This window comes from Parafrankia discariae (assembly GCF_000373365.1).
Classification (GTDB): domain Bacteria; phylum Actinomycetota; class Actinomycetes; order Frankiales; family Frankiaceae; genus Parafrankia; species Parafrankia discariae.
The window spans coordinates 1-57671 of record NZ_KB891210.1 but is presented as its reverse complement, the minus strand read 5'-3'; the positions used below and the strand labels follow the sequence as shown (position 1 = coordinate 57671).

The window sequence follows — 57671 nt, the reverse complement described above, 5'->3', positions numbered from 1 at the left end:
CGGGAGGCCCTCGTCGACCAGGTAGGTGTGGAAACCGGTGTACCGGGAGCGGTCGGCCTCCCACCGCCCCGGCACGGACGCGCCGGCGGGCAGCTCGCGGAGCCGGTCGAGGGCCCGCCACACGAGGTCCCAGGTCGGCTGGAGCTGGCTGTGCAGCGCCTCCTCGAGCCGTCTCACGGCGGCGGGCAGCTGGGCGGTCTCCGTCACGGCGTCGTAGGCCGCGATCGCGGGGGTGAGCACCTCGTTGTCGAAGCGGGGGTCGGTCGTCGGCCCGGCAGGCGGCCAGTGCCGGGGGTCCTCGGCCAGCCGGGCGGCGGTCGGGCCGTCGACGCCCGCGGGCGGGTCGATCCACCCCATGAGCGCGGCCAGGTTGGCGTCCTCCAGCCCGCTCTGCCCGGTCGCCCAGTGCAGGGACAGCATCTCGGTGGCCGGCCGCATCAGGGACGATCCCGGGATCTCGGCCCGCTCCGCGAAGAAGGTGAGCCACCGGCCCAGCAGCGGCACGCTCGGTTCGACCGCGTGGTCGCCGGTGGTCGCGCGGAACCGGGTGGACCGCCCGAACAGGCGGACGAAGGCGACCCCGGCCTGGTTCGGGACGATCAGCTGGGGCGCGTCGAGGCACCGCGGCCCGTTCTTGAGCTCCTCGACGTCGGTGGCGAAGCCCAGCACGTACGGAAGGAGGATCTCGGCCAGCCGGGCGGCGAAGGCGAACCGCAGACTGCGGTTGCGGGGCTGGGGGACGACGAGCAGCGACGGGTGCTCACGCTCGGTGCCGACCATGGCGGCCAGCGGCGCGTTCGCCTCGCCGGCCATCGCCAGCGGCACGAGAACCAGCGGGCGCTCGGCGAGGTGCACGTGCCGGACGGTGGCGGTCGGCACCGCGGTCCCGGACGCGGCCGCCAGGGCGCGGGCGTAGGAGCTGATCGCCGTCACGGGGCCGGGTCGCGATCTCCCGCCGCCGGTTCCGCGGCGGATCCGGCCGCACGTCCCGAGGCGGGTCCGGCCGTGGATCCCGAGGCGGGTGCGGTGAGTGCGGTGGGTGCGCGGGTGCCGGCGGCGAGTCCCGCGGCGTACATCCGGGCGGTCGTGCGCAGCCGCTCGGCCGCCTCGGCCTGGTCCGCGGTGGGTGCGCGGGTGCCGGCGGCGAGCTCGAGCACCTCGGTGACGGTCTCGACGCCGCCGAGCTCCTCGCGCACGCTCGCGCCGAGCGCGGCGGTCCGGCCGGTGGCCTCGTGCCGGCACCGGAACGCCAGCTCGCACATGGCGAGGCAGTCCGGCGTGTAGCGGGCGTCGAGACGGCCCAGCCCGGCGATGAGCTCGGCCGCGGGGCGGGTCGGCCGGCCGTCGGGCCCCGGCGCGAGGTCGAAGGTCAGGTCCGGCGGCAGCTCGGCGACCAGCGCGTCGACGGCGCTGAGCCGGGCGAGCTGATGGTCGAGGACGAGCAGTTGGCGCCGGACGTCGATCCGGGTCGCCAGCGGCGCGTTCGAGAAGTCCCGGGGGCACACCAGGACCACGTCGGGGGACACCGTGTCCGGCCGGCCGAGCAGCCGGCGCAACGCCAGGACGTAGACGGCGGCCTGGATGGCGGCCGCCGCGACCTTCTCGCCCTCCGCCTGGCCGTCGATCACCGGAAAGGACTTGATCTCGACGACGTGGCACAGCCCACCGGGGCGGACCAGCACGAGGTCGGGTTCGAGGTGGACGTCCCGGCCGCCGACGGCGAGCCGCAGCAGTGGATGGGTGATCAGGACCGGCCGGTCGGTGCCGGTGGCCGCGCGCAGGGCGGCGGCGGTGCGCTCGTGGCGCGCCGCGAGTGTCTCGCCGGGGACGGGGTCGCCGGCGACGAGCACCGGCTCGTCGCCGGCCGCCGCTCCCCCGGGCTCGATCCCGAGGCACTCGTGGAACATACGGAGCAGGTCCACGCCGCCGTCGGCCTTCACCCGGGCCTCGAAGACGTTGCCGCGCACGATCGCGAAACGCGACTGACCGAAGGCGGCCGGGAAGCCGATCTGGCGGGCGAGGAGATCCTTGTCGACGCCCGCGGCGTCGAGCACCGCGCGGCGCCCGCAGCCCGGATTGCGGGTCAGCGCCGCGATGGTGCGCGCGTCGTGCCGCCGGGGCGGGGCGGAGCCGCGCAGGCGGTCCAGGCGTGACTCGGTCCGGTTCCACGCCGACCTGTCAGCCCGTACGGATCCACCAGCCTGCGCCGACCCATCAGTCAGCGCCGACCCACCAGCCAGTGCTGGCCCACCAGCAGTCACCAACCCACCTTCAGGACGGCCGTCGTCGCGGAGCAACTGTCGGCAACGATGCCGCCGGCGGGGGCATCCGTCCAGTCTTCGTCCGGCATGTCGGCAATGCTTTTGCCGGATTATCCGGCCGGAGCCGCGGGCGGGCGGTCCGACACCCCGCCCGCCCGCGCCCGGATCAGCGCGCGATGCGGTCGATGACCCACTGGCCGAGCTGCTCGGTCATCGCCGAGTGCGCCGTGGCGCGCGACGAGCACAGGAACTCGTCCAGCTCGCTCTCGTCCGGGGACAGAGCGTTGATGTCGGTGTAGAGGTCGTCGTTCGTCTCGACGTCGCGCACCGCGACCGCGCTGACGGACGGCACGAAGCACACGATGCGGTGGGCGACGTCCACGCCCTCGCCGGCGTCCTTGAGCGCGTCGGCGAGAATGCCGAACGACTCCAGGGTGCCGCCGGGCGCGCCGTCGATGTCGGGGAAGTCGTTGGTCCTGATGTCCTTCTCCCCGAACAGGCCCCGGGACTCGGCGACAATCCGGTCACGGCCGCCGGCCTGCGTGTACAGGACGGTGTCCTTGAAGTAGGGCCCGGTACAGCGCAGCGCCTCGACGCCCGGCGGGATGCCGTTGCGCCGGCCGTCGCTCACGCCGTTCGCGACACCGATCTTGCGGGGTCGCTGCGGCCAGCCGCCGGCCCGGTCCAGGGCCCTCAGGAACTCGGTGCGCAGCGGGTCGACCCGCGGCTGGTCGTCGGCGGTCTCGATGTGCCGCCAGAGCAGCTGTCGGGAGGCAGGGCTGTTGACCTGCCTCGAGAAGGCGTCGTTGATCGGCGCGAGGATGTGCGCGATCGCCTGCAGCGAGATCGGTACGGACGCGCCGCGGTGCGGGCTGTCGAAGGACAGGTAGAGCGCCGTCTGGTGGTCCATCCGCTCGGTCTCGAGCTTGGCGAGGGCGTAGCGGGTGACCAGGCCGCCCATGCTGAATCCGCCGACGGTCAGCGGCTGGTCGCCCTGCCGCTCGGCGATGGCCCGGAGAATAATCTCCGTGACGACCCGGGCGTTGTCGAGAATCGACGCGCTGCGCTCGTCGAAACCGATCAGGACGACGTCCTGGCCGCGCTCACGCAGCTCGGTCAGGAAACGGAACGGATCGCCGTCGAGCTCCTCCCACAACCAGTCGAAATCCGTCGGCCCCATGTTGAAGCCGTCGGCGAGCAGGACGGGACGGACCAGCCCCTTGTTCTGGGCCCCGAGCCAGATCCGGGCCGCGCCGCCCTGGACTTTCCATTCCATGTCGGGATTGGGCGCCTGCGCGCCGGCCTGCGCCTCGGCCGGGGTCACCAACCCGACCGGACCCATGGCCTTCTTTATCTTGCTCAGATCCTTGGCAGCCACCGATGTTCCTCCCCGTACGACGGACAAGTACGGGAGGAGTATCACCGGGAAGCCGGTAGATCGCCGCCCCAGGACGTTTCTCCCCGGAAAAGAATCAGGGAACCGCCGGTGGGCGGTGGAACTGACGGGCGCGGGAACTACCGGTGGGCGGCGGAGGCCCGGGCCACGGTCGCCGCCTCGGGCTCGGCGGCGCTGGCGGCGGCGCCCTGCCGGCGGCGCAGCGCGCGGTCGCCCTGCCACCGCTGCCCCAGCTGCACCGACGCGGGCAGGATGGCGGCGCGCAGCACGACGGCGTCCACGGCCACCCCGATCGCCAGGCCGCACCCCAGCATCTTCAGCGTCCTGGACGGCTGTGCCGCTATCGCGAGGAACACGAACAGCATCACGAAGTTCATCGTCAGCACCACATGCCCCAGGTCGGCGTGGCCCCGGCGGACGGCGTCCCGGCCGTCGCGGATCGGGTCGGGCCGGGCACCGTCGCGGCGTCGGGCGAAGACCCGGCCGATCCCGCGCAGTACTCCCCCGCGACCGGAACCGGAACCGGCCGGGTCGGCGCCGCCGCCCGCGCGCAGCCGGGTGAGCAGGACCAGGTTCATCCCCGGGGCCAGCCCGAAGACCGCGAGCATGATCGGCACGAGCACGAACGGCTCGGCCGGGCTGGTCATGACGCCGAGGCGGCGTGCGATGTCCTCGTCCTGGAAGAACACGCGGAGCATGCCGGCGGACGCCAGCACGCTGAGCATGCCGGCCACGCCGAGCACGACGGCGAGCGGTATCGACCCGGCGACCGCGAACGTCACCAGGCCGATCGTGAGCACCACGACGGCGAGGAACAGCGGCAGGGTGGCCCGGAAGCTGCTCGCCGCGTCGTCGAACATCGCGGTGGGGCCGCCGACGGCGGCGTTGGTGACACTGCCGCGCAGCGCCGCGGGCAGCACGTCGTCGCGCAGCCGGCGCACCAGGTCGCTGGCCTGTGGGCTGCGCGGGGCGGCCTCGGGCAGCACCCGCACGACCGCCGGGCCGAGGGCGGGGTCGTCCAGCGACACCGCGGCGGTGCGCACGCCCGGGGTGGCGCGCAGCGCGGCGGCGACGTCCCCGGGCTGGACCACCCGTCCCCCGCCGCCCGGCACGCTGTTCGGGTCGCCGCGGTCGACGGCGACCAGGATCGGCCCGTTCAGGCCAGGGAAGAAGCCCTCGCTGATCAGGTCGTAGGCGCGCCGGGTGGTCATCGAGGTCGGGTCGGTACCGGCGTCGCCCCCGCCGACGCGCAGCCCGTCGGTCTGGTTGGCCAGCGACATCAGCAGGACCCCGGCCGCGACGACGACCAGGGCGGGATACCGGCCGACCTGCGCGGCCCACCAGGAGCGCACACCGGGCCGCCGGGCCAGGCCGGCTCCGGCCATCGCCAGGTAGTGCCGTTCGGCCCAGCTGAGAAGCCGTACGCCGCCGCCGGCGACCAGCGCCGGCAGCAGGGTGAGGACGACCAGGACGGCCAGCGCGGCGGACCCCGCCGCGGCGAGCGCCAGGCCGCCGAAACCGCTCAGCCCGAGCGCGGCGACCGCGAGCAGGGCGAGGCTCACCCCCAGGCCGCCGACGGCCACCGCCGCACCCGTGGACGTCGTCGCCGACGCGGCGGCCTGGAGCCGGTTCTGCCCGTTCAGCAGGGCCGACTGGGCCCGGTGCACGACCACCACCGCGCTGCCCAGGCACGTCCCGAACGCCAGGATCCCGGCGGTGACGGGCGCGAACGGCGGCAGCAGGGTCGTGTGCGACAGGCGCGCGGTGACCGCGACCGCCAGCAGGGTGCAGACCGCCGCCGGCAGCAGGCACACCAGCATGCCCAGCCGGGACCGCAGCGTGACGCCGAGCAGCACGAGCGCGGCGAAGGCGGCGACGACTAGCGGCGCCAACGAGAGCTCCGCCGACCCGATCATGGTGGCGCCCGGCCCGGACGCCTCGACCTGCAGCTCCGGGCCGTCGTAGGCGCGGGAGGCCTCGATGACCCGGTGCACGTCGTCGAGGTGGGGCTGGAGGGCGCCGCCGTCCATCAGGACGGAGATCAGCGCGGTGCGCCGGTCGGTGCTGATCGGGTCCACCCCGGCGGTGGCGGTGCCCAGCGGCCCCGCCGGGTCGGCGACGAACGTGACGCCGGGCAGCCGGCCGACCTCCGCGACCAGGGCGGTGATCCGGTCCCGGGCCCGACCGCCGTCGACGCTGCCGCGCCGGGCGCGCACGACGATCGTCTCGACGTCGGGAAGGTGGCGGCCGGGCGAGGCGCGGGCGACACCGTCCATCGCCCGGGCGGATTCCGAACCGGCGGGGGCGACTTCCTGGGTGTACCGGGCACCCCCGTCGCGAATGTAGTGGACGGCGGGCACGAGGGCGACCAACCAGGCCGCCAGGACGATCCATCGGTAGCGGGCACAGCAACGCGCGAGAAGTCCCACGAACCCGGCGAGCTTCTCGGGCCTGTCGGTCATTTGAACACCCTAGAACGGCAGATAAATGACCAGTCCGCCGTTAGTGGGGTCATCCATAATAATCCGGACACCCACCTTTTTCAGTGCGCACCCAACCGGGGCGCCGGACGCACCCGGAAACGCTGAGAAACCGGACGAAAGTGTAATCCTGGCCGTCGGTGGCGGGGGAGAAATCGTCCCGGGCGCGTAACCATGCGCCGCACCGGTGCCGGGCGGCCGGGCACTGTGGCGGTCCTCGCCCGTGAGAAGGCCCACCCGGCACCCGCCGGAGGCCGGTGCGACGCCGGCGGGTGCCATCGCGATGATGGACCCGGACGGACGGGCCCCGCGGCCCCACGGCTCCGTGGCGCCGGGCCACGGGCAGCCGGTCCGTCCCACGGACGGAGGCAGTGCGGTGGAGACGACGGCGCCGTCCGGGCGTCAGCTCGAACTGGTCCACGGCGAGAGCCGCGCGGTGGTCACCGAGGTCGGTGGCGGACTGCGCGACTACCGGGTCGGCGCCGCGGCGGTGCTCGACGGCTACGGCCCCGGGGAGATGGCCAGCCGCGGCCGGGGGCAGCTCCTGCTGCCCTGGCCGAACCGGGTCGCCGCCGGCCGCTACACCTTCGGCGGCACGAACCACCAGCTCCCGGTGAACGAGGTGGCGCTGGGCAACGCCAGCCACGGCCTGACCCGCTGGCTCGGCTGGGAGCTCGAACGCCTGGACCCGGCCGCGGCGCGGGCCCGGGTCGTGCTGCGCGCCCAGTCGGGCTACCCGTTCACCGTCGCCTTCTCCGCCCGGTACCGGCTGGACGACACCGGGCTGACCGTCACGCTCACCGCGACCAACCTGGGTGACACCGCGGCACCGGTCGGCATGGGCGCCCACCCGTACTTCGTCCTCGCCGGCGCCGACGGATCACCCGCGCCGGCCGACGACATCACGGTCACGGTGCCCGCGGCGACCCGCCTGCGCACCGACGAGCGCCTCATCCCCACCGGCGCCGAGGAGGTCACCGGCGGGCCGTTCGACCTGCGCGACCCCCGCCCGTTGGGCGGGCTCGTCCTCGACACCTGCTTCACCGATCTGCGGCGCGCGGCGGACGGCCGGGCCGGCGTCACGCTCACCGCGGCCGGCGGCACCCTGACGATCTGGCAGGACGAGGCGTGGCCCTACGTCCAGCTGTTCACCGGTGACACCCTCGCCCCCGGCGAGCGGCGGCGCAGCATCGCCGTCGAGCCGCTGACCTGCCCGGCGAACGCGTTCAACAGCGGCGACGGGCTACGGGTACTCGAACCGGGCGAGTCGTTCGGCGGATCCTGGGGGGTGCGCCCCGACCTGCGCTGAGCGCGGCGCCGTCAGCGGGCGAGCAGCAGGTCGAACTGGGCCTGCGCGGCCTCGGGCGAGTCCCGCAGCAGCCGGATGAAGCGGCGGACGGCCTCGACCCCCTCGGCCGCGTAGCGCTCCTCCAGCACATCGGCCCCGCGGTACGGCCAGGACCGCAGCGAGCCCGACCGGATGTAGCGGGCGCACTCCTCCCACATTCGCGGGTCACGGCGGTAGTAGTGCCGCTGGGTCCACGCCGCCAGCGCCTCGTTCAGCCGGGAGGCCGCCGCCCACGCGGGCGTGCCCGCCGCGCCGGCCCGGGCGCCGTGGTCGTCGAGGCCGGTGGCGATCGCCGCGTGGGCGTGCTCGTGCACCAGCGCCATCTCGCAGAACGCGGCGGCCCGGTCCCAGGTCGGTTCGTCCACGACCGCGTCGCCACGCAGCGCGGCCGCGATCCAGCGGAAGGCGCCGGCCCCCATGAGCACGGCCGGCGCGGACGTCGGCACGAGCATCCCGGAGCGCCCGAACCGCCCCGCCCCACCGGTGTGCCGGAAGACGCCGAAGGCGGGCGCGCCGGAACGCAGATAATCGGAGACGACCGGCTCCCGGGTGTCGACCAGCAGCCGGAGCTCCTCCAGCGCCGCGCCGAGCCGGGCCCGGAAGGCGTGGTCGACCGGCGGGTCGACCACGACGCCGCCCACCGAGCGCTCGATCGCCTCGGCGGCCCGCGGCCCCAGCTCGGCGACCAGCCTGGCCCGCACCCCGGGGTCGATGCGGTTACGCGAGTTCGCCCGGATGTGCCGGTCGACGTAGCGGGTGACCAGCTCGCTGTACAGGCCGGCGAAGCTGGGGAAGTCCTCGGCGCAGCGCTGACGCCAGATCAGCGGCGGTTCGGTGCCGGCCGGGTGCTCCGAGCCGGCACCGAGGTCGGTGGGCCGCCCCGCCAGGTAGCGGCGGGCGTTGCCGACGAAGCCGCCCGCCGCCTCCCGGCGCACGTGCTCGAGGTCGGTGCCGGGCCCGACGTCCAGCACGTGGGAGTGGAAGACCAGCAGGAGCTCGCGGACCCGGTCGGTGACCGCCTCGTCCCCGAGGTCGAGCACACCGGGCGGTACGTCACCGGTGTGCTCGACGGCGAAGTGCCGCGCGTCCGGCTCGCAGTTGCGGCGCAGGCTGGTGACCGTCGTGTCGTCGGTGACGTAGGTGGGTGGCGGGTAGTAGCGCAGGCCGGTGAGATCCTCCAGGAACGGCACGACGGTGCGCAGCGACTCCCCGATCCGTTCGACGTTGCCGCCCGACAGCGCCGGGACGAGCGAGAAGACCGGGAAGGTGACGTCGACCCGCCGCCGCGCCGTGCCCTCACCACCCGGGGCGCTCGAGCCACTCGGGCCGCCCGGTCGGCCGGTTCCGGTCTGGCCCGACGGGACGGGAGTCGGGCCCGGCACTGTGCCCGTGCCGGCGCCGGCGCCGGCGCGGTCGGGGTTCGCGAAGCGGTTCAGCGCGGCCGACCAGGGATCGACCTCCCGGAACGGGAGATCCCCGAGCGGCAGCGGCGGCTCGGGCGCCGGCCGGGACCACTGGAACGGGAAGACGAACGCGCCCCGCGGCCGGCGGTTCGCCGCGACCTCCAACGCCCGGCGCCATTCCTTCTCCACGTAGCCCGCCGCCGCGGAGCCCGGCGACCAGAAGAGCGCGAACAGGTCGGCGCGATCGATCGCCGCCTCAAGTTCGGGTTTCCACTCCCGGGTTCCGTCGACGTCGAGGACGTCCAGGAACAAGGTGATGCCCAGTGCCCGGTAGATCTCCCGGAATCGTCGGGCGATGTCGAGGTCGGCCTGCGCGTAGGAACCGTAGATCTCCCGGAACATCGGCGCGGAGCCGGTGGCCGTCACCGGGGTTGTCGACGGGTCCGCGGCGGTGGAGACGGCGAGCTCCAGCGGAATCCGGGCGACGGGAAGGCCGCCCAGGCTGATCTGGACCTGCCCGTGACAGCGCTCATCGCCACCGCCGCCCGGCACGTGGATGACCTCGAACGATGCCGTCTCCGGCTCCGACCCCCACACGACGGGAACACGCGGCGGCCGGAAACGCAGATGGGGAACCGTGGGTGCGATCTCGAGCTCAGTCCCGGCCGGAACAGAACCGGGCGCGGCGGGCACCCCGACGGTGAGCGCCCGCCATTCACCCGCGACGGCGGCCACGGGATGACGCGCGGTGAACAGCACCGCCGACCGCTCGGCCGAAACACCCGGCGGAACCGGTTCGACGGGCGCTTCCGGTACGACCGGCTCCACGGGCACGGTGGGCTCCGCGGGCGGCACGGCGGGCTCCGCCGCCACAACCGGCTCCACGGGCCCTGCCGGCCCCGCGGGCGCCACCGGCTCGGTCGGTGCCGCGGGCGCGGCGGACGCGGCGGGCGCGGCGGGCCGTGAGCGCCCGCGGGTGGCGCTCCGGCGCCGGGTGGCCGGCCGGCCGGACTCGGCCTCGGCCTGCCGCAGCTGCCAGGCGGCGCGCCGGCCGGCGGCGGCGACTGTCCCGGCCAGCTCCTCCCCGCCGGCCGCGGCCTCCCACGTGCCGCCGGTGACACCGACGATCGCACCGGCCAGCTCACTCACCCGCCGCGACGGGTCCAGCACGACGACGTCGACCGTGATGCGGGCCCGGGCGCAGTCGTAGGCGGCCTGGAGCAGGTCCCCGGGTGCCGTGAGGTCGTCGGTGACCAGCAGCAGACGGACGAACAGCGGCCTCTCGGCCAGTTCGGCGACATGTAGCCGGGCCCGTTCCAGCGCGGCGGCGAGATCGGTGGCACCGGTCGGGGCCGCGGTGCGCAGTGTGCGCTCGAAGGCCGCCCGCCCGCCGGCCAGGCCCTCGTAGACCACGTCGGCGGACTCGACGAATCCGACCAGGACGGTCGGCATGTCCGGCGGCAGGGTGGCGAGGGTGTTCGCGACACTCTCCACCGCGACGTCGAGCTTGCGCCGGCCGACCGCTCCGTGCTGATTGGAGCCCGGTGGCTCACCACCAGACTCACCGGAAACTGGATTTTCGGAAACAGCCTGGTCAGGGCCCTGATCGGCGGTAGTCGAGCCAGCTGGAGAGCGCCCGTGGCGACGCCCGGCAAGGTGCGGGAAAGACCGTGGGCCGGCGCCGCGGCGCGCACTTGCGCGCCGACCGAACAGCGGCCGGGCGGAATCGACGGCGAACGGCTCGGTCATGGACGCCGAATGGTCGAGCAGAACAATCCACACCGCGCCGACTCCCCCCTGACCGACGGCAACCGGAACGGGACCTCGGGTATGTGGATCAGGGTACGCGAGCACTGCCGTGGCGGCGGTTACGGGCTGTCGGCGGTAACGAACTGTGCCGTGTTTCCGGCGGTCAATCGTTACCGGTGACCTACCGTCAGTGGGATTTCTTCGCGCGGCTCGGCTGCACGCGCCGCGGCTCACCCGCCATCTTCGGGTGGTCGGGCGGATAGGGCATGTCCTCGAGGCCGTGCTCGCGCAGGTCCCGCTCCCACCACTCCAGCAGTGGGGTGAGATCGTGCGCGGTCTCGTCGATGCCGGCCCAGAGGTCACCGAGGCGCGCGAAACGCTCGGGCACCGTGCGGACGGTGAGCTCGCGCGGCTCGACGTCGGCGAGCTCGGCCCAGCCGAGCGGGGTGGAGACCGGCGCCCAGGCCCACGCCCGCGCCGAGTAGGCCGAGGCGATCGTGCGATCCCGGGCGTTCTGGTTGTAGTCGACGAACACCTTCTCGCCGCGCTGCTCCTTCCACCAGGCGGTGGTCACCAGGTCGGGTCGGCGTCGCTCCAGCTCCCGGGCGAGTGCGATGGCCGCGTGGCGCACCTCGGTGAACGTCCACCGCGGCTGGAGCCGGACGTACACGTGCACGCCACGGCCGCCGCTCGTCTTGGGCCAGCCCACCCAGCCCAGCTCGTCGAGCAGGGCGTGGGTCTCGGCGGCGACGGCCACCGCGTCGGCGAAGCCGGTGCCCGGCTGCGGGTCGAGGTCGATGCGCAGCTCGTCGGGGTGGTCGACGTCGGCGCGCCGCACCGGCCACGGGTGGAACGTGATGGTGCCCAGGTTCGCCGCCCAGGCCACGACGGCCGGTTCGGTCACGCAGATCTCGTCGGCCGTGCGCCCACTGGGGAACGTGATCCGCGCGGTCTCCACGTAGGACGGCGCGTTCTTCGGGGCGCGCTTCTGGTAGAACGCGTCGCCCATGGTCCCGTCGCGCTGGGTGAGCTGGGCGCCCTCGACCACGCCGCCGGGCCACCGCTCCAGCGTCGTCGGCCGCAGGCGCAGGGCCCGGACCAGCCCGTCGGCGACCGCGAGGTAGTAGCGGACAAGTTCGATCTTGGTGACGCCGGCCGCGGGGAAGTACACCCGGTCGGGGTTCGTCACCCGCACCGACCGGTCGCCGACCACCAGCTCGACCGGCTCACCGTGTCTGGACACCGCCATGGGAGGACCGTAGACCCGGGGTCCGACGAAACGCGGACCAACGGACCGGGGCCGTGGCCGGCGCCAGCGGCGGCACCGCTGGCGGCCGGCGGCGGCCGCGACTCAGAGCCAGCCGTTGTGCTCGGCGACGCGCAGCGCCTCCATCCGGTTGCGGGTCCCGGTCTTGGCGATCGCGGACGACAGGTAGTTGCGGACGGTCCCCTCGGAGAGGAACAGCCGGCCGGCGATGTCGGCGACCGTCACGCCGTCCCGCGCGGCGACGAGGACGTCCCGTTCCCGCCCGGTCAGCGGGCTCGGGCCGCCGGCGAGCGTCGCCGCGGCGAGCGTCGGGTCGACCACCCGCTCACCCCGGGACACCCGGCGCACCGCGTCGGCGAGCAGCTCGGCCGGCGTGTCCTTGACGACGAACCCGAGCGCTCCGGCCTCCATCGCCCGGCGCAGGTAGCCGGTCCGGCCGAACGTGGTCACGATCAGGACCCGGGTGCCCGGCGACGTCGTGCGGATGGCGGACGCGGCCGCGAGCCCGTCGATCCCGGGCATCTCGACGTCGAGCAGCGCGACGTCGGGGCGCAGCCGGGAGACCTCGCCGACGATCTCGTCGCCGCGCCCCACCTGCCCGACGACCTCGATGTCGTCCTCGAGCGCGAGCAGCGCCGCCAGCGCGCCGCGGACGAGGTGCTGGTCGTCCGCCAGCAGAACCCTGATCACCGAAGCCTCATCAGGGCAGCTCCACCCGCAGCGAGAACCCCACCGGCCACCCGCGGCCACCCGGGCCGCCCGTGCGGTCGGCGCGGTCGGCACCGCGGGCATTCTCCGCGCGGTCGCGCGGACTGCCGGCGACGAGCAGGCCGCCGACGGCCGCGGCCCGCTCGGCCAGGCCGGCCAGCCCGTTGCCACCGCCGGCGGCGCCCGCGGCGCGCTCACCGAGGCCGTCGTCCACCACCTCGATGGACCGCGCGTCGACCTCCACCCGCAGGTGGCGCGCCCCGCTGTGCCGTACCGCGTTCGTCACGCCCTCCCGGAGCACCCAGCCGAACAGCTCCCGCAGGTCGCCGGGGACGTTCTCCACGGTGGCCGGCAGCTCGGCCTGGATCCCGGCGGCGGCGAGCACCTGCCGCGCGGAGGCCAGCTCGGTGACGAGGCTGACCTCCCGGTAGCCGGCGACGGTCGCCCGGACGTCGGCCAGCCCCTGCCGACCGAGAACCGCCACCTCGGCCATCTCCGCGGCGGCCCGGACCGGGTCGCGGACCGCCAGCTTGGAGGCCAGCTCGGCCTTCACGGTGATCGTCGTCAGCGCGTGGCCGAGCAGGTCGTGCAGGTCACGCGCGATCCGCAGCCGCTCCTGCCCGGCCGCGAGCCGGGCCACCTCCGCCTCGGCCCGGTGCAGCTGGATCCGTTGCCGCAGCCCGGAACGCAGCCCGCCGACCCCGAACGCGACGAGCAGCACGGGCACCGAGACCGACCACTGCGGGCCGTGGACGTCCCACCTGGCGACATGCTGCGGTACCCAGGTGATCAGGACGAACAGCGCGGCGGTCAGCGGGATGAACGCGATCGGGCGCAGCAGGATCACGAACGCGACCGCGACGTACACCCCGAAGACCAGCCCGCCCCGCCCGACGGCCGCCAGGAACAAGACCATGATCGCGGGCATGGACAGGAGCACGAGGAACCACAGCCGGCGTTCGCCGCCGAGCGACGCCGCCGGAAGCGGCCCCAGGTAGATGTATGTGAACAGCGCGATGAGCACCGCACCGAGGGCGATCCGCGCCACCCCGCCGGCCTGGACCATGTCACCGACGGCGTAGGCCAGGTAGACGAGGAAGATCCCGGACGTGTAGCGCCAGCGCCGCACCGCCAGCGCCCGGCCCTCGGGACTCTGCCCCAGCACCGGCTCGGTCAGCCAGTGCCACACCGCGCTGCGCGCGAGCACCGCCGCCACCGTCACCGCCCCACCTCCGCTCGTCCCCACCCGGGCCCGCCCGCGACCACCCGACCCGCCCCGCGACCGTAACCAGCCCGCGCCGGCTCAGGTGCGCAGCTGGTCGGCGCGGTAGGCGCGAACCGCGCACGCGCCGAGGACCGCCGTCCAGACGACGACGGTGGCCACCCCGCGCCATCCCAGCCAGTCTCCGGAGATGACCGCCCTGCCGGCGAACGCCGCCCAGTACATCGGCAGCATCCTGACGATCGCCTCGAGCCAGGACGGGAAGGTGTCCGCGGGCACCCAGAGCCCACCGGCGAGCGCCAGCAGGGAGTAGAGGCCGCCGGCGACCGCCTGGAGGTTCTCCGGCCGGACGAGGTAGCCGATCCAGCAGCCGAGCGCCGCTATCGGGAGCAGCGCGAACAGGATGGAGATCCCGGCCAGCGCCCAGCGGCCCGCCGGCAGGTCGACGTCCCGGGCGAAATGGCCGAACAGGAAGACCACGATCATGCCGGGCAGCGCGACGGTGAACCCGGTCAGGACCTTTCCGGCGAGGTACTGCCGCCCGGTGAGCGCGGTGAGCCGCAGCTGCCGGTTCCAGCCGGTGGCACGCTCCATGCCGATCCGGCCACCGATCGAGAACACTCCGTTCATCGCCCCGAAGGTCGCCATGCTGATCATGATGTAGGGGGCGACGGTCAGGCCGCCGAGGCGTTCGTCCTGGTCGCCGGCGCTGAACGCGGCGAACAGGAGCACCGGCAGCGTGACGCTGAACATGATGAAGCGCGCGTTGCGCCAGACCCGGCCGATCTCGGAGCCGACGTAACGAAAGTTGACCAGGCGGATGTCGGCCGACGGCACGGTCGCGGTGGTCATGCCGGTATCTCCTCCGGGACGGGCTGAGCACCGGTCAAGGCGAGGAAGGCGTCCTCGAGGCCGGCGCCGGCGATCTCGATGTCACGGGCGTCGGGATGGGCGGCGAGCAGGGCGCGCAGCGCGGTGTCGCTGTCATGGCAGCGCAGCACGACGGTCTCGCCGCGGGTCTCGGCCCGGGTGACACCGGGCAGACCCGCCAGATCCGGTGGCCCCGGTGGCCCCTGCGGCCCCGCGGCGGCGTGCGGCAGTGTCGCGCGGATCGTCCGGCCGCCGACCAGCGCCTTCACCTCGGTGGTCGGCCCGTCGGCCACCACCCGGCCCGCGCGGAGCAGCACGATGCGGTCGGCGAAGGCGTCGGCCTCCTCCAGATAGTGGGTGGCGAACAGCACCGTCCGCCCGCCCGCGGCCCAGGCGCGCATGGCCGCCCAGAACTCGCGCCGGCTCTCGACGTCCATCGCCGCGGTCGGCTCGTCGAGGACCACCAGGCTGGGATCGGGCAGCAACGCGAGGGCGAAGCGCACCCGCTGCCGCTGGCCGCCGGAGAGCCGGTCGGTGCGGGTGCGGGCCAGCTCGGCCACACCGGCCAGCGCCAGCACCTCACCGACCGGCCGGGTGCTCGGGTACAGCGCGCTGATCGTCTCGAGCATCGTCGCGACCGTGACTCCGGCGAGCAGGCCGCCGTTCTGCAGCATCGCCCCGACGAGCCCGGCGGCGCAGGCGTCGCGCGGGGCGTGCCCGAAGAGCCTGGCGGTGCCGGCGTCGGGCCGGGTGAGCCCGAGCAGAATGTCGATGGTCGTCGACTTTCCGGCGCCGTTCGGACCCAGCAGCGCGACGATCTCACCGGGCGCGACGGTGACGTCCACCCCGTCCACGGCGGTCCGTGAGCCGTACCGCTTGCGAATGCCGGCGAGCCGCACGCTGGGCTCCGCACCGGCGCCCAGCGGGCCGGCTCCTGATGTCTCCCTCATGGCCACGATGATCCGCAGCCACGCGGCCGGTGCGTAGTCTCCGCGGTCACCGCTCCCCGATGACATCTGTCATCGTGCGGCGGCCGTGGCCATAGCCGTGGTCAGATCGTCGGGGGCGATCTCAGACCCGGCCGGGTGGCAGCGTGCCCGGCACGGAGCCGGTCAGGGGATCGACCACAGCCGGATGGTGGCGTCTGTGCTCGCGCTGGCCAGTACGGCGCTGTCCGGAGAGAACCGCACCGACAGGACCCAGTCGGTGTGCCCGGTGAGTGGTCCGCCCCGTCGCCGCACGTTGGAGAGGTCGGCGACGTCCCACAACCGGACGGTGTTGTCGAGGCCACCGCTGGCCAGCGTGCGGCCATCGGGTGAGAACGACAGGGACCACACACGGGCGGTGTGCCCGGTCAGGTCCCTGCCGACGCGGCGCGGCTCGCCGGGAATCGCGAGATCCCACAAGCGGATCACGCCGTCGGCATCGCCCACGGCCAGCACCCGCCCGTGCGGGGAGAACGCCGCCCCGAACACCGCGCTCGGCCCGGGCAGCCCCCGCTCCAGCCGGTGCGGGGCGGCGAGATCGTCCACTCCCCAGAGCACGACGGTGCTGTCACCGCCGGCGGCGACCAGGACGAGCCCGTCCCTGGAGAACAGCACGGACGTGACGTAGCCACGGTGGCCGGTGAGCGGCGACCCCATCGGCCGCGGCATGCCGCGGTCAGCGACGTTCCACAGGCGCACCGTGCCGTCCTCGCCGCCACTGGCCAGCGTGCGCCCGTCCGGCGAGAACGCGACGGACCACGCGTGCCCGACGTGACCGAGCAGCGGCGTGCCGGTTACGGATTTCGGGTCGTGGCCGGTCACATCCCACAGCCAGACGGTGCCGTTCCAGTCGCTGCCGGCCAGGGCCTGGCCATCCGGGGAGAACGCCAGCGCGGTGACCCCGTCCGCCGGTCCGGTGAGCGGGCGACCGAGGCGCTGGGGGGCGGTTCTGTCCCGCAGGTCCCAGAGCCACACCTCACCCTTCGTGTCGCTGCTGGCCATGATCTTCCCGTCCGGGGAGAACACCGCCGACAGCGCCCAGTCCGTGTGCCCGCCCAGCGGGTGGCCCAGCAGCCGGGCACCGTCCGGGCGGCCCAGGACGACGGCGAGCCCGGTGCCGACCGCTCCGAGCAGAACCACCAGGACGGCGGCCGTCACGATGAGCCGCCGGCCGGGCGAACGGCGTGGGCCACGCCGGGCTCGCCCGCGCGAGCCGGCTTCCGGTTCGGCCGGGTCGCGGCCCGCCCCGCTCGGGGTGTTCCCGTCCGCCGGCGCCTTCCCGGGCGCGCGGTCGTCAGGTGCGGGACCCGCTCGTTTCCCCTCTGCTACCTTCCCCGGCGGCTGGGGCGGCGTCCCGGGTTCCACCGGCAGCGGCGTCACGTGAATCCCGCCCGCGTGCCGCGTCCTGGACGGTGCCATGCCGGTGGCGGCCATCAGGTCGTGGTCGACGTGCACGGGCACGCCCGACCGTGGGATCCAGTCAGGTCCGAACGCCTCGGTGGCGGCTCGGGAGAGGTCGAAGGCGAAGGCGTACGCCGACGGGGGACGGTCCCCCGGGTCACGGGCCAGTGCGCCCGCCACCACCGTTGCGACTGGATCGGGGATCCTCGATCCCCGTGACAGGCCGAACCGGGACGGGCCGTCCGAGCCCTGGCGCGGAACGGACGCGGGGTTGGTGGGGGCCACACCCGTCAACAGCTCGAAGAGCACCACGCCAAGGGCGTAGATGTCTGTCGCGCGCTGCAGTTGGCCACCCTCGAACTGCTCGGGGGCCATGTAGAGCGGAGTCCCTACGACCGTGCTCGCCGCCGGACCGGACCCGGCGACGACCTTCGCGATACCGAAGTCCGCCACCTTCAACCGGCCAGCCGTGTCGAAGAGGATGTTGTCCGGCTTGATGTCGCGGTGCAGCACGTCGTGGTCGTGCACGCAGCGCAGCGCCTGCGCGACGGCAAGGCCGACCCCGCAGGCGGTCAGCGACGTCATGCCGGCCCGGCGCCGGGTGAGCGTGCCGCCGCTGAGCATCTCCATGACGAGCAGGCTGAGCTCGCCCGTCTCGACATAGTCGTAGACCCGGACGACATGGGGATGGTCAAGGCCGGCGAGGATCCGCGCCTCGTCCGCGAAGCTGCGCCTGCCCGGCCCCCGCATCACCATCTTGACGGCGACATCGCGCTGCAACCCTCGATGCCAGCCCGCCAGGACGAAACCGGAGGCGCCCGCGCCCAGCAGGTCGCCGAGGGTGTAACCCGGTAGCGCCGCGGCAAGCCTCGCCCGATCATAGATCATCTCCACCGGATCCCGTCGCGGATCGACCCGAGGACCCCTGCGCTATCCCCATAAATGCCGCAGACCTCGCCCACGACGCGTCATCCTAGAGCCCTCTGTTCAGGCGCTCCGAAAGGCCCCACAATCTCCCTGTCCATCGGGTCCTCCTCCACCTCTCCGCGTCGCGGCATTCCCTTCTCTCCGCGCTTTGGCGCGATGTTTTCCGACCCGCGACCGGCCCGTCGCAACCGTACCGGGCCGGTTGTCTTCGCCTGCATAGCTGCCGGAATCGCGGAGGGCAGCCGCAGGCCGGATCGATTGCGACCGTGCCGCATTCTCCGGTTCTCTCCGCAGGCCTGGAAATTCGGAGATCTGCCTCTTGGGCAGCACACGATCCGAATCCTGCGGGACCCGTCGTCCCTGGGGCCGACGGTCCTCGTCGGAGCCGTCGCCCCGGGATGAGCGGTTGCTACGACGGAAGGTGGCCGCGGGCATCCCCGTCCGCGATGTCATCCAGTGCCCGGATGATCTCCCTGCCCAGCGCCTCGCTGCCGGTGTGGCCCGAATCCGTCACGGGAACGAGACGGGCTCCCGGCCAGGCACGCGCGAGTTCCCAGGCGGTCGCGTAGGGGCTGCTCAGATCCTGGCGACCGTGGATGAGCACGCCCGGGATACCGGCCAGCCGTCCCGCCTCGCGCAGCAGCACTCCCTCCTCCAGCCAGGCGCCGTGCGCGAAGTAGTGCGCGCAGATGCGGACGAGGGCGAGCCGGGCCGCGGGCGCCCGGTCGCTGTAGACGTTGCGCCGCCCCTTCGGCTCCAGCGAGATCACCGCGTCCTCCCAGGCGCACCACTCACGCGCGGTGGAGGCCCTGACCTCGGGATCCGGGTGTGTCATCAGCCGGGCGCACGCCGCCGCCAGCTCGCGCCCGCGCGGCACGGCGAGGGCCGGGCCAGGGTGCGCCCCCTCAGGAGGCGCGGCCCCGGGCGGGGCCATCGCGGCGCGGAACCGCTCCCACTCCTGCGGCAGGAACCGCGCCACCCCTCCGTACAGCCAGTCGATCTCCGTCCGTCGTGTGGTGGTCACCCCCGCGACGACGATCCCGGACACCCGCCCGGGGTGCCGCTCGGCGTAGGCGAGGGTCAGCGTCGACCCCCAGGAGGCCCCGTACAGCGCCCACCGGTCGACGCCGAGATGCCGACGGAGCAGTTCCATGTCGGCGATCAGGTGGTCGGTGGTGTTGTGCCGCAGGTCGGTCGCCGGGTCCGCCGCGTGCGGTGTGCTGCGCCCGCAGCCGCGCTGGTCGAACAAGATGATCCGGTACCGGGCCGGGTCGAAGTAGCGGCGCGAGCCCGCGGAGCACCCGGAGCCCGGGCCACCGTGGACGACGAGGACCGGCCGGCCCGACGGGTTCCCGCAGGTCTCCCAGTAGATCTGGTTCGGGTCGGCGTCGTCGCCGTTCCCGACCGGCAGCAGGCCGTGCGCGTACCGCTCGATCGGAGGGTACAGCGGGCTCATCTCGCCATGATCGCACTCGTGGTTCAGGCGGTCGCCTCGAAGGTCCACACGGCGGTGTCGGCTCGGGGCGGCCGGGCCGCCGTGTAGTCGGCGTGTACCGCGACGGAGCCGAACCCGGCTTCGTCGAGCAGGGCGGAGAACTCGTCCAGTTCCCACATCTGCAGGGTGAAGAGCTCGAGCTCGGTCTCGACGAGCCGGCGCTCGCGCCACAGCTCGTAGCGGCTCCAGTAGACGAGTTGGCGCTCGGCGGCGCGCACCTCCTCGACGGCGGTGAGCGTGAGAAGATCATCCCCGTGCCACCAGTGCCCGGGCGGGTGGGTCGCGGTGGACGGCCGCAGCGGTTCGACGTCCACGATGAGCCGCCCGCCCGGGCGCAGGCTCTCCCGGATGTTGCGCAGGGCGCGCAGCGCGTCGTCCCGGCCGAGGACCAGCGCGAAGGAGCCGGTGGGGACGATGACCGCGTCGAAGGTCCCGGGCTCGCGGAAGGTCACCATGTCGGCGACGAACAGGTCGGGGCGCACTCCATGGGCCGCGCAGTTCTCGCGGGCGATTCCGAGCATGTACTCGGACACGTCGTAGCCGCGCACCCGCAGCCCTGACCGGGTGAGCGGGATGATCAGCCGGCCGGTGCCGACCGCGGGCTCGAGGATCTCACCGGTCACGCCGTCCAGCAGCTCCGTGTAGAACTCGACGTCGCCGAAACTGGTGCCGATCGGTTTGTCGAGCTGGTAGACCAGCGAGCACAGCCGCCCGTACTGCCATGAGGATGTCGTCGGCACGCTGATTCCCCTCCTGGTTCGCTCCGAAAGGCCCGTGAGTGTCGTCCGGCGCCTCCGCGTCGACCTGGGCTCCGGACACCGCCGCTCACCTGCCCGCGGCCCGCCGGCCGCCGCCACCTGCGCGGTCACGCCTGACCCAACCCGGTCATCCGGACCACCGCCGGCGCGGGGCCGGGTGACCTTTCGCCCGTGGCGGGCCGACCTTCGGACGTCGGCAGCCCGACTCACGCACGCTGTGATCCCCATGCGTTGACCGGCAGTCTCGTGCAATGCGTGTGGCGATGACCGGCAGCGGGGTCCCCGTGGGTGCCGGGCAGGGTCTCGGCACGGTGCCGGGGCTGCCCGCCACTCTCACCGAGACGCTGACGTCGGTACTCATCTTCCTCGGCGACCGGGTCTACAAGATAAAGAAAACAGCCGATCTCGGGTTCCTGGACTTCCGCACCCGTGACGCACGTCTCGCCGCCTGTCAGGCCGAGGTCGACCTCAACCGCCGGCTGGCCCCGGACGTCTACCTGGGCGTCGCCGACATCTCCGGCCCCGACGGAACCGTGTTCGACCACATGGTCGTGATGCGGCGCCTGCCCGCCGACCGCCGGCTGTCCGCGCTGGTCACGGCCGGCAGCGACGTCACCGGCCCGCTGCGCGCCATCGCCCGGCTGCTCGCCGACTTCCACGCCCGCTGCTCGACGTCGGCGGAGATCACCGAGGCCGGGTCGGCCGCCACCCTGCGCAGCCTGTGGGACGAGGTCCTGCGCGGTGTCGAGCCCTACCTCGGGCCGGTGCTCGACACGACCACCATCGACACCGTCCGCCACCTGGCCGAGCGTTACATCGAGGGCCGCGAGCCGCTCCTGCGCGAACGGCAGCGCGACGGCCGCATCCGCGACGGCCACGGCGATCTGGTCGCCGACGACATCTACTGCCTCGACGACGGCCCGCGCATCCTCGACTGTCTGGAGTTCGACCGGCGGCTGCGGGTCGGCGACGTGCTGGCGGACGTCGCCTTCCTCGCGATGGACCTCGAGCGGCTCGGCCGGGCCGACCTCAGCCGCTTCCTGCTCGACCAGTACCGGGCCTACACGGCCGTCACCCATCCGCTGTCCCTGGAGAGCCTCTACATCGCGTACCGGGCGTTCGTGATGTGCCGGATCGCCTGCACCCAGTACGCGCAGGGCTCGGCGGCCGCCGCCGCGGAGGCCCGCGCACTGGCCTCGCTCGCGCTGGCGAGCCTGCGCCGCGGCCGGGTGCGGCTCGTCCTCGTGGGTGGCACGCCCGAGTCGGGGCGCTCCGCGCTGGCCGCCGACCTGGCCGAGGCCGAGGGCTGGACGGTGCTGCGGGCCGAGTCCGTCGCCCGCGAGCTGAACCACCTGCCGCGCACCGGCGATGCCGACGCGGGCGATGCGGGTGACGCGGTGTACTCCGAGCTGCTGCGGCGGGCCGGCACCGCCGTGGAGCGCGGCGAGTCGGTCGTCATCGACGCGTCCTGGGCCCGTCGCCACGACCGCCAGCGCGCCGCCGCGCTCGCCCGTGCCACCGCCACCGACCTCGTCCAGTTGCGCTGCGCGCCCCCGGAGCCGGCCCTGGCGGGCCGTTCCGTCGCGCAGGCCGGGCCGGGTTTCGACCGGTCCGCGCTGACCGGGCACGAGTACCCCTTCCACACCGACCCGTGGCCGGAGGCGAAGACGCTTGAACACGGACCCACGCCGACCGACATCCTCCGGACGGCGCGGCGGGCCACGCGGTGAACCGCCGGCCGCCCACCCGTCGCCGCCCGCCCGCCAGGCCGCCCCGGCGCCCGGCCAACCGCCCGCCCAGCCGGCCGCGAGCCCGGCCATGACGCCGTCCCCCGGACCCGGCGGCGACGGGCTGATGTTCCCCACCGTGGCCCGGCTGGAGCTCGACGACCTGCTGACCCAGCTCGTCGACCGTGCCCGTGACGTCCTCGCCACCCAGAGCCGGCTGCGCGGCCTGCTGCAGGCCAACCGGATCATCGCCACCGACCTGCGGCTGCCCGTCCTGCTCCGGCACATCGTCGAGGCCGCCACCGACCTGCTCGGCGCCCGCTACGGCGCGCTCGGCGTCATCGCGCCCGACCGCACACTCGAGGAGTTCGTGCACGTCGGGATGACCGACGCCGACGTAACCCGGATCCGCTACCTGCCCACCGGGCAGGGGATCCTCGGGCTGCTCATCGACGACCAGCGGCCGCGGCGCGTCGACGACATCGCCGACGACCCGAGCGCCTACGGGTTCCCGCCGGGGCATCCCCCGATGCGGACCTTCCTCGGTGTCCCGATCATGGTGCGTGGGGAGGTCTTCGGGAACCTGTACCTCACCGACAAGCACGATGACGCCCCGTTCACCGCGGAGGACGAGGAGCTCGCCCTGGCGCTGGCCGCCAACGCCGGGGTGGCCATCGAGAACGCGCGGCTCTACCACGAGTCGCAGCAGCGGCACCTGTGGATGACAGCCTCGGCCGAGATCACCCGGCTGTTCATGGCCGGGGCGCCCGACTCGTTCGGGATGCTGGCCCGCCGGGTGCTCGACGTCGCCGACGCGACCTTCGTCGCCCTCGCGCTGCGCGCCGAGGACGGGGACGGCGCCGGCCAGCACGCCCGCGTCGCCGTCGCGGTGACCGACCAGGACCACGATCAGGAACGAGACCAGGAACGGGATGCCGGCGGCGGGCGGGCGGGGCGGCGCATCCCCCTCGAACACACCCTGACCGGCCGGGTCCTCACCGAGCGGCAGGCCCTGCGGGTCGACAACGCCCAGCTCGACGCCCTGCCGGACGAGCGCACGGACCGCACCGGCCCGCTGATGGTCGTCCCCCTGGTCGCCGGGACGGACCAGTGTGACGGGGCGCTGCTCGTCGGCCGGGACCACGGAGCCCGGGCCTTCACCGACACCGACCTCGTCCTCGCCACCAGCTTCGCCGGCCACATCGCCATCGCGCTCGAGCTCGCCCACACCAAGGCCGACCAGGAGCGTCTGCTCGTCCTCGCCGACCGCGGGCGCATCGCCCGGGACCTGCACGACCACGTCATCCAGCGGCTGTTCGCCGTCGCGCTCGGCATGCAGGATCTCGCCCAGTACGAGAACCCGTCCAACGCCGACCGCATCACCGCCTACATCGAGAACATCGACGCCACCATCAAGGACATCCGCCGCACCATCTTCGAGCTCCGCAGCACCCACCCCACCCGCGGCGGACGCCTGCGCGGGGCGCTGGAGAAGATCTCCGAGGACATCCGGCCCGCGCTCGGCTTCAACCCCGTGATCACGCTGAGCGGCCCGCTCGACTCCCTCGTCGACGAGCGGCTCGCCGACCACCTGCTCGCGGTCGCCCGCGAGGCCCTCACCAACACCGCCCGGCACGCCCGCGCCACCACCGCCGAGCTCCGGCTCGCCGTGCAGGGCGACACCATCGCCCTCGACGCGGTCGACGACGGGGTCGGCATCGGCGACTCCACCCGGCGCAGCGGCCTGGACAACCTCCGCACCCGCGCCGAGATCGTCGGCGGCGCCTGCTCCGTCACCACGCCCCCCGGCGGCGGCACCCACCTCCGCTGGACGGCCCCGCTGTAGCCGGCGGGCCGGCAGCGGTCACGGCCGGCGGGCCGGTCGCGGCGCCAGGCTCACCACCGGACGTCCGGAGGCCGATCAGTCCAGACGTCCGGGTGCCACCGGCCGGTCAGCTGCGGCTGCGTCCTCGCAGCACCCGCAGCACCAGATCGCGCTCGACCACGGCGTCCTCCGCCGACGCGGGCAGCAGGTCGTAGGTGTGGCAGACGAAGTCACCGACCCGGTCCGCGGGCAGCTCGATCATCGCGTGTCCGCCGGGGCTGGAAAGCTCGACCAGCAGCACCCGACGGCGGTCCCGGACGATCGGGCGGACCCGGACGTCACCGAGCCCCGCGCAGCGGCGTGCCCCGTCGACGAAGAGCCGGCGCGCGAAAGTCCACACGACGGCTTTCTGATCGGTCACCCACATGCTCATGGTGATCGCGATCGGATCGGCCGGGTCGTACCTCAGGCTTGTCGGCAGCGGAACCCGCTCGCCGTTCTCGGCCAGGTACGTGGCGTTGAATTCCCATGTCACGGCGTCTGACACGATCGGACGGCGGCTCATCAGGCCCTCCCACCCCCGGCGGCTGTGTTGTGTGGAGACACACTCGTCACACGACTCTGTCGTTACAGAACGGTGTCATTTGGGAAAGCCCGCATCATCCGGCCTTGGTCGTCGGGGCGGAGTACCAACGACCCGGCGGCGCGGGACACCCCCGCGCCGGTCTCAGGCTGGTGGCCCGGCCGTCTCCCGCGCGGGGACCTGGGCGGGGGGCTGGGCGGGCACGCCGGCACCGCCGTCGGCGGGCACCGGCGCGCCGACGGCCCGCGTCGCGTCGGCGCCGACCTGCGTCGTGTCCGCGCCGGCGGGCACGCGCAGTGCCCGCAGCAGGCCGGTCAGCGCCACGGCGATCACGACGTTCAGGACGAACGCGGTCAGCGCGATGTAGGCCGTTCGGCCGAGTCCGGGGACCTCGGCGAGCGAGCTGCCAAAGTGCCGCGCGGTCGCGCCGCGCTGCGCGTGGGCCTCGAACGTGCCGTAGGCCATCCCGGCCAGCCAGCCGCCGAGCAGCGCCCAGCGGTGCAGCCACCGCGTCCACAGGCCGGCCACGATCGCCGGGAACGTCTGCAGGATCCAGACGCCGCCGAGCAGCTGCAGATTGATCGAGTTCTGCGTGTCCATCCCGAGGACGAAGACGAGCGCGCCGACCTTCACCAGCAGCGAGGCCGTCCTGGAGACCGAGGTCTCCTGAGCGGGCGTCGCGTCCGGCCGGAAGAACTCGACGTAGATGTTGCGGGTGAACAGGTTCGCCGCCGCGATCGACATGATCGCCGCCGGGACGAGCGCGCCGATCGCCACCGCGGCGAACGCGACACCCGTGAACCAGGCCGGGAACTGCTGGTCGAACAGCAGCGGGACGACCAGCCGCGGGTTGTCGGTCTTCACCCCCGAGGCGATCGCGGCGAAACCGAGCAGCGCCAGGAAGGCGAGCAGCAGGGAGTAGAGCGGCAGCGCCACCGTGTTGCGCCGGATGACGTCCTGGCTGCGCGTCGAGAGAATCCCGGTGATCGCGTGCGGGTACATGAACAATGCCATCGCGGAGCCGAGGGCCAGGGTCGCGTACGCGAGGAAGTCCGACGGGCCCGGGATGAACGCCGCCTTCGGCGGTCGGCCCGCCGCCGCCGCGGCCGCGTTCGCGGTGTCGAACTTCGCCTGGGCCGCGTCGAACACCGCGCCGTACCCGCCGAGCCGGTGCGGAATGTAGATCACCGCGACGAGCACCACGGCGTAGATCAGAACGTCCTTCACGAACGCGATGAGCGCCGGTGCCCGCAGTCCCGAGCGGTAGGTGTACGCGGCCAGCACCGTGAACGCGATGACGATCGGGATATCCCGGACGATCGGGTTGTCACCGCCGCTGCCGATCCCCATCGCCTCGAGGACGGCCTGCATGCCCACCAGTTGGAGGGCGATGTACGGCATCGTCGCGACGATGCCGGTCACGGCGACCGCCAGCGCGAGCGCCCGCGACCCGTACCGCCCGCGGACGAAGTCGGCCGGCGTGACGTACCCGTTCCGACTGGCGACGACCCACAGCCGCGGCATGATCACGAAGACGATCGGCCAGACCACGCTGGTGAACACCACGGCGAACCAGCCCGAGACGGCGCCCGTCGCGTACATCGCCCCGGGAACGGCGATGAACGTGTAGGCGGTGAAGATGTCGCCGCCGATGAGGAACCAGGCGACGAACGAGCCGAATCCGCGGCCACCGAGTCCCCACTCGTCGAGGTGGTCGAGGCTGTCGGCCCGCCGCCAGCGCGCCGCGCCGAACCCGATGACGGTGACCAGGACGAACAGCGCCAGGAAGACCGTGAACTCGACACCGTGGAACTCGGCGTGGAACGGCGCGGCGTGGAACGGCGGCGGGTCACCGGGCGGGAGCCACCCGGTGCCGGGACCGGGGCTCATCGGACGTCCGGTCGGACCGCGGCGCGCCGCAGAAGCCAGGTGGCGCCGGCCAGGCTCGCCGCGCCCGCGACGACCCACAGCAGCGTGTACCAGTAGAAGAACGGGAAGCCCCACACCCGCGGCTCGACGCGCGCGTAGGTCCCCACCAGCATCAGCGCCACCACCTGGGCGGAGAGCAGCACCGTGACCGCCGCCCGGACGAGGCCACGCGGCAACGGGCGTCCAGGGGACGGGCCCGCGGGCACGGGCCGGGGCGGCGATGGGGGCGGGGGCGGGGGCGGAGGGGGGTCAGTCGACGGGGAACGCACTCGGATTCCTCCCACCGGGACGCGGACGCCGTACCCCGCCGGGCGACGTCGCCAGGCACCACCGACACCACGCACCACTCAATGAAGTCGAGTGGTCACCCTATGGGGTCATAGTCGCCGCCAGGCGCCCCACGTGGCGCGTGTCGGCACACGTCAGGCCGGCCCGCGCCCGGTCCGCCGGTCGCCCCGTCGAGTCGCCCGCGGCACCGCTCCCCCGCCCCCGCGTACCCGCGCACCCGCCGACTCAGCGGTCTTCCCCGGCCCAGCGGCGGTCCTCCTCGTCCCACCGCTCGTTGCGCCGGTCCAGCCCGTCGCGCCAGTTCTCGGCCTCGGCCGCGCTCGGATAGGGACCCAGCCGGCGGTGTCCCGGGGCGTCCGGCGGGTTCTCCACGCGCCCGTGCTCCAGGCACCACCACCATCCGGACGGATTCCACGACGAACTGTCCGCCTGGTCGTGGTCACGTCGCGCGGACGCCGACCGGCGCAGCCAACTCAACATGGTCGATCACCTACCCATCCCGCCATGATCGATCACACGCTCCCCACCGGAGGCTGCCGCGTGATCGCGCGCCGGGACGCCTCCGGCAGGAGGAACGTCCAAGCGAGTTGGCTCAGCCGCCCGATACACCGCTCACACAACACGCTTCGGCGAAGTCCCCCGGCGGGCCCGGCGGCGGCGGCCGCGGTGGTCGGTCGGTCGGTGCCGGTGGCCCAGATCGTCTTTTCTCGACGCGGGTGCCGGCGGCTGGCCGCGTACTTCTCACGACGGCGTCCGCGGTCCCGCACGGTGGGTCAGCGGCCGCCGGACGGCGGGTGCCTGCCGCGTCGAGACGTGGCGGGCCCACGGCGATGCGTGCCGGGCCGGCCCGGGTGGCCACCCGGCCGGGCGCGCGGGCGCCGGATGCCGGCCGGGTGGGCAGGCGCGCCAGTGAGGGGGGCGCGCCTGCTCCCTCCGGTACGTCGGCCCGACCGGCCGTGGGCGAGGCGCGGCCGTGCGCGAGGCAGCCGACCAGGGCAGCCGGCCAGGCCGTGGGCGAGGCAGCCGGCCTAGGCGGCTGGGTCGGTGGCGCTGGCCCGGGAGGCCGTGGCCCAGCGGATGCTGGAGACCACGCTGTGCCCGGCGATCCGTCCCCAGGTGGCTTCGGTCGCCGGGAGGTAGGGCAGGCGCAGCGGCCAGCGGGTCCAGGCGGGCATCAGCCCGACGGCCGCGCCGGCGAGCGCGCTGTAGGGAACCCGGGCGGCCAGCGGCAGCGGCGCTCGCAGCAGCAGGTAGCGTGCCGCGCCGCGGGCCTGCGGGGTCCCCCGCAGCTCGGGCCGGAACGCGGCGAGCTGCTCGGCGAGCTCGGCCCTGCTCCGCGGCGGATCCGGCACGCCGAGCCGGCTGGCGATCAGGCTGGCGTCGGCGACGTAGTCGTCGCATTCGGACGGGCTCAGCGGCGCCGCCCCGTAACGCTGGTGGGCGGCCAGGAAGCTGTCGATCTCGGCGACGTGCACCCAGTGCAGCAGGTGCGGGTCCCCCGCCGAGTAGGGGCGGCCGTCCGCGGCGACGCCCTGGACCCGCCGGTGCACGCCGCGCACCCGGTCCACCGCCCGCTCGGCTTCGTGGACCGGGCCGAACGTGGTGACCGCCAGGAAGAAGCTCGTCCGCTGGAGCCGGCCCCACGGGTCCGCCCGGTAGTCCGAGTGCTCGGCGACGCCGGCCATCGCGAGCGGGTGCAGCGACTGGAGGAGCAGGGCCCGCAGGCCGCCGACGAACATGGCCGCGTCGGCGTGCACCCGGCGGATCGGCCGGTCCTCGCCGAACCAGCGCTCGCCGGGGGCCTCGAAGATCTGCTCGCGCCGCCGCGGTCCGCTCGTACCCGCCACCCGGGAGAACACCTCCCCGGCGAGCCGGGTGCGCAGAGCTTCCGCGTCGATCCGCATCCTGGGCAGCGCCACCGTCCCATCATGCGCCCGAGCAACCGCGGGCGGACCAACCGGCCGGAATCGGCCTGCCCGGGAACGCGCCGGGAACGCACCGGAGACGCCCAGGGGACGTGCCCGGGAGTGGCCCGGGGACGTGCCGGGGACCGCGGTCCCGCATGCTTCAAGGATGCGCAGTGGGGTTGCCGGACCTGCGACGATCGCCGGCCATGTGATCGTGTGCGGCCTGAACGACCTGGGCCTGAGCGTCGTCGAGCAGCTCGACGCCGCCGGGGTACGCGCCGTGGTCGTCGACGAGCGTGACGCGCCGGGCCTGCACCGGCGGCTCGAGCGGTGGGGCGTCGCCCTGGTCCGGGAGAGCGCCCGGACGCCGGAGTCCCTGCGTGAGGCCGGTCTCGACACCGCGCTGGCCGTGGTGGCCTGCCACGAGACCGACCTGGAGAACCTGCAGATCGCCCTGGTGGCGGTCAACGCCGCGCCACGGATCCGGATCGTCGCCGGCATCGGCAACCGCCAGCTCGGCGACCAGCTCCGGGACGCGCTCACCCAGGTCCGGGTGCGCAGCGTCGGCGAGCTGGCCGGCCCGGGCTTCGTCGAGGCCTGCGTGCGCTCCGCGGTGATCCACGCGTTTCCGCTGGACGAGCCGGCCGGGGCCGGGGAGATCTTCGCCGTCGTCGACGAACCGGTCACCAGCCGGGCGCCCTTCCGGGCGCTCTACGGCGACCTGACGCCCATCTCGCTGCGCCGGGCGGGCGAGCGGCTGGCCGAGGTGTGCCCGCCACGGGACGTCCCGCTGGCCCCCGGTGACCGCCTCACCCTGCTGGGCCGGCTCGGCGAGCTCCGCGCGCGTGGGATGGCGGTCGACGAGGTGCACGACGCCCGCACCTTCGCGTCCCTGGTCGCCGCCGCCCAGGAGGACTCCGGCTCCGACACCCGCGGCGGCGACGGCGACTACCGCGAGGGGGCGTCGGACCTCCCCGGCCGCGCACGGCGCGTGCCGGCCCGGCTGCGGGCGCTGCTGGCGACGGTGCGCGGCGAGCTCGACCGGCCGTTCCGCCGGGCCCTCACGGTCGTCGCGACCCTCATGGTGATCAGCACTGTCGTGCTGACGCTGACCTACGAGGACAACAACCCCGGCGCGCCGGCGAACTTCGACGCGCTCGACGCGCTGTACCTGACGGTCGAGACCATGGTCACGGTCGGCTACGGCGACTACAACTTCGGCGCCGCGGACGGCTGGCTGCAGGCCTTCGGTATCGCCCTGATGCTGCTCGGCGCCCTGTCCATCGCCGTCGTCTACGCGTTCATCACGAACGTCATCATCAGCCGCCGGCTGGAACGGGCGCTGGGACGCGGCCGGGCGGACGCCGTCCGCGGGCACGTGATCCTCTGCGGGCTCGGCTCGGTGGGCGTGGCCACGATGGAGGGCCTGCTGCGGGCCGGGCGACGGATCGTGGTCATCGAACGGGACGAGAACAACCGGTTCCTGCCGGTGGCCCGCGAGCGCGGCGTCCCGGTGGTGATCGGCGACGCGACGGTACAGGCGACGCTGCTGGAGGCCGGGCTCGCGCACGCGACCACGATCGCGGCGGTGACCAGCGACGGCCTGGCCAACCTGGAGACCATCCTTTCAGCCCGGGAGACTCACTCGGAGCTGCGCCGCGCCCACGCCGCCCGGCGGGCCGCGCGGGCCGCCGCCCAGGGCGCCGGCGGCCGGGCGTACCACGGCGGGCGCCACGATCCCGCCCCGCCCGCCGATGGTGGGCCGGAGGCGGCGCTGCGCGTCGTCCTGCGGGTCTTCGACGCCACCATGGCCGACGAGTTCGAGCGTCGCTTCGGGATCCACACCGCCCGCAGCGCGTCCACGCTGGCGACGCCGTACTTCGTCGCCGCCGCGCTCGGCCACGAGGTGATCAGCGCCTTCTACGTGGAGCGGACGCCGTTCCTGGTCGCGCGGATGACGGTCCGCCCTGGCGGGGGGCTGGCCGGGCCCACCCTCGGCGAGCTGGCCACCGGAACCCGCGTCCTGGCCGTGACCAGGCACAACGGCCACCGCGGCGGCCTCCACGGCGGGCCCGGCGACGGCTTTCGGGACGGCCTCGCAGACGGCCTCGGGGACGGCACAGCCCACGGCCCGGAGGCGAGTTCCCCGGACTACCGCCCCGGCCGGCACACCAAGCTGCGGCCCGGGGACGAGCTGCTCGTGGTCGGTCCCGTCACCCAGATCGTGGACATGGTCCGGCGCAACCAGTTGACCCGGCACACCTCGGCCCAGAGCTGACGCCGCTGGCGGTCACGGCCCGCCCGCCCGCCGGCAGGCACGGGCGCTGGCAGCACGGGCGCTGGCAGGCACAGCCGCTCAGGCCAGGGGGATGCCGGCGCCGAGCAGCCCGGTGCGGACACGCTCGGCCACGGCCTCGATCTGCGTCGAGAGGTAGAAGTGCCCGCCGGGCAGCACGGCCAGGTCGAAACCACCCGTCGTGTGCTCGGCCCAGGCCGCCGCCTCCGCCTCGGTCACGGCCGTGTCGCTGTCACCGATCGTCACCCGCAGCTCCGCGGCCACCGTGGCACCGGGCGCGCAGCGGTAGGTCTCGATGGCCTGGTAGTCGGCCCGCGTCGCGGGCAGGATCAGGTCGATCAGCTCCGGGTCCGCGAGGACCCGCCGGTCGGTGCCGCCCAGCTTCGCGATCGAGTCCAGGACGGCCGCGTCATCCCCCTGGTGGACGGTGCCGGGCCGGCTCCTGGACGGGGCGGCCCGGCCGGACGGGAACACGATCGACGGAACAGGTGCCCCCGGCGTGGCCTCCAGCCGGCGGGTCACCTCGAACGCCACGATCGAGCCCATGCTGTGCCCGAACAGGGCCAACGGCCGGTCGGTGAGCGGACCCAGCACCGCCGCGATCTCGTCGGCGAGCGGGTCGATGCTGGTGTGCGGGGCCTCGGCCAGCCGGTCCTGCCGGCCCGGGTACTGGACGGCGCAGACCTCGGCGACATCCGCCAGCGCCGCGGCCAGCGGGTGGAAGAACGTGGACGCTCCACCGGCGTGCGGGAAGCACACGAGCCGGGGGCCCGTCTCGCTGCCGCGGGGGAACCGCCGCAGCCAGCGGTCGATGTCGCTGGTCAAGGTCACCACCGTCTGGCCGGGACAGGGACGGGAACAGAGCGGACCGTTTCCGGACCCACCACTTCCATCAGACCATGCCCACCCGGTCTCCGGCCACCGGCCTCCCGACGTCCGGCTGACGTCCCGGCTGACGTCCCGGCTGACGTCCCGGTCGCGAGGACACCCCGTCCTGGGACGCGCTCGCCGACCGAACCCCGACCCGGCTGGCTCGCCGAGGTGGTCCCCCGACTGGCAGCCGTCGAGTGCGGCCACGGCGCCGGCCCGGTGCCCCGACCGTCGGCGGGCCTCGATCTGACGGCGGTGGGGGCCCGGTCCGTTTCTGGTGCTGGGCTACTCGCCGTTTGGTTTCTTTCTCGCCGTTTCAGACAGCATTTCCGGCGAAGTTCGCTCTGCAAGGGCGAGAAGGATGCCAAACGGCAAGCAGACCACCCTGACGTTCGAGGGTTTTGTCCGATAGATCCGCAGCGGGATGACCTCTGGACGTCGGCAGCCTTTGCCAGCCGGGCCGCGGACCCGGGCCGCGGAGCCGGACCCGGACCCGGAGCCGTGGATCGGATGTTCCCGTGACGGGCGGAGGCACCAGCTGGACAGCCTCAGGGCGACGGGCCGGCGGACCGGGCAAGGACGGCCGCGGCGGCCAGGTGGGTGAGTTCAACGGTTGTCAGGCGCGGGTCTCGGCGGCGGAGGATCTCGGCGTCGGTCAGGTGGCTGGCGTACGGGGTCGAGACCGCCGCGGCGAAGGCGCGCAGCGTGACGATCACCCCGTCGCGCGACGGCCCGACCTGCTCCGCGGACACCGGCGACGTGCCAGGCGTCATCGCCACCTGCGCCAGGATCAGCGCCGTCAGCGCCGCGTCCACACCCACCGGCCCGGGACGGGCGTTGGCCCAGTCGATCACGACAGGCCCACCCGGCCCTATCAGCACGTTGTCCGGATGGAGGTCGAGATGCAGGAGGGGCCGATCGCCCGGCCAGGGCAGCGCGTGCAGCCGGTCCTGCAGCGCGGCGAGCAGCGCGCCGCCGGTCCCCGGCGAGAGGTCCCCGCCAAGCAGGCTCCGTGTCATGGTCCCGCCGTCGATTCGCTCCATCACGAGGTCCGGACCCGCTACGGCCCGCACCGCCGGAACGGGATAGCCCAGCCTGTGCAACCGCCCGACCACTTCCGCCTCCGCCGCCGCGGATCTCCCGTCGCGGTAGCGCCGTAGAACAGTGCCCGGCCCATGGGCGAAGATGTCGGAGTCACGCCCCGCGCCGAGCAGCTCCACAGATCCAGGCTAGCGCTCCGAGAGGGCGAGCATGCCCGCGCTGTACGGACTACGGACCCATGGCCGAGATTCGTCCGGTGAAGGGACGCTTTCACCCCGCTCGGCAGGCCCGGCATCGAGGCGGTGGCGGCCATGAAACGCTATCCCCACACACAGCCTCGCCGCCTGTCAGCCGGGCTCGACCCGAGGGAGCACACCCGTGGCCGCCGGAATACTGATCGCGGAGAGCCTGCGCGTCGGGACCGTCCTGGAGAATCTGTCGCTCATCGTCCGGAAAATCCAACGGTCGGCGCCGGGAAAGGTCACCGCCGAGCAGCCGCCTGTCTGGACGCTGGTCTTCTTCGACGTCGCCGACACCGAGGCCGAGGCACTGGCCACTCAGCTGAGCAACGCCCTGGATACACCGGGATGGTACGTGGACCTGAACACCGCTCAGGACACCTTCGTCGTGTTCCCCGGCCAAGTGACCCGCTATCGACGGGGGGACCCGCAGGGGCGCGCCGAGGCCCAGGGACACGGCCGCGCCCACGGCATCCCCGACTCACAGCTCGACTGGCCGATCTGACTCTCCGACCGATGGCGCGTGGCGGAATGCCCGCCAAATGGCGGGGGGTCACCGCCCGCTTTGTGGTCACCATGAAGAAATCGCGGATCCCGCACGAAATAATCCACAACTCTTCCCCAACGCGGACGGCGGACCTATCATCCGTTTACGGTGATCGACAGCAGTCGCGAGCCGTCGTCCAGTCGGGGCGCCGTCCCACTCGGGGCGCCGTCCAGTTCGAGGCCGCGGCAGGCGTGTGCGCCGGGCGCTTCGTTTCTGTCCATGTCGGGGGTTCACATGGGTGCAGGTGCCGGTCAGGCGCGGGGTGCTCGAGCAGGTCACCGAAGACGCCTCCCAGGGGTGTCCCAACGGCCCACGGTCAGTTCCCGACACCTGACGTAATCAGTTCCGCGCCCGCGTCCGGGCTTCTGTGCTTCCAGTTCACTTCGCCGCCGGCGAGAATTCCCGCGGCGGCTGGCGGTGCTTTCACAAAAGCCGGACGGGGCGCCGGACAATCCTGCCTTCAGACAGGCGTCCCGGAGAGGACGGCACCAGCCATGCCCGACCATCCTGTGGTTCCCGCACCGCCCACGGTTCCCGCACCGGAAATCGCTCCCGGGCCCGAATCCACGGGCCCGGGTCGTGTTCCCTCCCGCCGCGGGCTGTTCCTGGCCGCGGCGGGCGCCGTGCCCGCGGCGGTTCTGACGAGCGGCGTGGCCGCGGCCGCGGTGCGCCCGGGCGGCCCGGGGTCGGGCCAGTCCGCTGGGGACCCGCCGCCGCGCGTCGACGTGCACCACCACGCCATGCCGGCGCCCGTCCACGCCTGGCTGGTGGAGCACGGCATGCTCCCGCCGGCGGGCGGCCCGCTGTTCGCGCAGTGGGATCTCGGCGTCACCCTCGCCACCATGGACCAGTACGGCATCCAGCTCGCCGTCCTGTCCGCGCCGGTGCCGACCGCGTTCACCCCGACCGCCGCGCAGGCGGCGGAGCTGGCCGCCCTCGCGAACGACAGCCTGGGCGCGCTGGCCCGCGAGCGGCCGTCCCGCTTCGGCTGGCTGGCCAGCGTGCCGTACCTCGAACCGGGCGACGCGGTCGCCGAGATCGACCGGGTGTACGGCGGCCAGGCGCCCGACGGGGTGCTGCTCACCGCGCACGCCGGCACCCGGTACCTCGGCGACCCGGCGCTGGATCCGGTCCTGGCGGCTCTGAACAACCGGGACGCGGTCGTGCTGGTGCACCCGTTCGACCTGCCCGGCGCGGCCCCGATCGCGGTGCCGGCCTTCGTCGTGGACTTCATGGCGGACACCACCCGCGCCGCCGTGCAGCTCACCGTGTCCGGCGCGCTCGACCGGTTTCCGCGGATCCGGTGGATCCTCGCGCACGGCGGCGGCGCCTTCCCCTACCTGGCGGGCCGCCTGGCGCTGGGCCGCGGCCTCGGCTACGGCGCGGACCCGGGGGCCGTCCGGGCCGCGGTGCGACGGTTCTGGTACGACACGGCCGGGCCGATGTCCCCGTACGCCACGCCCAGCCTGCTCGCGGCCGCCGGCTCCGGGAGGATCCTCTACGGCTCCGACTACAATGCCATCCCCGCGGCGACGGTCGGCGAGAGCCTCGCGGCGCTGCGCGCCGACCCGGCGCTGGACGCCCCGGCCCGCGCGGCGATCGCCCGCGGCAACGCCCTGCGCCTGTTCCCCGCCCTGGCCCAGCGGCTGGGCTGAACGAGGGCCGCACCGGCCCGCCCCAGCCCGACCCGACCGGCCGGCCGGCCGGGTCGAACGGCGGGCGTCCACGGCGAGGCAGCCGTGGACGCCCGCCGCCCGCGCCTCAGTCGGTCAGGACCAGTCCGGCCAGGTCACCGGCGTCGCGCCAGGCCTGCAACAGCTCCTCGAACGCGTAGAACCCGGGCCCGTAGGGCTCCCCGAGGAACCACCGGGCGTTCGACTCGCCCTCGCTGTTGTAGTAGCCGGGGGTGCACTCGGTGACGAACCGGGTGTTGTCGATCTTGTTGTCGCGAATGGTCCGGACCCAGGCCTCCTCGGCCTCGGCGGTGGGCTCCACGATCTTCGTCCCGCGGGCCGCCGCCTCGCCGAGGATGTAGGCGATGTGGTCCGCCTGCTGCTCGAACATCTTGGTCGTGGACGCGGTGACCCCGCCCTGGATGAAGCCGGTGGCGAAGTAGTTCGGGAAACCGTGCGCCATGATGCCGTGCAGCGTGCGGAAGCCCTTGCCCCAGTGGTCGTAGAGCGAGCGCCCGTCCCGGCCCGCGAGCGGCCTGATGTCCAGCTGCCGGTCGAGCGCCCCGGTGATCTCGAAGCCGCTGGCGAACACGATGCAGTCGACCTCGTGCTCGACGCCGTTGGCGACGACCCCGCGCTCGGTGATCCGGTCGACGCCCTTGGCGTCCGACACGTCGACGAGGGTGACGTTCGGCCGGTTGAAGGTCGGCAGGTAGTCGTCGTTGAACACCGGGCGCTTGCACAGGATGCGGAAGTACGGCTTCAGGAGCTCCGCGGTCGCCGGGTCCCCGACGACCTGGTCGACCCGCTGGCGGATCCGCTCCGCGACCCGGTAGTCCTCGGCCTCGTGCAGCTCCATGAACTTCACGGGGTCGGCCAGCGCGCCCCAGCCGTTCGTGGAGTTGAGGTGCGCCGCGAGGTTACGGGCGACCTCGGTCCAGGCGTCGCAGATGTTGTCCGGCTCGCCCGGCGAGTAGAACGCGAACGTCGCGTTGTGGAAGTTGCGCTGGCGCTCCTCCCGCCAGCCCGGCTTCAGGCTGGCCACCCATTCCGGATCGGTCGGGTAGTTGGAACGCTCGAAGACGTAGGACGGCGTCCGCTGGAACACCGTCAGATGCTTCGCCCCACGCGCCAGGTGCGGGATCGCCTGGACGCCGCTGGAGCCGGTACCGATCACCGCGATCCGCTTGTCGCCGATCTTGTCCAGCCCGCCGTGCAGGTCACCGCCGGTGTAGTCGAAGTCCCAGCGGGCGGTGTGGAAGGTGTGCCCCTTGAAGTCGGTGATGCCGGGGATGCCGGGGAGCTTCGGCCGGTTGTAGGGCCCCTGGCACATGATGATGAACCTGGTCCGGATGTCGTCACCGCGGTTGGTGGCTATCCGCCAGCGGCCGATCCCCTCGTCCCACTCCAGCGACCGGACCATGGTGTGGAACAGCGTCTTGTCGTAGACCCCCAGGTGGCGGCCGATCCGCTGGGCGTGCTCGTAGCACTCGTCGCCGTGGGAGAACTTCTCCTTGGGGATGAAGCCGGTCTCCTCGAGCAGCGGGAGATAGCAGTAGGCGTCCGAGTCGATCTGGATCCCCGGATAGCGGTTCCAGTACCAGACGCCACCGAAGTCGCCGCCCAGCTCGACGATCTTGAAGTCGGTGATCCCCTTCTTCTGTAACCGGTCCGCGGCGATCAGCCCCGAGAAGCCGCCGCCGAGGATCACCACCTCGATGTCGAGGTCGATCGGCGTGCGCGGGACGAGCGGCGTGTGCGGGTCGACCTCGTAGAACTCGGCGAACTCGTCACCGGACTCGACGTACTGCTTCTGGCCGTCGGTGCGCAGCCGCCGGTCCCGCTCGGCGAGGTACCTGTCGCGCAGTGCCTCCTGATCGACCTCGGGGGTGGTCGTCGGCGCGCAGTGATCCAGGGGCGATTGGTACATGAGAGATCCTCGGTCCTGCTCGTGGTCACGGTCGGGGACGACGGGTCCGGTCATGGCCGGCTCCGCGGGATTTCGATCGGCCGGGTCGGAAGGTCCACGGCGCGGCTGCTCAGCGTTCCGGCCGCAGGGCCAGGACGCTGCCCTCGGCGTCCGCCGAGACGTAGAGGGTGCCGTCCGGGCCGGCGACGATGCCCGCGAACGGGCCCTGCGGCCCCGAGAACGGCGGCTGTCCGCGCAGTGGTTTGGGGACGACGCCGGGCGGGGCGCCGACCGGGAGGTCGCGCGCGATCGTGGTGCGCGCCCCGGTGCCCGGGTCGACGTCGAGCAGCGTCTTGGCACCGGCGTCGACGATCAGCAGCCGCCCGTCCCGGGCCAGGACGCCCTGCGGCGTGTCCAGGCCGTCGACGACGGTCTCCACCCGCGGGCCGCCGACCGAGACGATCCGCCCGGCGCCGGCCTCGGAGACCAGGCAGGCCCCGTCGGACCCGAAGGTCACCCCGACCGGTTCGTTCAGGCCGGTGGCGAGCACCTCGACCGCGCCGGCCCGGACGGCCAGCACCCGGCCGCGCGCGAACTCGACGGCCACCACCGCGCCGTCCGGCGCGATCGCGACCCCGTAGAGCTGGTCCAGGCCGTCGGCCAGCACCTCGCTCGCGAACTCGGCGGGCCGGAAGCGCGCGATCGCGCCGTTGCCGGTGGTGACGATGAACTCGCCGGGCCCGGCGGTGGTCACCCCGCGGATGAAACCGGGGCTGCCGGGGCTGAACAGCATGCCGGCCGTTCGCGGGGAGCCGCCCGGGCTCAGCGCGTAGAAGAACGGGCCGTCGGCGATGTAAAGGGTGCCGTCGGTGTCGAGGGTGAGGTCCAGTGGCCAGTTCAGACCGCCGGGCAGTGTCGCCCGGGTCTCGCCGCCGCCCAGCACCTCGGTGATCTCGCCGGTGAAGTTCGAGACGAACAGCCGGCCGTCGAGGAAGGTGCAGTTGTCGAGGCCGGGCTGGAGTTTGGCGAGCACCTCCCGGTCGCCGGAACGCGGGTTGATGCGCAGCACCTCACCGGTGAGGACCTGGGTGGACACGATGAATCCGGCGTCGTCGAACTTGACCGAGTCCGGAACACCCAGGTCACCGGCGACCCGCTGCGGTTCGCCGCCGTCGGGGTGAATGCGCCAGATGTCATTGGTGATCATGGCCGGGTAATAGAGGTACCCGTCCGGGCCGACCTCCATGGCGTTGGGCTGGCCCAGGTTGTCGGCGAGCACCCGGGGCGCGCCGCCGCCGAGCGGCAGCTCCATCAGCCGGCCGCCGGGCCGGCACTCGTTCACGAACAGCCGGTCCTGGTGCACGGTGATGCCGTTGACGGCGGTCAGGTCCTCGCCCACGACCCGGACGCGACCGTCGGTGCCGAGGGCACTCACCCGGTTGTCCATGTACTCGGTCGCGTAGATGGTGCCGGCCGAGTCGAACGCGACGTCGTCCGGGCCGACGATGTCGCCGCCCTTGGGGCTGACGGCCTCCACCGCCCCGGTGGCGACGTCCAGCGCGCTGATCTGACTGCCGGTCACCTGGGCTATGTAGATGCGGCCGTCGGGACCGGTGCGCAGCCCGTTGGCCCCGAAAAGCCTGCTTGTCGGCGTAAGGCGGTCCAAGCTCCAACCCGCCGCGAGGGTGGTCGGAGCAAGGCTGGTGTAGCGCGCCCCCTGAGCCAAGATAGAGACCCCCTGTACTGAGGACATCGGTGTCCGCGGGACGAGTCCGCCACCGGCCGTCGGACGGCGGGCGCGCGGACCACATCCGTACCGGCCACGTGCCCACGCCGATTATCCGTCTGCTTTATGGCCGTATATCTTTGCAAGGATAGCGAGGCTGGTCGCCGTCCTCAACAGCCAGCGCGAGAACGACGGAACCTGGCCGGAACGACCTATTGTTTGCTGAAAAGCTAATAGTCGGACGGAGTCGTCTCCTGTAGCACACCGTCGTCGACCAGGCGCTGGATTTCGTCCTCGTCGAGACCGAGCAGCTCGCGGGCGACCCGGCGGGTCTGCTCGCCGGGCATGGGCGCCGGGCGCAACTCGACGTCCGGAATGTTCCGGAAACGCGCGGGCGTGTTCTCGCTGGGCATCGGCCGCGGGATCAGCGGGTGCCGCGCGACGCGGAACGCCCCGCGGGCCCGCAGGTGCTCGTCGTCCGGCAGCTCGGTGAGCCGCAGCATCATCCCGGCCGGCACGCCCACCGCCTGGAGCGCGGACGCCGCGGCACGGGGCGGGCGCTGGCTGGTCCACGCGGCGATCAGCCCGTCGATCTCCGCCGCGTGGTCGCGGCGGTCCCGGGTGGTCGCGAACCGCGGGTCCGCCGCGAGGGACGGGCCGCCGATCACCGCGGCGAGCCGGCGCCAGTCGGCGGAGTCCCGCGCGTCGACGACCACCCACTCGTCGTCACCGGCGCACGGGTACACCCCCCGCGGCGCGTGCCGCCGCGCGCCGTCGGCCCGGCCGAGCGACGCCGCGGCGTACAGGTCGGGATTCTGGCCGAGGATGACCTCGGCCTGGGCGACGCTCACGGTCCCGCCGCGGCCGGTGCGACGGCGCCGGACGAGCAGGGCCAGAACGCCGATCGCCGCGACCCGGGCCGCGACGTGGTCCGGGTAGATCGTCGACGCGTCGGCGAAGCCGCCCGCGTCACCGCCGGAGCCACCCGGACCACCGCCGGAGCCACCCCGGGCGTCGGGGATGTCGTCCCGCCACAGCAGGCTGATGCCGGTCGCGGCGCGCACGAGGGGGCCGTAGCCGAGCCAGTCGCCCCACGGGCCGTCCGCCCCGAAGGCGCTGGAGTCGGCCACCACCAGCCGCGGGTTGACCCGGTGCAGCTCGGCCGCACCGAGCCCCAGCTTCTCCATCGTCCCGGGCTTGAAGTTCGACAGCACGACGTCGGAGCTCCGCGCGAGTTCCAGGAACAGCGCCCGGCCGCGCGGGTCGCGCAGGTCCAGCCCCAGGCTCGCCTTGTTGCGGTTACCCCAGGCGAAGACGGGGCTGATCGGTTCCACGGTGAGCGACTGCCGGGAGCCGTCGGGGAACGCCGCGCTCTCGATTTTGATCACCTCGGCGCCCATGTCGGCGAGGAGCCGCCCGCTCTCCCCACCCACGACGATCACGCCGAGATCGAGCACCCGCAGGCCGTCGAGCGGCCGACGCGGCCCGGCGGACACCGGGGGCGCCGGCGACACCGGGAGCGCCAGAGGCACCGGGAGCGCGGTGCCGCCGGCCGCGTCGGGTCCCGCCGGATCGCCCGCCGACTCACCGGCCTGCGGTGCCGGTGTGCGCAGGCCGACCCGGTGACCGTCGATCCCGAACAGACAGTCCGGGACGGACATCTCCCCCTCCGGCGTGGGGACGCCGGTGAACACGCCGCGGGCGGCGAAGTGGTCCGCGCGCAGGACCCCGGGGAGGTCGAGCACCGCCGCCGCGGGAATCCCCAGCCGCTGCAGCTCGGCCGCGGCCTCGTCACGTTTCCGGTGGGCGAGCAGACGACCGATCTCGGGATGCAGCACGTCCGCGACGGCGAAGCGCCGGGACATGTCCGCCAGCGCCGGGTCCGCGAACCGGGCGGGACGGCCCATCCACTCGAACACCGCCCGCCACTGCCGGGGCTTGAGGATGCACAGCCGGACGTAGCCGTCCGCGCAGCGGAACACCGGGTAGAGGTGGCCGGCGTCCGGGCGGCCCCGGGGGCCGTCGGAGGTGGGGATGCCGCTCGTCGCGGAGCCCGCCATCCCGTAGCCGGGATCGATGACCTGGACCGTGCTCTCGAAGATCGACACCTCCACGTCGTCACCGATGCCGGTGACCAGCCGGTTGTGGTGGGCGAGCAGCGCCGACCACGCCGCGACCAGCGCCGCGGACCCGGTGGGCAGGGCCGCCGGCGGGAGCAGCGGCGGCCGGCCGGGCAGCCCCGAGCGGGAGAGGAAGCCGGCGAGCGCGGCGTGCACGGCGTCGGTGCCGGCCCAGTCCCGGTAGGGCCCGGACCGGCCGAACTCGGTGACGGAGACGACGACGAGCGCGGGAAACCGGCGTCGGAACTCGCCCTCGCCGAGGCCGAGCCGGCCCGGGAGCGGCCCGTCGAGCCCCTCGATGACGATGTCGCTCGTCGCGAGCAGGCCCAGTAACCGCTCGCGTCCGGCGGCGGACTCGAGACCGAGCGCCAGGGCGCGCTTGTTGAAGTTGTGCGTCTCGTGCCGGACGTCCGTGCCGGGCGCCCGGCCGGGGGTCCCGGGCGGCTCGATCCGGACGACGTCGGCGCCGAGGTCGCCGAGCACCCGCGCGGCGAGCGCGGCGCCGCCGCGGCACAGGTCGACGACCCGGACGCCGGTCAGCGGCAGCTCGACGCCGCCGTCCGACGGCCCCGCCGAGCTCCGCCCGGTCACGGTCCGCCCCGCCACGGTCCGTTCGGTCACGGTCCGTTCGGTCACGGCGTCGCCTCCGGCGTCGGCCCCGGCTGGCCGGGCGGGGACCCGGCGGCGGGCCGCGGCGCGAAGCACGGCAGGGCGCCGCCCGCGCAGTCGAGGAACCGCACCCGGACCGGCAGGCCGACGGCCACCTCCTCCGGATCGCAGTCCACGATGTTGGTCAGCATCGTCCACTCACCGTCGACCTCGACGGCGGCGAGGACGAACGGGGTCGCGAGGTCCGGGGACAGCGCCCGGTGCACGACCGTGTGGGCCACCACCCGGCCCGTCCCGCTGCTCTCCACGTAGCGCCAGCCGGGCTCGCCGCATCCCGGACACAGGCGTTCCGGCGGAAAGTACCGGATCCCGCACCCGCCGCAGTGCGGGACGACCAGGCGGTGCTCGGCCGCCGCGGACCAGAACTCGACGGAGAGCTCGGAGGGGGTGGGTGTCGACCGTGTCATCTCAGGCCTTCCCCAGGACGACGACCTCGTAGTGCCGGGTGCCGGACCCGGCGTTCGCCACGACGGCGACCTCGGCGTCCGGCACCTGGTGCACCGCGGTGCCGCGGATCTGCCGGACCGCCTCGGCCACCTTCAGCGTCATGTGCTGGGTTCCGTTCCAGGAGTGGGACAGGCAGCCGCCCTCGGGGTTGGTCGGGTAGCGGCCGCCGAGGGCGATGTGCCCGTCGTCGACGAACGCGCCGCCCTCCCCCTCGTCGCACAGCCCGATCACCTCGAGCTGTCTGAGCAGCTCGAACGAGTTGGGGTCGTAGAGGGCGAACACGTCGGCGTCGCGCGCCGTGACGCCCGCGGCGCCGAACGCCCGCCGCGCCGCGGCGGCGCCGAGCCGGCCCACCGTCCGGTAGTCCAGCGGCGGCATGCCGTGGTTGCCGGCGAACTCCATCCCGGCCCCGAGTACGGCGACCGGCTGATGGGGCAGGTCGCGGGCCCGTTCCAGCGAGGTGAGCACGACGGCTCCGCCGCCCTCGCCGGTGATGCACACGTCGAGCAGGTGGAACGGCGTCGCCACCAGGGGCGAGGCCAGGATGTCGTCGACCGTGTACGGGCCCTTCCCGTACATCATCGCCTCGGGGTTCGACGAGCCGTTGTTGCGGATCGTGGCGGCGACGGTCGCCAGCTGCTCCGGGGTGGTCCCGAACCGGCGGAGGTACCCCTGGGCGACCAGGGCGAACAGGGGAATGGAGTAGGCGCCCCAGACGTCGACGAACTCGACCTCCGCCACCGCCACACCCACCGGCCCGCGCCCGCCGAACCGGCCCGAGAGCCCGCCGCCGACCACGGCGACGTCGCACAGGCCCGCCGAGATCGCGGCGGCGGCCTTCATCACGCCGCGGGCGCCGGCCGTGTCGAGCATCCCCTCGCCGACCCAGTTGAGGGAGCGCCCCAGGGAGCGGGCCCACGAGGCACTCTCGTCGACCGTCCCGCCGGGGCCGGGCCAGTCGGCGGCGACCCCGTCGACGTCGGCGGGCCGCAGGCCGGCGTCGGCGATCGCGCCGAAGACGGCCTCCTGGGCGAGATCGAGCGCGGTGCGGTGCGGCAGCCGGCGGGCCTGCTCGGTGGCGTGGATTCCGACGATCGCGACGTCACGCAGTGCCATCTGAGCCCGCCTCCTCGCGGCCGAGCCACTCCCGGGCCCGCGTGTAATGACTCATCTCGCGTTCGACCAGCAGTGCCGTCGCGTGGGCGAGCTCGGTGCCGCTCGACGCGAGGTGGATGCTGCCCTCGACGGTCCATCTCCCGCCGTCCTTCCCGGCGAGCCAGGCCCGCGCGGTCAACGGCCGGTCGATCGGCACCGGCCTGCGGTAGGTGACGCTCAGCGCCCCGGTCACCGCGAGCTGCTCCAGCTGCACGGCGAGATGACCCACGATCTCGACGAACACACCCGAGATCCAGCCGCCGTGCGCCACGCCCGGGCCGCCCTCGTGCTCCGGGCCGCAGCGCAGGCGGTAGTGCGCCGACCCGTCCGCGGCCAGCGTCTCCTCCTCCATCCCCATCCGACAGCGCCCGAGCTGCCGGCACGGGGGGCACAGGACGGCGAACAGGTCGCCGCCGACCGGTTTCCAGTTCGGTTCGGCATCGGTTCCAGGTACGGTGCCGGGTCCAGATCCGGTTCCGGTTCCGGTCGGTTTTTCTGTCAACTTGACCGCCTCACCACTCGACCGGGAGCGACTCCGGGGCCCGCACGAGCAGGCCCGACTTCCATGGCAGTTCCTCGACCGGCACGCCCAGCCGCAGCGCGGGGAACCGGCGCAGCAACGCGGCCAGCGCGACCTGCAGCTCCATCCGGCCCAGCTGGGCACCGAGGCAGTAGTGCGCGCCGTACCCGAAGGCCAGGTGATGGTTGGGGTGCCGGGTGAGATCCAGTTCGTCCGGACGGTCGAAGACGGCCTCGTCGCGGTTCGCGGACTGCGCGAACACGATCACGGCCTCGCCGGCCGACACCGTGACGTCGCCCAGTCGGACGTCCTCGGTGGCCACCCTGGGGTTGTTGCCGCCGACGGACAGCTGGACGTGGCGCAGCAGCTCCTCCACCGCCCCGGGGATCAGCTCGGGCCGCGCCCGCAGCGCCGCCCAGTGCCCGGGCTCGGTGAGCAGCACGTAGATGAAGTTGGACAGCTCGCTCGCGGTGGTCTCGTGGCCGGCGATCAGCAGGGTGACGCCGATGTCGATCAGCTCTTCCTCGCTGAGCCGATCATCGTCGTCGCGGGCGGCGACCAGGGCGCCCAGCAGGTCGTCCGTCGGGTGCGCCCGGCGGAGGGCGACCAGCTCGGCGAGGTAGCCCGCGAGCCGCGCCCGGGCGCCGACGATCTGGTCCTCGGTGTACGCGGTCGTCGACAGCATGACGTCGGCGAACTCGCGGAACCGGTGCTGATCCTCCGGCGGCACGCCGAGCATCTCGCAGATCAGCGTGACCGGCAGCGGCAGGGCGAGGTCCCGCACGAGGTCGGCGGGCGGCCCCGACCGCTCGATCCGTTCCAGGCGCGCCTCGACGATCTCCTGGGCACGCGGGCGTAACCGCTCGACGCGGCGGCCGGTGAAGGCCCGGGAGATCAGCAGGCGCAGCCGGGTGTGTTCCGGCGGGTCCATGCTGAGCAGCGCGGACGGCTGCGCCGGCCGCGGGGTGGTCCGTGGGACGTCCTCGCGGCCGACCGCCGCGGCGCGGCTCAGTCGCGGATCACTCAGCGCCTGCCTCATGTCGTCGTAGCGGGTGACCAGCCAGCCGACGCCGCCGTAGGGCAGCCGTACCCGGGCGACCGGCTCCTCCCGGCGGATCTTCGCCCACAGGGGATGGATGTCGAGGCCGGCCGGTGGGCCGGACGGGAACTGGTGGACCCCGGTGTCGCCGGGCACGGCTTTCCTCCGTTCTCGCCGTCTCGGCGTGGCGGGATCAGGTGAAGGTCCGCCCGTCGACGGGCGCGGGAGCCGTCGGCCGTCCGACGGGTACGAGCCGTCGGTGACGAGACCGGGATCCGGGTCAGGGAAGGGTCCGCGCCGGGTGCGCCACACCCGGACCAGGATGTTCAACGTGCTGAACTGTCACTGACTGCACAGTTCCGAGGAAATCGCCTCCGGTTCGCTTCCGTGGTTTGCCGGAACGCAGCCCGCAACGCCTGGAACCTTACCGGACCGGGAATGTTGATTGCTCTTTGTCAAACCCCGAAAGAAAGTGCGCCACCGCCGGCACACCCCATACCGGTTCCGGTCGGTTCCATACGATCCGGAACGGACCCGTCACTGCGGCCGGCGACGGAATCCGCTTTTCCGACACCGCCCTCCAGCTCGCCGAGGGCCGCCTTCCGGATAGCAACGTTCACCATGGCCGCAGCCACTGGACCGCGGTCTTGGACCGTGGTTGTCAGACCGCAGTCGCCATGGCCTCAGACCGCAGTCGCCATGGCCACAGACCGCAGTCGCCATGGCCACAGCCACCGACCAGATTGTAAACGATCTTCGGACGCTAACATTTACAAGATTAGAAGCCTTACCTCCATGTGTCTACTCCCCTCCCGAAATCCGATCCGGATCCCGCGGACGGGAACTGGCCGGCCGGAAGGTTGGCCAGGCCGCAGGGAGCCGCACCTCGGCCCGCGCAGCCAGAATCGTCTCAGCAGGTCAGAAGCATTTCCGGCGCACTCACCGCGGACCGCGGGCGAGCTCTCCGGCGTCGGGCGAGCACGCCGCCGGAGTGGGTCCGGCGCCGCCGGCCGCCGGTGACGGCCGGGCCGCGAGCCGGGAGTTCGGCGTCCGGAACGACGGATCCGCACGCCGCCCGACGAGCTCCGCATACGGATCACTTTCGGCACAACAAAAAGCACCTGACGGGTCTTAATCTGCTTCGTGACAAGTAATAGAGCACCCCGACGACCGCGGGACGGCACGGCGACTAAATACAAATACGCAGTTGACAGGCCATGGGGGCGATGAGATATATCGGTACCCACATGGCGCGACGGGAGGCGGCACAGATGGCTCGACCGATGGAGGGCGTCCGAGTGCTGGAGGTCGCCCAATACACTTTCGTCCCCGCTTCCGGAGCGGTTCTGGCCGACTGGGGAGCGGATGTGATCAAGGTTGAACACGCCGAGTACGGCGACGCCCAGCGCGGGCTGATCCGACTCCTGGGTCTCGATGTCTCCAGCGACGGAAACACGTTCTTTCCCATCATGGAGGCCCCCAACCGCGGCAAACGCAGCATCGGGCTCGCGCTCGAGAAACCCGGCGCGCGCGTCGTTCTGGAGAAGCTCGTCGCGCGGGCCGACGTGTTCGTGACGAACTTCCTGCCCAGGTCACGGTCCCGGCTGAGGATCGACGTCGAGGACATCAGGGCGATCAATCCCGACATCATCTACGTACGGGGCAGTGGTTTCGGCCAGCGCGGCCCGGAGCGCGACAAGGGCGGGTACGACGGGACCGCGTTCTGGGCCCGGGGCGGCAGCGCGTCGGGCGTCACCCCGCCCGGGGCCGACCGGATGACGAAGATGCCGGCCGGCGCCTACGGCGACTCGATGGGCGGGCTGACGATCGCCGGCGGCATCGCCGCGGCCCTCTACCGGCGCGCGGCGACCGGCGCGCCCTCGGTGGTGGACGTGTCCCTGCTCGGCGTCGGAGCCTGGACCACCCAGTTCTCGGTGAACCTGGCCCTGCTGGCCGGCGGGCCGCTGCCGGACGTCGAGGAGCCCCGGCACGGCGCGCCGACGAACCCGCTGATCGGCGCCTTCCGGACCGCGGACGGCCGGTGGCTCCAGCTGTCGATGCTCCAGCCGGGGGTGTACTGGCCGGAGTTCTGCGCGGTCGTCGGGCGCCCGGAGCTCGCCGAGGACGACCGGTTCGACTCGGCCGAGAAGATCATGGCGAACGCCGCGGAGGCCGCCGACCTGGTGGCCGAGATCATCGCCTCCCTGACCTACTCCGAATGGCTCAGGACGGTCGAGGGGATGAAGGGCCAGTGGGCCGTGGTCCAGGACGCCTGGGACGTCGGCCAGGACGTCTCGCTGCGCGCCAACGGCCACATCGGGACGCTCGTCGACACCGAGGGCAGGGACCGCGAGCTGGTCGTGAATCCCGTCCAGTTCGACGAGACGCCCGCCGAGCTCAGCCGCGGGCCACGTTTCGCCGAGCACACCGACGAGATCCTGCGGGAGCTGGGCTGGTCGGAGGACGAGTTGATCCAGCTGAAGATCGACGGCGTGGCGACCTGACCCGGCCGACGGCCGACGGCCCCCGCCGCTGAGAACCCCGCCACGCACCGCACCCACGCCCGGCCACAGGCACCGATCACCCGGTCGAGAGTGCCGCCGTCACCCATCCGGTGCCGCTGAAAGTACAGATCACCTATCGCGAGACGAGGGACACCACCATGCGGAATTCGGGGATCCTGCCCGGCCGGTCGACAGGCGGACGGCGACCACGGCAGTCGGTGGGCGTGCGCTTAGCCGCGCTGGGGGCCCTGGGCGCGCTGGCCGCCGGCCTGTTCCTGGCCGGCTGCGGCGACAGCGACAGCGACGACGACGGGACCAGTGGGACGGCGGGCGGCACCGGGGCCACCTCCGACGTGCTGGGCCCGGTGGCCCGGGCGAAGGGCGCCCCGGTGAAGATCGGGATCATCTCGGACGGCAAGGGCCCGGCCGCGGACCTCTCCTACGAGTTCAAGGTCTCCGAGGCGACCGTCAAGTACCTCAACGAACACCGCTCCGGCATCGCGGGCCGGCCCATCGAACTGGTGGAGTGCGAGGCACTGGCCGACCCGGCCAAGGCCACCGACTGCGCGAACCGGATGGTCGAGGAGAACGCCGCCGCCGTCGTCGTCGGCTCGGCCGGGGCCGGGGAGCAGATCTGGGGGCCGCTGCACGACGCGCACGTCCCGGTGATGTTCTACACCGCCAACGGCGCCGGGTCGCTGGGCGACGCCGAGTCGACCTTCGTCCTGGCCGACCAGTTCTTCCCGCTGGTCACCATGCCGGCCAAGGTCGCCAAGGACAAGGGCGCCAAGAAGATCACGGCCATCGCGATCGACCTGCCCATCACCAAGGGTCTCTTCCAGATCATCCGGCCTCAGCTCGAGCGGCAGGGCCTCGGGCTCGACGTCATCCTGATCCCGCCGGGCACCGCCGACATGACGCCGCAGATGCAGAGCATCATCGGCGGCGACCCCGGGATCGTGCACGTGGTCGGCAGCGACGCCTTCTGCATCAGCGCCTTCAACGGACTGCGCTCCGTCGGGTACGACGGCCCGGTCACCGCCATCGCGCACTGCGTCAGCGACGCGACCCGTGAGGCCGTGCCCGGCGACTTCCTCGAGGGCATGACGATCACGGCGACCGCCCCGATCGGCTCGGACGACCCGGCGATCCGGCTGTTCAACGCCGTGGTGGAGACCTACGGCAAGGACATCGACGTCACCGAGGCCGGTGCGGCGGCCATGTACCTCACGGTGTCCGCCTTCCACTCCGCGCTGGAGGGGATCACGGGTGACATCACCCCGGCCACCGTCACCGCCAAGATCAAGGCCATGCCGGAGAAGGACCTGCCCGGAGCCACCGGCCTGCGGTTCCGCTGCAACGGCAAGGCCTACCCGGCGTCGCCGTCGGAGTGCTCCCGGGGCGGCCTCCTGACGACCCTGGACGCGAAGGGCAAGCCCACCGCGTACGAGGCGGTCGGCGTGACACCGATCGGGGACTGAGACAACCGCCGGGAGGGCTGGGACAACGGCCAGCCCGCCGGCACAGGCCTCGGCCGGGAACGACGTCGGGAGACCGTCATGGATCACGTCGCCTCGCTTCTCCTCGGGCTCGGCAACGGAGGGGTGTTCGCGGCATTGGCCGTGGCACTCGTGCTGACCTACCGCAGCTCGGGCGTCATCAACTTCGCGACCGGCGCGATCGCCTCCTACGTCGCCTACACCTACGCCTGGTTACGGGACGGCGAGCTGCTCGTGCTCGTGCCCGGCCTGCCGACCTCGGTCGACCTCGGCCGGCCGCTGGGCTTCGCCGCGGCGGCGCCGATCGCCCTCGCGATCGGCGCGCTACTCGGCGCCCTGCTCTACCTGCTGGTGTTCCGACAGCTGCGCGAGGCGCCGCCGCTGGCCAGAGCGGTCGCCTCGCTGGGTGTCCTCCTCGTGATCCAGTCGCTGTTGGTGATCCGGGTCGGCGTGGCACCGGTGAGCGTCAAGATGATCTTCCCGGGTGAACGGTGGCGGCTCGGCTCGCTGACCGTGCTCTCCGACCGCTTCTACCTCGCGCTGTCGGTGCTGGTGCTGACCCTCTCGCTGAGCGCCGTCTACCGCTTCACCCGGTTCGGGCTGCTCACCCGGGCGACCGCCGAGTCGCGGACCGGCGCGTACGTGAGCGGCGTGAACCCCGAGCGGGTGGCCCTGCTCAACTGGATGATCAGCAGTGCGGTCGCCGGCGCGGCCGGGATCCTCATCGCCCCGCTGACCCCGCTCGCGCCGGCCACCTACACCCTGTTCGTCGTCCCGGCGCTGGCCGCCACGGTCGTCGGTGGCTTCCAGCAGCTGCTCCCGGCCGTCACCGCCGGGCTGGCCATCGGCATGCTCCAGGCGGAGGCGATCGCGCTGGCCGCGAGACACTCCTGGCTGCCGCAGAGCGGGTCGGCGGAGCTGGTGCCGCTGGTGGTGATCCTGGTGGCGCTGCTCGCCACCGGGCGGGGCCTGCCCGTGCGCGGCACCCTCGTCCGCCAGCCCCTCGGGCGGGCGCCCCGGCCGCGCTCGCTGCTCCCGCCGACCGTCGCCGGAACCGCGCTCGGCGTGATCGCACTGCTCCTCACCGACGGAACCTGGCGCAGCGCCGTCATCGGCACGTTCATCGCGGCCGTCATCGGCCTCTCCCTCGTCGTCGTCACCGGCTACGCCGGCCAGGTGTCGCTGGCCCAGCTCGCCCTCGCCGGCAGCGCCGCCTTCACCCTGTCCGGCCTCACCCGGAGCTGGCAGGTCCCGTTCCCGTTCGCGCCGCTGCTGGCCGCCCTGTTCGCCACCGTCCTCGGGGTGCTCGTCGGACTGCCCGCCCTGCGGCTGCGCGGGCTGACCCTCGGGGTCGTCACCCTCGCCCTCGCCTACGCCATCGAGGCCGTCTGGTTCCGCAACACCGACATCGTCAGCGCCAGCGGGGCCCCGGTGACCCAGCCCTCGCTGTTCGGCCTCGACCTGAGCATCGGCACCGGGCACGCGTTCCCCCGCCTCCAGTTCGGGCTGCTCTGCCTGGCCGTACTCGTCGCCACCGGGTGGGGTGTCGCCCGTCTGCGGACCAGCGCGCTGGGGTCGGCGATGCTCGCCGTGCGCGCCAACGAGCGGTCCGCGGCCGGCATCGGCGTGAACGTCGTGCTCATCAAGGTCACGAGCTTCGCGCTGGCGTCCTTCATCGCCGGTCTCGGCGGCAGCCTGCTCGCCTACCGGCAGAGCACGGTCACCTACGAGTCGTTCACCGCGATCAGCGGCCTGACCCTGCTGTCGACGGCGTACCTGGCCGGGGTGACCTCGGTGTACGGCGGCATCCTCGCCGGCGTGACGGCCGGGACCGGCATCATCTTCATCGCCCTGGACCGGTGGGTCGACCTCGGGGACTGGTTCCCCGTCCTGTCCGGGCTCGGCGTGGTCGTCGTCCTGCTCGTCCACCCCGAGGGGGCCGCCAGCCCCGGCCACCACCTCGCCGACCGCCTGGCCCGCCGGCGCGGCCGGCGGAGCCGGACCGGCGGAAAACCAGTGGCGGTCGCGACCTCGGACGCGACCTCGGCGACGGCAGGCCCCCCGGAGACCGGCACCGCCCCGGAAGCCGGCACCGCCCCCGAAGCCGGCACCGTCGCGGACACGGTGGCGGGAGAGCCGCCAGGCGGGGCGCCGGGGCTCGACGTCACCGGGCTCACCGTGCGCTACGGCGGCACGGTCGCGGTCTCGGACGTCTCACTGCGGGTGCCTGCCGGGCGGATCGTCGGCCTGATCGGCCCGAACGGCGCCGGCAAGACCAGCGTGATCGACGCGGTCACCGGCTTCACCCGGGCGCAGGGGGAGGTGCGGCTCGGCGGGCGGCGCGTCGAGCAGCTGGCGCCGCACCAGCTGGTGCGGCGCGGCCTGGCCCGGACCTTCCAGTCCCTTGAGCTCTACGACGACCTCACCGTCGAGGAGAACATCGGCGCCGCGCTGTTCGGCATCCGCGGTGAGGGGCTGCACCGGGCCCTGCGCGCCGCGCTCGACCTCGTCGGCATCGGTGACCGGGCCGACCGGCCCGCCGGTGAGCTCAGCCAGGGTGAACGTCAGCTGGTCTCGATCGCCCGTGCCTGTGCCACCGGCCCCCGGATCCTGCTGCTCGACGAACCGGCCGCGGGACTCGACTCCACCGAGACCACGTGGCTCGGCGAGCGCATCCGGGCCATCAGCCGGACCGGCGTCGGCCTGCTGCTCGTCGACCACGACGTCGCCCTCGTGCTCGGCGTCTGCGACCACATCTACGTGCTCGACTTCGGCACGGTCATCGCCGAGGGCACCCCGGCCGAGATCCGCGCCGACCGGGCCGTCGCCGACGCCTACCTCGGCACCACCCACGACACCTCGGCGGTGACCTCGTGAGCTCGTGAGCTCGCCGGGAACCCCACCCGGAACCACCTAAGGATTTCTTCAGATTCCGCTTGTGAGGCGGACCGGCGGTCCGTACGGTAGCCCTTCATACCGGACCGGCGGTCCGATTCGAGGGGATCAGCTGGCCGGAGACTCGACCGTGCCGGCGGCGGGTGGCCCGGCGACCCCCCGCGGATCCCGTCATGAACCACACCGTCCCGGCCGGTGGCGAGGCAACGCATCCAACGCGAGACGAGGGACATCGACATGCAGAAGTCGGGGATCCTGCCCGGTGGGTTGACGCGCAGGCGGAAACCGGGACAACCTGCAGGCGTGCGCTTAGCCGCCCTGGGGGCGTTAGGCGCCCTGGCCGGGAGCCTGTTCCTGGCCGGGTGCGGCGACAGCGACGACAACGACGGCGGGGCGGCGGGCGACACCGGGGCCACCGCCGAGCTCCTGGGCCCGGTGGCCCAGGCTAAGGGCGCCCCGGTGAAGATCGGGATCGTCTCGGACGGCCAGGGCCCGGCCGCGGACCTCTCCTACGAGTTCACCACCGCCGAGGCGACCGTCAAGTACCTCAACGAGCACGGCTCCGGCATCGCGGGCCGGCCCATCGAACTGGTGCAGTGCGAGGCGCTGGCCGACCCGGGCAAGGCCGCCGACTGCGCGAACCGGATGATCGAGGAGAACGTCACCGCCGTCGTCGTCGGCTCCTCCGGGGCCGGGGAGCAGATCTGGGCGCCGCTGCACGACGCGCACATCCCGGTCATGTCCTACACCGCCAACGGCGCCGGGTCGCTCGCCGACGGCGAGTCGACCTTCGCCCTCAGTGACCAGTTCTTCCCGCTGGTCACCATGCCGATCAAGGTGGCCAAGGACGAGGGCGCCAAGAAGGTCACGGTCATCGCGATCGACCTGCCCGTCACCACCGGTCTCTACCAGCTCACCAGGCCCCAGTTCGAGAAGGAGGGCATCGCGCTCGACGTCATCCTGGTCCCGCCGGGCACCGCCGACATGACGCCGCAGATGCAGCGCGTCGTCGGCGGCGACCCCGGGATCGTGCAGGTGGTCGGCAGCGACGCCTTCTGCATCAGCGCCTTCAACGGACTGCGCGCGGTCGGGTACGACGGGCCGCTCGCGGCCATCGCGCACTGCATCACCGACGCGACCCGCGAGGCCGTTCCCGGCGACTTCCTGGAGGGCATGACGGTCACGGCGACCGCCCCGCTCGGCTCGGACGACCCGGGCATCCGCCGCTTCGAGGCCGTGATGAAGACCTACGGCAAGGACATCGACACCACCGAGGCCGGCGTGGCCGGCATCTACCTGACGATCTCCGCCCTGCACTCCGCTCTGGAGGGGATCACGGGCGACCTCACCCCGGCCGCCGTCATCGCCAAGATCAAGGCCATGCCGGAGAAGGACCTGCCCGGAGCCACCGGCCTGCGGTTCCGCTGCAACGGCAAGGCCTACCCGGCCTCCCCGGCGGAGTGCTCCCGCGGCGGTCTGATCACGACCCTGGACGCGAAGGGCCAGCCCACCACGTACGAGGCGGTCGGCGTGACACCGATCGAGGACTGAGACAACCGCCAGGAGGACCGAGACAACGGCCGGCTCGCCGGCACCGTCTCAACCGGGATGACCGGCCTGCCGATGCCGCTCGGCGTCGGCAGGCCGCCGGGCCGCCCCCTCGGGACCACGGGTGTCCCAGCGCAGCTCGACCGTGAGCCGCCCGTCGTCGACGTCGACGATCGCCTGGACGGCTCCGGTCAGCGCGGGGGGTTCCGCCCGGCCCGGCCAGGCCCCCGAGACGAAGACGCTGCCGCCCTCGGCGTCCCCCAACAGGGTGAGCAGCGCCCGGTTCTCCGGCAGCATCGTGAGGGTGCGGTCGAGCAGGTCCACCAGCCCGGCCCGCAGCTCCAGCGGGATGAAACCCGGCTCCCCCGCGGCCTGCACGTCGACCGTCATCCCCCGGTCCTCCGCCGCGGCGACGACCGCCTCGATGTCGGCGGCGAGCGTGGCCAGGGTGGAGCCCGCACCTCCCTGAATGAGCATCCGGCGGATCGCCCCCGCCTGCCGGGCGCACTGCCGGCGCCACCGGCGGTCCCGCGGGTCGGCGCTCCCGTCGGCGAGCGCGTCGAGGGTCGGCAGCACGTCATCGCGGATGGCGCCCAGCCACCGGGCCCGCTCGCGCCGGATCATCACGTCCGAGTCCCGGCCGGCGGCCGTCTCGGCCTCGGTGCGGACGGCCCGCGCGGTGGTGTCGGCGGTCCGCCGCAGCAACGGTCCCAGCATGGCCACGATCAGCTGGAGCCCGGTGATCCCGTACCCGAGCGAGAGCAACCGCGAGACGGTGAGCGGATCCGTCGCGCCGCGGACGACGACGGTCCCGACCACGGCGGCCACGACGACGGCCATCGACACGAGCGACTCCACCGCCCGCCGGGACGCCGTCACGAAGGCGACCAGCAGCGCCACCGCGATCAGCGGCCAGTTCACCACCCGCAGCAGGTCGACGTTGTCGACGTTGTCGCTGGCCAGCACCGCCCCGACGGCCAGCGCCGTCACCCCGGTCGCCTCCACCCCCGACAGCGGACGGCGGCGGACCACCGACGCGACGGTGACCGTCGAGGCCGTGAGCACCACCCAGACACCGATCGCGGTGGCCGCGGAGTGGACCCGTCCCAGGGTGACGAGCAGCGGCAGCAGCATCAGGACGTGCCAGGCGACGGCGATGGCGGCGATCACCACCCGCAGACCGGCCGCGTAGTCGTGCCGCAGGTCCGCGGCGGTCGTCTCACGCGTCGCCTCCGCGCCGGCCCGGCCGGCGGCGGTGCCGGCGGCCGGGCTTCCGTCCGTGTTCGTGGCGCGGTCCGGCCAGGTCAGCGTCACGGTGGTGCCCTGCCCGGGGGCGGAGTCGATCGTCGCCAGACCACCGGCGTCCCGGATCCGCGCGAGCACCGACTGGCGCACCCCGAGCCGGTCGGGAGCGGACCTGCCCGGCTGGAACCCGGCACCCCGGTCACTCACCCGGATCGTCAGCCGCCGCGGCGAACGCTCCAGGCACACCCACGCCTCGCCCGTCCCCGCGTGCCGTTCGACGTTGGCCAGCGCCTCACCGATGGCACCGGCCAGCGCGGCCACGACCGCCGCCGCCGGCCCGCCGGCCGATTCCCCCGGTTCGAGGGGGGCCGCGCCGGTCAGGTGCACGGTCAGACCACGTTCCCGAGCGCTGCCCACCACCGCGGCGAGCGCGGCGTCCAGGCCGATGTCGGGTGGCCCGTGATCGTGGGCGAGCAGGTGGCGCACCGCCGCGGCGCCGGCCGCGCACCGGCGGCGCACGAGCCCGAGATCCTCACCGCCACCCCACGCGATGCCCGTCAGGATGTTGAGGACGGTGTCGTGCAGCACCCGCTGGCGCTCCCGCCGGTCCCGGTCCAGCGTGAGCACGAGAACCCGGGCCCGGTGACCGAACATCGCCGAGGTGAGACGGTCGTCCGCCCGTCTGCTCGACTCGCGCAGGCGGCACGCGGCGAACGCGAACAGGATCGGCACGACCAGGGTGAAGGTGACCGCCGTGAACACCTGCGGCCGCCCGTCGTGCCCACCGACCACGACCGACAGCACCAGCACGGCCTCGGCGGCGGCGAACGCCCGCGGCGGCAACGCCCAGGCCGCCGTCAGCCCGGCGTGGAACACGGCGAGCATCACCCAGCTCCCGGTGTCCCCGGCGGACGGCGGCGGCAGGCAGACCGAGCTCAGCGCCGCGGGGACGGCCGCCGCCACGACCGTGCCGGCGGCGAGACGCGCGTCCACACCGCGACGCAGACTCAGGACCACGAACAGGACACCCCACGCGGAGGCCGCCACGACGACCGCCACCGCGGCGATCTCGTGCGCGTACCAGGAACGCCACACCGCGAGGTAGACCGGCGTCAGGACGAGGCCGGCCGTCCGCAGCACCGCGAGCGCCCGGACGGTGGACCGCTCCAGCTCCGCGCCGGCCCGCGCGGACGACGCCCCGGCCAGGTCATCGCCGTCCCCGGGACGGCCGGTCGCGAGCGGAGCCGAAGGCCACGGCGCCGACCTCGGTGCCGGCATCGGTATCAGCGTCGGTATCGATATCGGTGTCGGTGTCGGCGTCGGTGTCAACACCGGTGCCGGTGCCAGCGCCGCCGTGGGCGCCGCGAGAGTCACGGGCGGGACGGAGTCGCCCGGCGACCCCGGGCGGTCGTCGCCCCGGCACCCGTCGGACGTCCCCATAGCGTCACCCTGCCATGAAGCTCACCGGGCATCCCAGCATCAGGTGGGTGGCCGAAGGTCCCTTGCCTGGTCGAACGTCCTGTGCGTATCGACGCGTCGGCCGCCGCCGCCGCCGTGGGACCATCGCCGCGTGGCCACGCCGTCGCTCGTCCTGTGGGACATCGACCGGACCCTGCTCTCCGTCGGCCCGCTCGGCCGCGAGATCCACGCCGCCGCGTTCGAGGCGGTCGTCGGCCGCCCGCTCGGCGAACGGGCGGACACGACGGGCCGCACCGAGCGCGCGATCCTGCGCGACACCCTGCGGCTCAACGGCGCCGCCGTCGACGAGGCGGTACTCAGCGCCCTCTACGTGGCGATGGGCGCGGCGGCCGAGCGGCTCGAGGCCCGGATGCGACAGGTCGGCGAGCAGATGCCCGGCGCGCGGGCGGCCGTCGCGAGCCTCGCGAGTTCCGCCGGCCCGACAGGCGCTTCGAGCCCGCCGGCCGGGCCGGTCGTGCAGTCGGTGGTGACCGGCAACCTCCGTTCCGTCTCGGCGGTGAAGCTGCGCGCCCTCGGCCTGGCGGAGCACCTCGACCTCGCCGTCGGCGGCTACGGGGATGACGACGCCGACCGGGCCGGGCTGGTCCGGCAGGCGGTCAAACGGGCCGAGGCCGCCTACGACCTCACCTTCGACCCGGCCCGCACCGTCGTCATCGGGGACACCCCGCACGACATGAAGGGCGCGCGCGACGCCGGTGTCCGGGCCGTCGGCGTCGCCACCGGCACCACCACCATGGCCGGTCTGGCGGCGGCCGGGGCCGACGCCGCCCTGGCCGACCTGACCGACCTGACCGCCCTCCGCCTCGCCGTCCTCTGCGACGGCGACGGCCTCGGCGACGGCCCGGTGGAACGCCGCCCGGGTTCCTGAGATCCGCGCGGGCTGTCGCGTGGGTGTTACCGCTTGTTGAGCTGGCCGGCGTCGACCGGGACGACGGTGCCGGTCACGTACCGGGCGTCGTCCGAGACCAGCCAGGCGATGGCGTTCGAGACGTCCAGCGGGTCCACCGCGTCGACCGGCATCGCGTTGGCCAGCACCCGGGCCAGCTCCGGGGACCCCGCCGTGATCACCGACAGATCCCCGTTCGCGGCCATCGGCGTCTTCACCGTGGTCGGGGCGACACTGTTCACCCGGATGCTGTGCGGCGCCAGATAGTTCGCCCACGACCGCATCAGCCCGACGACACCGTGCTTGGCCGCGGTGTACCCCAAAAACCCCGCCGTCGGGATACCCACCCCGACCAGCCCACCCGTCGAACTGGTCAGCACGATCGCCCCACCCCGGCCCCGCTCGACCATCGACGGGATCGCCACCCGCCCGGTGTTCCACACCCCCGTCAGGTTGACCCCGACGACGTCCGCCCACTGCTCTTCCTCGCTCGCCGCCCCACCCGGCCCGATACCGGCGTTCGCCAGCACGATGTCGACCGGACCCAGCTCGGCGACACCATCCTGAAACGCCTTCCCCAGCGCCACCACGTCACGGACGTCGGCCTGCCGCGCCACGATCCGCCGCCCCGTCTCCCCGACCTCCTTCACGGTCTGCTCGAGGTCGTCCGGAGTCGCCATCGGGTAGGGCACCGAATCCATCTGGGCACACAGGTCCACCGCGATGATGTCAGCGCCCTCCCGCGCTAACCGCAACGCATGACTGCGACCCTGGCCCCGCGCCGCGCCGGTGATGAACGCGACCTTGCCGTCAAGCTTTCCCATCTACGTCTCC

Annotated in this window: 41 protein-coding genes (1 of these 41 running past the window's edge); 12 read left to right on the top strand and 29 right to left on the bottom strand. The window is 73.4% G+C overall.

What is annotated here, in order from left to right:
• The 4 genes from B056_RS0113880 to B056_RS36410 all read right to left on the bottom strand — a co-directional run.
• Positions 1-933, bottom strand: partial view of a hypothetical protein gene (locus B056_RS0113880; protein WP_026239687.1) — the 5' portion only. The gene continues 555 nt to the left of window position 1, outside the view; only the first 933 of its 1488 coding nucleotides appear in the window; the start codon lies at positions 931-933; its stop codon lies off the left edge, out of view.
• Positions 930-2147, bottom strand: a complete 1218-nt coding sequence (locus B056_RS36415; protein WP_407672361.1) for a hypothetical protein — start codon at positions 2145-2147, stop codon at positions 930-932. The genes B056_RS0113880 and B056_RS36415 overlap by 4 nt, the downstream gene beginning before the upstream one ends.
• A 280-nt stretch (positions 2148-2427) precedes the next feature.
• Positions 2428-3639 carry an esterase/lipase family protein gene (locus B056_RS0113865; RefSeq protein WP_026239686.1) on the bottom strand — a complete coding sequence of 404 codons (1212 nt, stop codon included), beginning with the start codon at positions 3637-3639 and terminating at the stop codon, positions 2428-2430.
• Between the two features lie 137 nt (positions 3640-3776).
• On the bottom strand, positions 3777-6119 hold the full coding sequence (locus tag B056_RS36410) for an MMPL family transporter (RefSeq protein WP_051105621.1): 2343 nt from the start codon (positions 6117-6119) through the stop codon (positions 3777-3779).
• A gap of 394 nt (positions 6120-6513) precedes the next feature.
• Here B056_RS36410 and B056_RS0113855 point away from each other — a divergent pair, with 394 nt between their 5' ends.
• Positions 6514-7446 (top strand): aldose 1-epimerase family protein, encoded by a 933-nt coding sequence (locus B056_RS0113855; protein ID WP_026239685.1) that lies wholly within the window; start codon positions 6514-6516, stop codon positions 7444-7446.
• 11 nt (positions 7447-7457) lie between these two features.
• On the opposite strand, the gene B056_RS0113850 is transcribed toward B056_RS0113855, so the two are convergent.
• On the bottom strand, positions 7458-10382 hold the full coding sequence (locus tag B056_RS0113850; RefSeq protein WP_026239684.1) for a toll/interleukin-1 receptor domain-containing protein: 2925 nt from the start codon (positions 10380-10382) through the stop codon (positions 7458-7460).
• A 144-nt stretch (positions 10383-10526) separates the two neighbouring features.
• Between B056_RS0113850 and B056_RS42710 the strand changes: the two genes are divergently transcribed.
• Positions 10527-10817: a hypothetical protein gene (locus B056_RS42710; protein ID WP_230202987.1), complete on the top strand. Its 291-nt coding sequence runs from the start codon at positions 10527-10529 to the stop codon at positions 10815-10817.
• Positions 10818-10824: 7 nt separating this feature from the next.
• Here B056_RS42710 and ligD read toward each other — a convergent pair whose 3' ends face one another.
• The 8 genes from ligD to B056_RS0113805 form a co-directional block, all read right to left on the bottom strand.
• Complete coding sequence (gene ligD, locus B056_RS0113840) at positions 10825-11886, bottom strand: non-homologous end-joining DNA ligase (protein WP_018502467.1); 1062 nt, start codon at positions 11884-11886, stop codon at positions 10825-10827.
• Between the two features lie 102 nt (positions 11887-11988).
• Positions 11989-12594 (bottom strand): response regulator transcription factor, encoded by a 606-nt coding sequence (locus tag B056_RS0113835; protein WP_018502466.1) that lies wholly within the window; start codon positions 12592-12594, stop codon positions 11989-11991.
• A gap of 10 nt (positions 12595-12604) precedes the next feature.
• Positions 12605-13834, bottom strand: a complete 1230-nt coding sequence (locus B056_RS0113830; RefSeq protein ID WP_018502465.1) for a sensor histidine kinase — start codon at positions 13832-13834, stop codon at positions 12605-12607.
• 81 nt (positions 13835-13915) lie between these two features.
• A complete protein-coding gene (locus B056_RS0113825; protein WP_018502464.1) occupies positions 13916-14686 on the bottom strand; it encodes an ABC transporter permease in 771 nt (256 codons plus the stop codon).
• Complete coding sequence (locus tag B056_RS0113820; protein WP_035751467.1) at positions 14683-15654, bottom strand: ABC transporter ATP-binding protein; 972 nt, start codon at positions 15652-15654, stop codon at positions 14683-14685. The genes B056_RS0113825 and B056_RS0113820 overlap by 4 nt, the downstream gene beginning before the upstream one ends.
• Before the next feature lie 162 nt (positions 15655-15816).
• Positions 15817-17979: a WD40 repeat domain-containing serine/threonine protein kinase gene (locus tag B056_RS0113815; protein ID WP_026239683.1), complete on the bottom strand. Its 2163-nt coding sequence runs from the start codon at positions 17977-17979 to the stop codon at positions 15817-15819.
• 448 nt (positions 17980-18427) lie between these two features.
• A complete protein-coding gene (gene pip, locus B056_RS36405) occupies positions 18428-19474 on the bottom strand; it encodes a prolyl aminopeptidase (RefSeq protein ID WP_018502461.1) in 1047 nt (348 codons plus the stop codon).
• 23 nt (positions 19475-19497) lie between these two features.
• Positions 19498-20253 carry a class I SAM-dependent methyltransferase gene (locus B056_RS0113805; RefSeq protein WP_018502460.1) on the bottom strand — a complete coding sequence of 252 codons (756 nt, stop codon included), beginning with the start codon at positions 20251-20253 and terminating at the stop codon, positions 19498-19500.
• Between the two features lie 269 nt (positions 20254-20522).
• Between B056_RS0113805 and B056_RS0113800 the strand changes: the two genes are divergently transcribed.
• Positions 20523-22001 carry an AAA family ATPase gene (locus B056_RS0113800; RefSeq protein WP_018502459.1) on the top strand — a complete coding sequence of 493 codons (1479 nt, stop codon included), beginning with the start codon at positions 20523-20525 and terminating at the stop codon, positions 21999-22001.
• A gap of 88 nt (positions 22002-22089) precedes the next feature.
• Complete coding sequence (locus B056_RS0113795; protein WP_018502458.1) at positions 22090-23844, top strand: sensor histidine kinase; 1755 nt, start codon at positions 22090-22092, stop codon at positions 23842-23844.
• A 106-nt stretch (positions 23845-23950) separates the two neighbouring features.
• Here B056_RS0113795 and B056_RS0113790 read toward each other — a convergent pair whose 3' ends face one another.
• The 5 genes from B056_RS0113790 to B056_RS0113770 all read right to left on the bottom strand — a co-directional run bounded on the left by B056_RS0113790 (position 23951) and on the right by B056_RS0113770 (position 28527).
• Positions 23951-24388 carry an SsgA family sporulation/cell division regulator gene (locus tag B056_RS0113790; protein WP_026239681.1) on the bottom strand — a complete coding sequence of 146 codons (438 nt, stop codon included), beginning with the start codon at positions 24386-24388 and terminating at the stop codon, positions 23951-23953.
• A gap of 162 nt (positions 24389-24550) precedes the next feature.
• Positions 24551-26296, bottom strand: coding sequence for a monocarboxylate uptake permease MctP (mctP, locus tag B056_RS0113785; RefSeq protein ID WP_018502456.1), 1746 nt, complete (start codon positions 26294-26296; stop codon positions 24551-24553).
• Positions 26293-26511 carry a DUF3311 domain-containing protein gene (locus B056_RS36400; RefSeq protein ID WP_018502455.1) on the bottom strand — a complete coding sequence of 73 codons (219 nt, stop codon included), beginning with the start codon at positions 26509-26511 and terminating at the stop codon, positions 26293-26295. Before B056_RS36400 ends, mctP begins: the two co-directional genes overlap by 4 nt.
• 337 nt (positions 26512-26848) lie before the next feature.
• On the bottom strand, positions 26849-27103 hold the full coding sequence (locus B056_RS42705; RefSeq protein ID WP_026239680.1) for a hypothetical protein: 255 nt from the start codon (positions 27101-27103) through the stop codon (positions 26849-26851).
• A gap of 548 nt (positions 27104-27651) precedes the next feature.
• The gene (locus B056_RS0113770; RefSeq protein WP_018502453.1) at positions 27652-28527 is read right to left on the bottom strand and encodes an oxygenase MpaB family protein; all 876 of its coding nucleotides are present in this window, start codon (positions 28525-28527) and stop codon (positions 27652-27654) included.
• A 169-nt stretch (positions 28528-28696) separates the two neighbouring features.
• Here B056_RS0113770 and B056_RS36395 point away from each other — a divergent pair, with 169 nt between their 5' ends.
• A complete protein-coding gene (locus B056_RS36395; RefSeq protein ID WP_051105620.1) occupies positions 28697-30808 on the top strand; it encodes an NAD-binding protein in 2112 nt (703 codons plus the stop codon).
• Between the two features lie 78 nt (positions 30809-30886).
• Here the strand turns inward: B056_RS36395 and B056_RS0113760 are convergent, their stop codons facing one another.
• Together B056_RS0113760 and B056_RS36390 are read right to left on the bottom strand one after the other, a co-directional pair.
• The gene (locus B056_RS0113760) at positions 30887-31657 is read right to left on the bottom strand and encodes a thioesterase II family protein (RefSeq protein WP_018502451.1); all 771 of its coding nucleotides are present in this window, start codon (positions 31655-31657) and stop codon (positions 30887-30889) included.
• Between the two features lie 587 nt (positions 31658-32244).
• Positions 32245-32916 (bottom strand): phosphotransferase, encoded by a 672-nt coding sequence (locus B056_RS36390; protein ID WP_018502450.1) that lies wholly within the window; start codon positions 32914-32916, stop codon positions 32245-32247.
• 199 nt (positions 32917-33115) lie between these two features.
• Here B056_RS36390 and B056_RS0113750 point away from each other — a divergent pair, with 199 nt between their 5' ends.
• Together B056_RS0113750 and B056_RS0113745 are read left to right on the top strand one after the other, a co-directional pair.
• Positions 33116-33481 (top strand): hypothetical protein, encoded by a 366-nt coding sequence (locus B056_RS0113750; protein WP_018502449.1) that lies wholly within the window; start codon positions 33116-33118, stop codon positions 33479-33481.
• A gap of 536 nt (positions 33482-34017) precedes the next feature.
• Positions 34018-35178, top strand: coding sequence for an amidohydrolase family protein (locus tag B056_RS0113745; RefSeq protein ID WP_076784694.1), 1161 nt, complete (start codon positions 34018-34020; stop codon positions 35176-35178).
• Positions 35179-35284: 106 nt separating this feature from the next.
• Here B056_RS0113745 and B056_RS0113740 read toward each other — a convergent pair whose 3' ends face one another.
• The 7 genes from B056_RS0113740 to B056_RS0113710 form a co-directional block, all read right to left on the bottom strand.
• Positions 35285-37126 (bottom strand): flavin-containing monooxygenase, encoded by a 1842-nt coding sequence (locus B056_RS0113740; protein ID WP_035751465.1) that lies wholly within the window; start codon positions 37124-37126, stop codon positions 35285-35287.
• Positions 37127-37235: 109 nt separating this feature from the next.
• On the bottom strand, positions 37236-38858 hold the full coding sequence (locus tag B056_RS0113735) for an SMP-30/gluconolactonase/LRE family protein (RefSeq protein ID WP_051105618.1): 1623 nt from the start codon (positions 38856-38858) through the stop codon (positions 37236-37238).
• 203 nt (positions 38859-39061) lie between these two features.
• The gene (locus tag B056_RS0113730) at positions 39062-41587 is read right to left on the bottom strand and encodes a CaiB/BaiF CoA transferase family protein (RefSeq protein ID WP_230202986.1); all 2526 of its coding nucleotides are present in this window, start codon (positions 41585-41587) and stop codon (positions 39062-39064) included.
• Positions 41584-42027: a Zn-ribbon domain-containing OB-fold protein gene (locus B056_RS36385; protein ID WP_018502444.1), complete on the bottom strand. Its 444-nt coding sequence runs from the start codon at positions 42025-42027 to the stop codon at positions 41584-41586. Before B056_RS36385 ends, B056_RS0113730 begins: the two co-directional genes overlap by 4 nt.
• 1 nt (position 42028) lies before the next feature.
• Positions 42029-43183 carry a thiolase family protein gene (locus B056_RS0113720; protein ID WP_018502443.1) on the bottom strand — a complete coding sequence of 385 codons (1155 nt, stop codon included), beginning with the start codon at positions 43181-43183 and terminating at the stop codon, positions 42029-42031.
• Positions 43170-43574: a PaaI family thioesterase gene (locus B056_RS0113715; RefSeq protein ID WP_018502442.1), complete on the bottom strand. Its 405-nt coding sequence runs from the start codon at positions 43572-43574 to the stop codon at positions 43170-43172. The genes B056_RS0113720 and B056_RS0113715 overlap by 14 nt, the downstream gene beginning before the upstream one ends.
• A 160-nt stretch (positions 43575-43734) precedes the next feature.
• A complete protein-coding gene (locus B056_RS0113710) occupies positions 43735-44937 on the bottom strand; it encodes a cytochrome P450 (RefSeq protein WP_018502441.1) in 1203 nt (400 codons plus the stop codon).
• A gap of 1115 nt (positions 44938-46052) precedes the next feature.
• Here B056_RS0113710 and B056_RS0113705 point away from each other — a divergent pair.
• The 4 genes from B056_RS0113705 (at position 46053) to B056_RS0113690 (ending at position 53230) form a co-directional block, all read left to right on the top strand.
• The gene (locus B056_RS0113705; RefSeq protein ID WP_026239674.1) at positions 46053-47285 is read left to right on the top strand and encodes a CaiB/BaiF CoA transferase family protein; all 1233 of its coding nucleotides are present in this window, start codon (positions 46053-46055) and stop codon (positions 47283-47285) included.
• Between the two features lie 158 nt (positions 47286-47443).
• Complete coding sequence (locus B056_RS0113700; protein ID WP_051105623.1) at positions 47444-48766, top strand: ABC transporter substrate-binding protein; 1323 nt, start codon at positions 47444-47446, stop codon at positions 48764-48766.
• A 78-nt stretch (positions 48767-48844) separates the two neighbouring features.
• Positions 48845-51661 (top strand): branched-chain amino acid ABC transporter permease/ATP-binding protein, encoded by a 2817-nt coding sequence (locus tag B056_RS0113695; RefSeq protein WP_018502438.1) that lies wholly within the window; start codon positions 48845-48847, stop codon positions 51659-51661.
• A gap of 321 nt (positions 51662-51982) precedes the next feature.
• Positions 51983-53230, top strand: a complete 1248-nt coding sequence (locus tag B056_RS0113690; protein ID WP_018502437.1) for an ABC transporter substrate-binding protein — start codon at positions 51983-51985, stop codon at positions 53228-53230.
• 48 nt (positions 53231-53278) lie between these two features.
• Here the strand turns inward: B056_RS0113690 and B056_RS0113685 are convergent, their stop codons facing one another.
• Positions 53279-55750 carry a sensor histidine kinase gene (locus B056_RS0113685; RefSeq protein ID WP_154677015.1) on the bottom strand — a complete coding sequence of 824 codons (2472 nt, stop codon included), beginning with the start codon at positions 55748-55750 and terminating at the stop codon, positions 53279-53281.
• 292 nt (positions 55751-56042) lie between these two features.
• Between B056_RS0113685 and B056_RS0113680 the strand changes: the two genes are divergently transcribed.
• Entirely contained in the window at positions 56043-56819 is a 777-nt protein-coding gene (locus B056_RS0113680; RefSeq protein ID WP_018502435.1) for an HAD family hydrolase, read from the top strand.
• Between the two features lie 26 nt (positions 56820-56845).
• Here the strand turns inward: B056_RS0113680 and B056_RS0113675 are convergent, their stop codons facing one another.
• Positions 56846-57661: a mycofactocin-coupled SDR family oxidoreductase gene (locus B056_RS0113675; RefSeq protein ID WP_018502434.1), complete on the bottom strand. Its 816-nt coding sequence runs from the start codon at positions 57659-57661 to the stop codon at positions 56846-56848.
• Between the last annotated feature and the right edge of the window lie 10 nt (positions 57662-57671).

Coding starts and splice junctions, on each gene's coding strand:
- B056_RS0113740 (WP_035751465.1), bottom strand. CDS start 37,126: ATGTACCAATCGCCCCTGGATCACTGCGCGCCGACGACCACCCCCGAG.
- B056_RS0113675 (WP_018502434.1), bottom strand. CDS start 57,661: ATGGGAAAGCTTGACGGCAAGGTCGCGTTCATCACCGGCGCGGCGCGG.
- B056_RS0113820 (WP_035751467.1), bottom strand. CDS start 15,654: ATGAGGGAGACATCAGGAGCCGGCCCGCTGGGCGCCGGTGCGGAGCCC.
- B056_RS36395 (WP_051105620.1), top strand. CDS start 28,697: ATGCGCAGTGGGGTTGCCGGACCTGCGACGATCGCCGGCCATGTGATC.
- B056_RS0113695 (WP_018502438.1), top strand. CDS start 48,845: ATGGATCACGTCGCCTCGCTTCTCCTCGGGCTCGGCAACGGAGGGGTG.
- B056_RS0113790 (WP_026239681.1), bottom strand. CDS start 24,388: ATGAGCCGCCGTCCGATCGTGTCAGACGCCGTGACATGGGAATTCAAC.
- ligD (WP_018502467.1), bottom strand. CDS start 11,886: ATGGCGGTGTCCAGACACGGTGAGCCGGTCGAGCTGGTGGTCGGCGAC.
- B056_RS0113795 (WP_018502458.1), top strand. CDS start 22,090: ATGACGCCGTCCCCCGGACCCGGCGGCGACGGGCTGATGTTCCCCACC.
- B056_RS0113705 (WP_026239674.1), top strand. CDS start 46,053: ATGGCTCGACCGATGGAGGGCGTCCGAGTGCTGGAGGTCGCCCAATAC.
- B056_RS0113815 (WP_026239683.1), bottom strand. CDS start 17,979: ATGATCTATGATCGGGCGAGGCTTGCCGCGGCGCTACCGGGTTACACC.
- B056_RS36410 (WP_051105621.1), bottom strand. CDS start 6,119: ATGACCGACAGGCCCGAGAAGCTCGCCGGGTTCGTGGGACTTCTCGCG.
- B056_RS0113800 (WP_018502459.1), top strand. CDS start 20,523: ATGCGTGTGGCGATGACCGGCAGCGGGGTCCCCGTGGGTGCCGGGCAG.
- B056_RS42705 (WP_026239680.1), bottom strand. CDS start 27,103: ATGTTGAGTTGGCTGCGCCGGTCGGCGTCCGCGCGACGTGACCACGAC.
- B056_RS0113735 (WP_051105618.1), bottom strand. CDS start 38,858: ATGTCCTCAGTACAGGGGGTCTCTATCTTGGCTCAGGGGGCGCGCTAC.
- B056_RS0113700 (WP_051105623.1), top strand. CDS start 47,444: ATGCGGAATTCGGGGATCCTGCCCGGCCGGTCGACAGGCGGACGGCGA.
- B056_RS36385 (WP_018502444.1), bottom strand. CDS start 42,027: ATGACACGGTCGACACCCACCCCCTCCGAGCTCTCCGTCGAGTTCTGG.
- B056_RS0113745 (WP_076784694.1), top strand. CDS start 34,018: ATGCCCGACCATCCTGTGGTTCCCGCACCGCCCACGGTTCCCGCACCG.
- B056_RS0113770 (WP_018502453.1), bottom strand. CDS start 28,527: ATGCGGATCGACGCGGAAGCTCTGCGCACCCGGCTCGCCGGGGAGGTG.
- B056_RS0113685 (WP_154677015.1), bottom strand. CDS start 55,750: ATGCCGGCACCGAGGTCGGCGCCGTGGCCTTCGGCTCCGCTCGCGACC.
- B056_RS0113825 (WP_018502464.1), bottom strand. CDS start 14,686: ATGACCACCGCGACCGTGCCGTCGGCCGACATCCGCCTGGTCAACTTT.
- pip (WP_018502461.1), bottom strand. CDS start 19,474: ATGAGCCCGCTGTACCCTCCGATCGAGCGGTACGCGCACGGCCTGCTG.
- mctP (WP_018502456.1), bottom strand. CDS start 26,296: ATGAGCCCCGGTCCCGGCACCGGGTGGCTCCCGCCCGGTGACCCGCCG.
- B056_RS0113715 (WP_018502442.1), bottom strand. CDS start 43,574: ATGGAGGAGGAGACGCTGGCCGCGGACGGGTCGGCGCACTACCGCCTG.
- B056_RS0113720 (WP_018502443.1), bottom strand. CDS start 43,183: ATGGCACTGCGTGACGTCGCGATCGTCGGAATCCACGCCACCGAGCAG.